Raw genomic sequence first — 57,671 nt, 5'->3', positions numbered from 1 at the left:
GGCAAAAGCAACCGCCCGGATTTCACCCCCGGCGCCAAAGTGGAACTGCAGGACCACGACAGCCAGACCCTGAACCGGGAATGGCTGCTCACCGCCATCACCCACACAGGCAAACAGCCCCAGGCTCTGGAAGAAGAGGGCGGCAGCGAGCCCACCAGCTACCACAACACCTTCAGCGCCATCCCGGCCGACAAAACCTGGCGCCCGCTGTGCGAACACAAGCCCATGATGGACGGCCCCCAGATGGCCCTGGTCACCGGCCCGGACGGGGAAGAAATCCACTGCGACCAGTACGGCCGGGTGAAAGTACGATTCCCTTGGGACCGCTATTCCAAGAACGACGAACACTCAAGCGCCTGGCTGCGCGTGGCCCAGGGCTGGGCCGGTGGCCAATACGGCTTCATGGCCTTGCCCAGAATTGGCCACGAGGTCATCGTCAGCTTCCTGGACGGCGACCCTGACCAGCCCATCATCACCGGCCGCACTTATCACGCCACCAACACACCGCCCTATGCGCTGCCGGAGCACAAAACAAGAACCACCCTGAAGACCAAAACCCACAAGGGTGAGGGCAGCAACGAACTGCGCTTTGAAGACGAAGCCGGTGAAGAACAGATCTACGTGCACGCCCAGAAAGACCTGGACCTGCTGACGGAAAACAACCGCACCGAAGTCATCAAGAACGACAGCCACCTGACGGTGGAGAACAACCGCGTCAGCCACACCAAAGGCAACCGCCATCACACCGTGGATGGCGAAAAGCGGGAGCAAACCGGCAAAGACCACAGCTTCAATGTCACCGGTACTCTGCACCTGAAAGCCGGCACCGCCTGGCTCAGCAATTCCGGCACCGAACTGCACATCAAAGCCGGCCAGAAAGCCGTGATCGAAGCCGGCGCTGAGATCACCCTGAAAGCCGGCGGCAGCTTCGTGAAGATCGATCCCAGCGGCGTGGCCATGGGAGGCGCAAGCATCAAGATGAACGCCGGTGGGGCTGCAGGGAAAGGCAGTGGGCAGAAGGTGCAGGTGCCTGAGATGCCGGGGTTGGTGACGGCTGCTGGCGGGGCAGAGGCGCCGGAGGCGTTGGCGGAGGTTAGCCAGAGAGCGAATGCTCAGCCAAAAGCCATCGTTGCCCACCGACTGAAACAGGCTCGGATGAATCGAACGGCTATTGTTGAGCAGTGCCAGCAGAAACCCGATGGCACTTGTCCGCTTGGGAACTGTCCTTGCGGTAAGAATCAGACAGCGTGATACGTGAAGGAGCCCATTGTGGTATTTGCACAACCTTCGACTGACAAGGTGCGTTTTTTAGTGCTGGAGGCGCAGCAGAAACCATCGGTTGTGCGGTCTTTGTATGAGCAGACAGACGTTCCGAAGTGGCTTTATCTGTTTGCTGAGACTGACTGGCAACAGTACCTGGCCGAAAGCCCCGTTGTTCTGGAAGCTAAACAGCAGAGCCCGGAGTATCAGTGGGCTTTGAAAGGATTGAAAGAAGGGCGGCTTATCGGGCTGATTCTGGAGTCCTCTGAGAGCCTTGATTCCGTGACGGGTTGGCTAAGGGCTCGCTTGACAGTGCGCTTTGACGGGGAAAGACAGGGCCTGCTGCGACTTTACGACCCTGAGGTATGGCAACGCTTATCTCCGGGGACTCAAGACCAGGCGGATGTGATTGAACGGGTTATTTACTGGTACGGAGAAAGTGGTCAGGAACGTTGGCAAACCACCGACAGACCAAATCTGTTCACTATGTTGCCCGTACCAACGCTTTCAGAAACTCAGTGGCAGGCATTGAACACGCCTGATGCCTGAGTCTGAATTGATACGTTTAGAACGCAAGGAATGACAGGGATGTCTGAGAATAGTGCAAAGCAGTCTACAGCTGGTTGTAGCCAGACTTGCGAGGACGAATCGCTGATTATCGAGGTTATCGGCAAAGAGCATCCGGATGGGCATGCTTTTCGAATCTTTGATGAAACCAACTACGAGCAGCAAGAGTGGTTGGAGAAACAGGTTGAAATAGAACCTCTGGAAAATTCCATTCTGCATGTCTGGCCCTGGAAGGGGCAGCCCTCCAGGAATGTCTGGATAGAAATCAAGTCTGAAGATGGCCCGATTCGGGTGCCCTTTCTGGATGATGCGACCAGCACCGAAAGGGAGGTTGAGCATCAACGCCACGTCGTACTGCCGGTCGTGCCGGCGACCCTGTTGTCAGGCATAGAGCTACATGGGCAGAAGCCTGCCCGCCAGGTTCTGGCTCGTGCGGGGTTCCTGTATATCTTTTACAAGGAAAAGCTATGGCGTGAAATTGAAATCCGCATAGATGAAGAAGGGCAAACTTCGTATCACGATGTGGCGCTTACCAAGTATCGTTCGCGCAGTGGTCAGCTAGAGCCTGGATACCGGAAAGTCACTGGGTCCGCAATGAGTGAAATCTGGATACCGGCCCGGATTAACAGTGATTGGCTGACATTGGAGATGGCCTTCAGCGAATCGCAGTGGCCGGGAGAGCGCGTGATGCATTTGGAGCGCTCCGCTACAGACCGGGAAAATCGTTGCGTTAGCATCGATATGCGTTTTGGATCAGAAACGAAGGAAAGTGTAGAGAACTCCAATACTTCCAACGGTAACAGTGTTGCATTTCTTGCTGAGTATCTTTCACCGCAACGTTCCCGAGTGCCCGCATTGGAGTGGCAGTTTGACCGCCCAGATGACTATCTGTTGGATTTAGAGGGAACCTATCCGGATCGGGCTATGCAAAAAGCAAAGTCCATTCACCAGAGGCAGGAAAGTCCGGATCCCGAAGACCCGATCGCCGAAGACGAAAGACCGGAGATGACTGCTCTCAGCAATTGCCTGCATCGATCATTGCACCAGGCTGAGGAGGCATTGATACAGCAGTGTCGGCCAGAGGACCCAGAGCCCTTCACTTGGCCTGGCTCTGGAACTGCTGAGACGGATGCTACGATCAATGCAAAAAAACGTGGCATTGGCGTTATTCTGCTGGACGATCCGATCTACCAGCTTAGATACAATCAGCGTCGTCGACAGGTGGCGGCCTGGTATATGAATGCCGCTGTGCGGCGCGCCAAGGCAAGACCATACTTTGACTCTGCCTTGCTGGTCCATTCTGTAATCGAGCCAGAACACATTGCGTCGGAGCCTAATCAGCTTCACAAGCACATGGCGGAAATAAATAATCAGGGCAGAGCAGAGCTTGAACGCTCGCTTGCGGTTTCTGAGCGTCAGATGGGGCGAGCTTATCTCGAGAAGGTGCATTCTGAGCTATTGGAATTGCTATCAAACGAACGCACCCATCATGTTCTGACGGATTTGTTCACTCATGACAGCTATGATTACGCTGGTGCATTCAATTTCGTAACATCTCTGGTGATGAACCTTGTCACCGAACCGGCGGAATGTGATGCCCTCGACATTGACGTTGAAGGTGCGGTCGATGGTGAAGGAAAACACTGGTTACAGGGACTGTGTGAGGGCCGGCACAGTCGCGTTCTCTACTCTCTGCTGTTTCCCCGCTTCAGCCCGGAAGATCAGAAAAAACCGTATCAACCTCCGGCAGAGCCTCAGGTCAATCATGGCAATGGGCAGTTCCGCGAAACGGAACTCGCTGCCATGTCTATTACCGACCTTCCCGATATTGAAGAGCTAAAAACGATCGATGGACTTGAATTAGCAGTCGAAGCTGCCGCAGGGTCCTACGAAACACTTCTGACGGCGAACATGAGGCTCGGTAGTCAGGTTTTGATGAGTGTCCACGGCAATATGTGGGCTGCGATTCATCATGCCAGCCAAGCTATTGAGGCGAGAAATGCAAAGCTGGCGGCTATAAAAAAGCAGTTGGCAGAGCTTCGAATAGAAATCTCCAATCTTGAAAACCAACGCTGGAACATCGAACGGAGAATTAACAACCTCAGAGGGAAAGAAGCTGAGCTTGAGGCGATCCGGAACAAACTAATCGAGCTCGACGTACGCTTCAAAGAACTGAGCCGGCAGAAACAATCCATCATGAAAACGGCGGTTGCAGGCAGAATGAAGCTTTATTCTGTTTCGTTGGAGCAATTACGTCGGTCCCTACCGGAGCTTCTAGGGAAAGTGGAGTTGATGCGACTCTCGAAAGCGCGTCAGAAAGATTATTTCATCTTCGAGTTTAGTGAGGCTGAACTTAGGTCTGGAACTGGAAAGCGGGCTGTAGAGCTTTTTGGGGACTTGATACAGGCAGGCGAAGAACCTGACGTTCGCGCGTCAACAAGTAGAAGACGCAGCAAGGCTGCGGGTATCGCATCCGAGGTTGCTGAGGATGTATACGTGCTGGCAGTCCCTAAAACAGAAACGGTTGTGACGTTAATTGAGGATATCCGGAAAGCTGAGTCTGACTTCCGGCAAGCGGTGCGTGCGTTAGCTGAACTCGACGAGCTCGTTGGGCCGAGTCCCGGCACCCCCGCCGCGGCAATGGCTGCCGCTGCGCAAAGAATCGAGGCGGCAAAAGCTGAAGTTGCCCGAGCGGAACGGGAACTCAAAGCATTCGAGCAAGAGATTGATAGCCGGAGAAGCCGTGTTGCGAAGAAAGAACAGTATATCCGTGACCTGGAGGCCGCGAACGATGCGGCGAACAAGATTGATCAGGCAGAAATTAACAGTAACAGATCCAGTCGTTTATATCGGGTGTTGAATAAACCAGCTTTTCCGGTATTTGTTGGTTTGATTGAGGTGTTTAACTCAGCGAGCGTTTGGTCAGGGCGGTCTCAAGATGCAAGGATTAAAGGGAACAATCGTGCCGGCCTCCGAGTATTCAGTGCGGGTTTTGATCTGTTTGTTGCGGGCACGGCAATTAGTGAACGGTGGGTGCTGGGGCCATCCAAGATCTTGGCGCTCGAACTGCCAGAAGACATTGGAAGAGTTTTCGTTAAATCTCTTGGTGCTCCACTAACAGTAAGAAGTGGGCTTGGCGCTGCAGCCGGTTTTCTTATGGCCTTGGATGCCGGGTGGGATGCCTATTACGAGTATCGGATGGGAAATCACAAAGCGGCGTTCGGCTATGGATTGCTGGCGGGTAGCGGGATCGCTTTCGGATTCGCAAGTGTTGTAGGTAAATCAGGACTTCTTTTGGTGTTAGGGCCGAAAGGTTGGCTGGCGGTAGGTGTTATCCTGGCCGTAGCGGGCCTGGCGACGGTTTTCGCATTCAGCGACGAACCGCTCGACATCTGGATGCGGCATGGGCCTTTCGGGCCTTTGGCGGAGAAGCCCTTCTTGAAAAAACCAGATGAAGCCTACTATCGCTTGATCAGCCAGTTAATGGGCGTCACGGTCAGACTTGAATACAATCCCTTGCGACGAATGGCGCGAGACGGCGTTCTGGAGGGCTACAGCGATGATCAGGTGGCCGCTTTGTCGATGGCTGGTGAGCGTTTTGTGATTGAGAGCGCCATTCCTGAATTGTTCAATTCGGGCGGGGTTGTCACTGTTTTACCGAAGCTTCAGCTCAACGAAACGATTGCTGTCGCTAAAGGTAGATCGGGTCACGTTCAGAATAACCGAATAGAAGGGGCTGATCTGGAGCCTTATGTACTAATGACAGAGGAGTCTGGTACGGGTTTGCATATTTATCTGAATGCACCTGAGAGCGCGAGACGCAAATTAGAGACTGCAGTCTGGCAGAGCGATACGTGGGAAACGCGAACATATAGATGGAAGGCCAAAGTCCAGATTCAGGCGAGGCAATCGCTCGAATCCATGTTGATGGTCTTCCCGGCGCCTCCACCGCAAGACCCTCTCGTGTTTAGTAAATCGGACGAGCGTCATACCCAACCTGACTTTAGCAGTGAAGACCAGCCATTTTGGTACAGTCAAAGAGTTCAAGAAAATGTCGATTGATGTTTCTCCACATGGTAGCTCGAGTGATTATTATGGGTCGCATAGCTACCGTTCTGACTCGATTCCCGAGCAAAGCAATCAAACTCAGGAATTGAACCGAACCGGATTAGATCGCTCAGCCAGCTTACGATTACCGTGGGGTAATACCCGTGAAGTGATGCCGCCCACCTTCATGTCAAGAAACCCACCCAAGAAGTTGCGGCGACTGGAGAAAAAAGAGGATCTGGCAGAGAAGTACGGTCTTCACGTTGAGAGTAATCATGAATGCTTCCGGCATGCACCATTGGCTCTCCAGGCTCGATTAGTAAGTATAATTAGTGTTACAGGTGCGTTGTGGGCCTACATTGTTTCTCCCGGATATTTGATAACACTGATTTTGATGTCGCCGTTGTTTACGTCCATTAGTAGAAACTATTCCGAGTACATACAAAGTCTTGGTTTATTCGAATTTATCATGCTTGGAGGCGGCTGGATTCTCATTTTGATGGCCAAACTGGCGTTACGCCTCTTCCCGAAATGGCTTTTACGGAATGGCCGAGGCCCTGAATGGGAATTCAACCGTCGCACCGGCATGATCAAGGTTTGGCAATACCCGAAAAAGTTTCCTTTTCTCCCCAGAAAGCCGCCGGTAGTGGTTGAAAAGCCCTTCTACGAATTCGATGCCTGGTGCTGCGCGAGGGTGGATCGCTTTGGCACTTTGTTTGACCTGGTGCTCTCCCACCGTTACAGCAAACTGGATGTTACCGTTGGCGATATTCTCGGCGCCCACGGCAGTCCCACCATGTGTTACGCCTACTGGGATTTCATTCAGAACTACATGGATGTCACAAAGCCGTTGCCGGAGCTGCCCATGCTGGAGCAGTATCGACACCTTGACCCGACCACCGCAAAGCACGATCAGGCGGCGGGCCGTCCTGCGCGTTACTGGCGGGATATGGATGACAAAACTTTCAAGCGGAAAGTGGACGACATGTTTACCGATGTCTCTATCATCGATACCACACGCAGGCCAGACCTGATGGCGGAAAAGCTGAGTTATGCGTCCTGAGCGAGCAGGAAGCCCTCCCGGCCAATCTTGGGGTTGCTTGAAAACATGTGCTTCCCACAATGCTTGTGGGGTGAGGTCGACAGTTTGGTCTCGTTACTGATTGCAAAAGACCAATTAATATACGGTTAATGGAATGACCAATCTGCACAATGGCAACGATACTTTGTCATCTCATCCATCGGCTGAATCCAACTGGGAAGCCGGTGTGCGCCGCACAACCAAGGACCGTCGGTTACTAGTTCTGAGTCCTGAGCCGGTGATGACAGGGGCGCGAGCGGTGGACGTCAACGCTTGGATTAGGAGAAAGACCGATGGCTGGCTGGATTTGCAGGGCGGAAACCTGCTGTTTGGTGCCGAATTTGCGTTGATGTTCTTGAGCTTGGGCGTGTTATCCACTGGTATCTTGGGTTTCGGTCTGATGTTTGCGCTAGGCCCCGACTCGCTGGACCATTGGGATTGGGAGTCGCCACTTATAATGCTGATTGGAAACCTCCTGATTTCTTTACCCTGGGGCTTGTACATGCATTTCCTGGGTAACAAAGCCGTGAAAGAAACCCCACCGGTGCGATTTAACGTACAACGCCGGCAAGTAGCCATCCCGCGTTGGACTGAAGGAAAGGAATTCAAGCTCCCGTTTTGGACAGATAATGCAGCTGGAATAGCCTATATAGTCATCGCTTTTACAATTGCCGCAGTTCTGTATACGCCTATTGGTTTGGAAAACAATCCGGTGGAATACGTTCAACGTGTACGGAACTACTTGTTGGCAGCTCTGGTAATTGAGGTTCTGGTGGTCGGCACTTACCTTTTCTTCGGCCTCCGCCTAAAGAAAAAACACGACCCCAGACTCGTCTACGAAATCTACCCCTGGGAAAAACTAGTTGCCTACATCGAAACCCGTCATGATATCGGTCCCGGCCTGATGGCTACGCACACGGTTCTCACCCTGGCGATTCCGAATCAAGACGACCCGGAATCGGCTTTGGCGGCTGCAAGTATCAACGTAGGTCATGAAACGGCCGGCCTGGCCCAATGGGAGTGTATTCGCCAGTTTATGGAAAATGGCCCCGAGGCCTGCCCGGATCCGAAAGAGGATGAAACCCTGGCCCACTACAAAGCTAAATGCCGCCAGGCCCGCAAAGAGATGTCCTTGTTGCCCTGGCTGAGCAAGAAGGTGGGCGACTGGTTCTTCCAGCGATACCTGGCCCATATCATCACCGAACGTCGCATCAAGACACTGGCCCTGAGGAACCTGCCAGAGGAACTGAAAGCCTGGTCCGCGCCTCTGCCAAAAGAGCACTGGGCCAAACCGACTGAGGCACTGCAGAACCTGAATCAACAACTCGCACGCGCTTATGAACGTGGCCTGAAGTATACCCAGATGGGGCCAGTCTCTGAATGGCAAGCGGGTCGTGAGGAGAAGCAACAACAGAAGCGAGGAAAAGGTCGTTTTCGAGCCTGAACACCATTTTGAGCAAGAAGAATCATATGGATATGAGCCCACACGCACCCCCGGATGGGGTTAATGTCTCTGAAGCCGGATTCAAAGGCTGCAGTAAACTCGCGGGTTCCACGTGGCAGAGTTATTACGGTTCTTATGCTTATCGCTCTGACTCGATTCCAGAGCAAAGCAATCAACCTCAGGAGTTAAATCGAACCGGGTTAGATCGCTCAGCCAGCATACGGTTACCGTGGGGTAATACCCGAGAAGTAATGCCGCCCACCTTTATTTCAAGAGACCCGCCCAAGAAGTTGCGGCGACTGGAGAAAAAAGAGGATCTGGCAGCGAAGTACGGACTTCATGTTGAGAATAATCATGAGTGCTTCCGGCATGCACCATTGGCTTTTCAGGCGCGCTTTTTCGACATGATGAGTATTGCGGGTAAGATTTGGGCATACATTGTTTCTCCCGGATATTTGATAACATTGATTTTGATATCGCCGTTGTTCACGTCCATTAGTAGAAACTATTCCGAGTACATACAAAGTCTTGGTTTATTTGAATTTATCATGCTGGGAGGTGGCTGGATTCTCATTTTGATCGCAGATCTGGCCTTCCGCCTCTTCCCGACATGGCTTTTACGGAATGGCCGAGGCCCCGAATGGGAATTCAACCGTCGAACCGGCATGATCAAGGTCTGGCAATACCCGAAAAAGTTTCCTTTTCTCCCCAGAAAGCCTCCGGTGGTGGTTGAAAAACCTTTCTACGAATTCGATGCCTGGTGCTGCGCGAGGGTGGACCGTTTCGGTAGTGTGTTTGATCTGGTGCTCTCTCACCGATACAGCAAACTGGACGTTACCGTTGGCGATCTTCTCGGCGCCCATGGCAGCCCCACCATGTGTTACGCCTACTGGGATTTCATCCAGAATTACATGGACATCACCAGGCCGCTGCCGGAGCTGCCCTTGCTGGAGCAGTATCGACACCTTGACCCGACCACCGCAAAGCATGATCAGGCAACGGGCCGTCCGGCGCGTTACTGGCGGGATATGGATGACAAAACCTTCAAGCAGAAAGTGGACGACATGTTTACCGATGTCTCCATCATCGATACAACACGCAGGCCAGACCTGATGGCGGAAAAGCTGAGTTATGCGTCCTGACTTGTGAACTGGGGGCTTCCATTGCGAACCAGGTAGGACGGCTCTTGTGACTACCCGGTCAAAGTTCCCAAACCCATCATCGGGTAGACTACTCCTTCGAAAGTTGTCCAAAGCATTATTCGAAAAGGAATTCAGTTATGGCTTGCAGGCTTCTCATCGCTTTATTTCTGCTATCCCTTGGTCCGTTTTCTCACGCTGCCGTCTACCAGTGGACAGATGCCAACGGTCAGACCCATTTCGGCGATCGTCCCCCGGCGAAGGCCAGTTCCAAGGAAGTGCGCGTCAATGCAGCGCCGGCCCAGGCAGATGCGACAGCCCGTGACCGGCAGCAGAAAATGACAGAGTTCCTTGAACAGCAACAGCAGGAGCGGGAGGAGCGTCAGGCCAAAGAAGCGAAAGCCCGGCAACAGGCCGAAAAGCAGGAGGAGCTATGCCGGAATCTCCAGGCCCGTCTCAAGCACCTGGAGAGTGTTTCGACCTTTTACGATATCAATGAGAAGGGTGAGCGGGAGTACGTGTCTGAGGAAGAAAATCAGCAGATTCGTGACCGTTTCCGCGCCAAGGTTAAAGAAACCTGCGGCGAGTAGGTACCTATTGTGATTAACCGGCAAGGCTACCGGTTAATCGCAGCCTCCGGCTGATTCAGCATCGCAATCAGCGGATTCTTCCGCAGCACATAATCCCGCAACAGGTAGCCCAGCAGTAACCCCAAGCCAAAGCCTCCCAGATGCGCGGCCCACGCCACGCCGCCCTGGGCTGTGAACATCCCGAACAGGTTTATCAGGCTCCAGATCAGGAAGTACCAGTGAGGTGCGAGTTTCTTCTGGTAAACAATGATCATGAAGGTAAGACTGGCGTGCCGGAACCACATCAGGTAGAGACCGAACAGGGCAGCGATGGAGCCACTGGCCCCGACCAGCAGCAGAGGGCCCTGGCTGGCATCGAACAACAGCAGTTCCGCAAGGGCCGCCATAATGCCGGCAAACAGGTAGAGTGCCAGGAAGGCACCATGCCCCAGCGCATCTTCCAGGTTGTCGCCGATAATCCACAGAAAGTACATGTTCCCGACCAGGTGCATCAGGCCACCGTGGACAAACTGATAGCTCAGCAACTGAAGCACAAAATGTGACGGGCTTTGGGTGTCGGAGTTCAATCCCAGGTTTACGAAGATCCATTCATTAGCCTCAGGGGACAGCGCTCCAACACCAAACACCAGGGCACAGAGGAACACCAGGGTTCGGGTAACCCAGGGGGTGCGGTGGGGTTTTACGTTGTATTCCACCGGCATGGCGGTCAGGAACTGGAACAGCCAGGATTTCCAGCTCACTTTCTGGTTCAGGTCTTTAAGGGCCTGCTTCAGTTGCGGCGACTGCATTACCTGATCGACTTCGTGTTTGTCGAGCCAGACGCCGTCACAGCCGGGGCAGCAGTCAATTTCCGTGGTGTAGTGAGCCAGCAATTGGTAGTGGGTCATGGGCACGCGGCACCGCCGGCAAAGCCGGTCGCTGGTGCGAAGCGCGGGGCCGAGGTGCTGCTCGTGATCGTACTGGTCTACGCCGTCATGATGCTCGGCAATCGCCTGATTTAACGCGCCATCTTCAAACCATAGCCCGTGGCACAGGCGGCAGTCGAATATGGAGGGATGGCTGGAGGAGTCCAGGCTTGCGGTATTGCAGGCCGGGCACTGTCGATAGCGGTTTCTGGGCATGACGTCCTTTTCCTGGTAAAGCGGTTTCTGAAGCGCCTGGCGATTACTGGTCCGAGGCAGTCAGATACTGCCTGGCAAATCCCTGCAACTCCTCCGCCACGCGCTGGCGAATAGCGGCACGATCCTGCGGATCCAGTTCGTACTTGCGTGCCAGCAGTTCGAAATCCTCGTCTTTGAGGGTTACCGTCAGTCGCGGGCGGGCACGGCCTTTACGGTAGGGCAGGTGGAGCACCTTGCGCACCATGTCGGCGGTCGTCATATCCTGCATGGCCGCCGACACGCGAAAGGCGCGCTGGATGTCGTTGGACAGGTCGAAGGCCATCTGTACCGCCTGAACGGCCTGTTCTTCTCGGGACCAGTCCTGTTTCTTCGCCATGGGGTTGCCTGTGAGAGCGCCTTTGAGGTGCTTGAGTGAGCGCCCCGAACTCGGGGCGCTCAGGGTTTACGGGTTTGCGTTGCCGCCCTTGAGGCGTGCCAACACATCGTTGACGGCATCCTGTTCGCCGTCAATGCCGGCGGCTTTCAGTTTTTCGTCCAGATCTGCGCCGGTCAGCTCTTTTTCCAGGGTGGCGCTGGCGGTCTGGCGGTCTTCTTCCCGGGCCTGGCGCTCGCGAATCCGTTCCAATGTCTCTTTCGCGGTGCTCAGGGAGGACTGCTGGCTGTTGATGTTGGTGTCAATCTGCGCGGTGGTGCGTAGCACCCGCTCGTTGGTCTTCACCACTTGCAGTTCCCGGCGGTAGTCGGCCAGCTGTTTCTCGGCTTTCTGAACCCGGTCTTTCAGGCCCACAATGCGCTGTTGCAGCAATTCCCGGGTTTGGGTCAGCTCCGAAGCGCGGCGCTCATGGCCAACAATTCGCTCGGCCACTTCCCGGGCCAGGTCTTCCTGGCCAGCCGCGATGGCTTTGCGGGCATCGTCTTCACGCTTGGCGGCGCTGTCCTGCTCGGTACGGATCTGTCGGGCCAGGGAGGCCGCTTCGGCCATCAGTGACGCCAGCTCTTGCTTGGCCTGTTTCAGCTCATGCTCGGAATCGCGCAGTTCCTGTTCCAGAATCCGGTTGCCCTGGCCGTCGACAACGGCTTCACCCAGTTCGTTCACACCCCCGCGCATGGCGGTCAGGATTTTTTTAAGTACGGTTCTCATGTCTCAGCCCTCACTCAAGCCAGGTAGTCTTCAAAAGTCTGTAACAGGTCGATGGCATTCTCGGCGAGGGTTACCAGTTCCTGCATGATCTCGCTGGTGCCGGACGTGGGGCTCAGTGCGCCATAGACCACATAGTGCTGGCCGGTTTTGCCAAGAGAGCTTAAGGGCATGGGAACACTGATGCGCAACATGTTTTCATGCAGCTCGTTCAGACGTTCCGGGGCCAGTTCCTGTTCGTCGAAAAGGTACGCAAGGCACAGAATCTGGGTGTCGGTTACGGTAATATACACCGGTGTTTCTTCGGCACCGGAAACAATCACCTGCAGCACCGGTTCTTCGCCGGCAATGGGCATGACATCGAAGGTTCGGCCAGCATGGGTGGCGTCACCCAGGGCCAGGGTGAGAGATTGGGTATCCACGAATAGCTCCTTCCTGTGGCGTTGAATCGGTTCGGCCGATCCGGACGAACCTTGTCCTGTCGCTTGACATTTTATGTCAATAATCCGAGTCTATACCTCGCAATTAAACATTTGCAAGAAATAGTTTGTTTACGTTATAAACAACTCGTCAGTCTGACACGGACTGTCGCCCAGTGGATTTACCAGAACGGATGTCTGGTCGCGTATGGATACATTCTTTGCAATTGCCTTCTCCTTCCCCACGGTCATTTTTTCCGTATTGCTGTGCGTGGCCATCGTTTACTGGCTGATTTCCCTTGTGGGTCTGGGCGATATCGAAGCCGATGGCGATATTGATGCCTCCGGCGACTTCTCCGGCCTGATGGTGACCCTGGGGCTCCAGGGTGTCCCGCTGCCACTCGTGCTTACTCTGTTGTTCCTGATTGCCTGGTTGGCGAGCTATTTTGCGGAGCTGTTGCTCGGTGCACTGGTGCCTGATGGTTTCCTGCATGCACTGTTCGGGCTGGCGATCATCGCCGGCGCTCTGGTGATGAGTGTTCTGGTGACCGCGGTTGTTATCCGCCCACTGCGGCCACTGTTCCGGCGGGCGTATTTACCCCCGCTTCAGAAACGTATTATCGGTACCGCCTGTGTCGTGACCTCAGCAACGGTTACGGAAACCAAAGGCCGGGCTGAAGCGATCCTGGATGGTGCCCACCTGGTACTGCAGGTTCGTAGTCATACGCCTTTGGCGCATCGCGAGCGCGCGGTGCTGATCGAGCATATTCCGGACAAGAACGCCTGGTGGGTGGTTCCGGAAGCTGAATTCCTTGCCGGCGAATCGGCCGGTTAATCCCCGCACCTACTTCCTTCAATCAGCGCAGGAGAATGACTAAATGGACTTATCTTGGATGATGCCAGCAATCATGACCGTCGGGGTCCTGGTTCTGCTGATACTGGGCATACTGGCCCTGTTCAAGGCGTTTTACCGCAAGGTGGACCAGGGCCAGGCCCTGATCGTGAACGACCTGTCGCCCACACCCAAGGTGTATTTCACCGGGGCCATGGTGTTGCCGGTTATCCACCGCGCCGAGACCATGAAAATCTCGGTCATTACCCTGGAGCTTAACCGTACCGGCAAGGAAGGGCTGATCTGTAAGGACAACCTGCGGGCCGACATTACCGTTGCCTTCTATCTGCGGGTGAATGAAACCCAGGAAGACGTGCTGCGGGTGGCGAAATCGGTGGGTGTGGGCCGTGCCTCAGACCGCGATGCCGTGAACGAGCTGTTCAATGCCAAGTTCAGTGAAGCGCTGAAGACCGTTGGTAAGAAACTCGAGTTCATGCAGCTGTTTGAGGAGCGTCAGCGCTTCCGCGATTCCATCGTCGAGACCATCGGTGAAGACCTGAACGGTTACGTGCTGGAAGACGTGGCCATCGACTACCTGGAGCAAACGCCGAAGACCTCGCTGGACCCGAACAACATCCTGGATTCCGAGGGCATCAAGCGGATTACCGAAATCACCGCCCTCCACAATGTGGAAACCAACCGTCTGGAGCGGGACCAGGAGCTGGAAATCCAGCGTAAGAACGTCTCGGCCCGGGAAGCGTCGCTGGAACTGGAACGCAGCCAGGCCGAAGCCGAAGCGCGTCAGCGCCGGGAAATTGAAACCCTGCAGGCCCGTGAGACTTCGGAAACCGAGCAGGTGCGTGAGCAGGAGCGGGCCCGTGCCGAAGCCGCTCGCATCAAGACAGATGAAGAACTGGCGATTGCGGACGAAAACAAGCAGCGCCAGATTGAAATGGCCATGAAAGCCCGCGAGCGTGCGGTGCAGATTGAAGAAGTGCGTATTCGCCAGGCCCGGGAGCTCGAGGATGTTAACCGTGAGCGGGCGGTGGAAATCGAGCGCATTGGCATGGAAAAGGCGCTGGAAGAAGAACGCAAGGAAATTGCCGATATCACCAGCCAGCGTATTGCCGTTGAGCGCAACGTGGCGGAAGAGGAAGAGAACATCAAGGATGTTCGCAACCGTTCTGAAGCAGACCGCCTGAAGGTGAAGAAAGTGGTGGCGGCCGAAGCCGAAGCCGAAGAACTGAAGCTGAAAGATGTGAAAGCGGCGGAGGCGGCATTTGAGCGCTCCAAGCTGGAAGCCGAGCAGGTTCGGGTTACCGCCCAGGCGGAAATGGACGCGGCCGAGAAAAAATCGGTGGCTGACGAGAAACTGGCCCGTGGTCGCCAGGCCATGGCGGCTGCCGATGGCCTTGCTGAAGCGCAGGTCAAGGAAGCTCAGGCGTCTGCCATCCGGGCCGATGGTCTGGCCCGCGCCGAGGTCAAATCGGTTACCGCCAAGGCCGATGAAGAAGCCGGCATGGCCGAGGTTCGGGTGCTTGAGCAGCGTCTGGAAACCGAAGCCATGGGTGAAGAGAAACTGGGTGTTGCCAAGGCCGATGCCCGTAAGGCTATGGTTCTGGCCGAAGCCGAAGGTGAGCAGCGCATGGGCCACGCCAAAGCCGAAGCCCGCGAAGCCATGGCCAAGGCCGAAGCGGCTGGTCTGGTTGAGAAACTCAAGGCCTACGATGGCATGTCTGAGGAATCCCGTCACTTTGAAGAGTTCCGCATGAACCTGGAAGTTCATGAGAAGGAAGTGATGGCCCAGATCGACGCCCAGAAGGCTGGCATGCTGGAAAATGGCCGGGTTATGGCTGCTGCCCTGAAAGACGCCAAGTTCGAAATGATCGGCGGCGACGGCGGCATTTTCGAGAAGTTTGCCCAGGGCCTTGGCTACGGCAAGAGTGTTCAGGGCGTGCTGGACAAGTCCCCCTCGCTGCAGGCGGCGCTCTCGAACATTGCCGGCCGGGTGGCAGGTGAAAAGCCTAACCGCAGTTCCGAGACGGCCTGATAAGGCCGATGGCTCCCGGTACCGGATCCAAGGTGCCGGGAGTGCTTTCCCCTAACCGCATTCCCCTCTTTGGTTCAGGATGATTTGGTATGTCGACGGATCGCACCGAGCTCGAAAGCATTGTTCAGGAAGGTTCAGCCTTTGAAACCATCAAGCGCAGGCTGAAAGAGCATGGCGGGCAACTGCGTGAGCAGGTGTCCGGGCTGAACCAGGCCCGCGAAGAGATCTTTGGCAGTGCCGGCATGAACGTGCTGGGCCGGGCCCGGGTGCGAACCGAAAACAACGCCATCGCCAGGGATGTGGTGCGTCTGGGCGACAAGCTGTTGTTCGGTTTCAATCTACAGCTGGGCTTGCGCAAGACGCTGGTGATTGAGGACGTGTTCCGGCTGTACCACCTGAACGACGGCGACAGCGGCTTCGAGATGACCGAAGCGGCCATTGAGGGCTCGTTTCTCAAGGATGAACGCTTCGCCACCGACTTCCGGGAACTCCAGCAGTACTACAACACCGCCACGCTGTCGCAACTGGTGATTCTCAAAGGCATGTTGCTGATGGCGTTTCGCATCGGTGACAAACTCGATGATCTTCGGGTGTTTCGCTGGGAGCTGAAGCCCGATGGTGAGGTCAGCCGCTACATTGATAATCGCGGCGAGCGCGATCTGTCTTTCCCGGAACGTTTCAGTTTTCCCTGGAAAACCGTGGGCCGCGACAGCCAGGTTCAGGGCCGCTCTCCGCACCTGAACATCGCCGACACCCTGTTTGTGGATAACCTGCGGGGCAACATTACTTTCAAGGTGGAGAACAACACCTCCACCGGCGAAGGCATCTACTCGGACCCGGTGGAGTCCGATTCCCAGTCACTGGACGACGCCAGCTTCGATTTTGCCGATCTGGGCGAGATTCTGCTGGTACGGATTCTGCCGTTTAACGAAGAACACTGGCGCTATTACCTGTTCAATCGCACCGAGCGCAAGATCGAGCGCGTTGACGCCATGGCCGGTTCCGTCGCGTCGCTGCCGGACAATCACGGCCTGATTTTTCCGTCGGGTTACTACCTGAGTACCGGCGAGCTGAAAACCTTCCAGATTCCCGACGGGGATTTCCGGCTCAAGCGTACCTTGCGGGCCCCCAACGGCGAAGACATGCTGTATGTCTTCTTCGAACAGCGCACTGGTCAGGTGATCCTGTTCCGCTACAACCTGATTCGCAAACAGGCGGATGTGCCACTGATTGGCCACGGTTACGCCCTGTTCGAAAACGGGCATCTGGTGATTTTCAATGCCGACAAGGAACCTACGCTGGTGCACCCGTTGCAGGTGTGGGAAACGCCGTTCACTTCTGAAAGTTTCCACGCTGCGGCGAACGTCGCCAACGATTCCGAGCTGGCGCGCATTGGCAATCCCGAGCTGGTGCGGGGAATTGCCGAGCTGAATACGGTGGTTACCCTGGTGGAGGGCGCCAGCGCCAGTGAGCGGCATTTCACCAACCTGATTCGTACCGTGGACCGTATTCTGGACCAGTTTTTCTGGCTGTCAGCGCGCCAGGAAGAAGCCCTGTTTGCCGGGTTAAACCAACAGCTCAGCACCATCCGAGGCACCGCAGAGCTGGTGCTGGATGAGTATGAGAAAGTCCAGAGTATTCGCGCCCAGACTGAAGCTGCCATTACCGAGGTCGCTCAGGACCAGGGCGCGCTGATGCGGGAACTGAAACCGGATAGCTGGAAAGCACCGGATCAGTTTGTCAGTTACCTGGCACGTTTGCGCGATCATCGCGGCCGGGTGCGAACCCTCAATGATCGGCGTTACGCCGACAAAGCCCGTATCGACACTCTTGAAGAGGAGCTGGCCGAGGCTGAGGACCGGCTGACCGAGCGCACCTTCCGTTTCCTGGCGTCGCCGGAGGCGCTGGATGGCTACCGCCAGACCCTGACCGAGTTGCAGACTGCGCTGGCCGAGGCCGACAGCCGGGATGCCCTGAAGAAGATTGTCGATCGCTATCGGGAACTGACCGAAGGCCTGGACATGATCCAGGGCATGCTGGCGTCCATGGGCGGTGACGATGCCGCGCTGGAAACGGCGATCACCGATAACATCTCCGGCATCTACGCCACCATCAACCAGCAGCGTTCCGAAGCGGAAATCCGGCTGAAAGAGCAGGGCAGTGCGGAAGCCCGGGCCCAGTTCGCTGCACGTATCCGGCTGTTTGAGCAGAGCCTGGCGAACGGCGTCAGCGCGCTGTCGGATGTGCGCGAATGCGATGGTCTGATGACCCGGATGCTGGATCAGCTGCAGGAGCTGGAAAGCCAGTTTGGCGAATATGACGAGTTCCTGGCGGCCATTCTGGAGCAGCGTGAGAACGCCCATGAGAGCATCGAGGCACGGCGCCAGCAGCTCCAGGATCAGCAACAGCGCCGGGTAACCACGCTCACCGATGCCGCCGCCCGTATTCTCAAGAATCTGGGCCGCCGTACCGAACGTTTCAGCAGCCCGGAAGAGCTGCATGCCTTCTTCGCCTCTGATGCCATGGTTAGCCGGTTGCGCAGCATGGCCGGAGAGTTGCGGGAGCTGGGTGCCGCCATGGAGGCGGACGATTGCTTGGGCCAGCTCAAAGCGGCTCAGGACACCGCCCTGCGCAGCGTTCGGGATAAAGCCGATATCTTTGAGGATGGCGGTGCCGTTATCCGGCTGGGTAAGCACAAGTTCAGCGTTAACCAGCGGGAGCTGGATCTGACCCTGATTCCCCGGGACGATCATGTGCTGCTGCACCTGACTGGGACCCAGTATTACGAGCGCCTGGAGGAGCCCGAGCTGGATCGCCTCCGGGGCTACTGGAACATGAGCCAGCCCTCGGAATCCGACCGGGTGTACCGGGCGGAGTATCTGTCGGCACTGGTGATCGAGGAGTTCCGCAAGACCGGAGACCTGCCGGTCAATGTCGCGGATCTGGATGAGCTGACCGGTTACATCCGCAAGTTCGCCTCGCCCCGATACCGGGAGGGCTACGAAAAAGGCATCCACGATCACGACGCAGCGCTGATTGTCAGTACGCTGTGGCCGGCGATTCAGAACGCCGGGCTGCTGCGCTTCAGCCCCAGGGCGCGGGCACTGGCCATGCTGTTCTGGGCCGGGTTGAGCCAGCAACAGAGCGCGGGCCAGCAACTGCGTTCCCGGTGCCTGTCTGCCGGCATCCTCAGCCGCATGATGCAGTCCGATGAGCTGCTGGAATCCCTGCAACAGGAACTGGAACCGCAGCTCGCAAACTTTGTGGAAGAACAGCAATTGAGCCTGGCCGGGCCGGGCAGCGATGGGCGCAGCCTGGTGCATTCCGCAGCCCAGTACCTGGTACGGCAGCTGGCGGAAGAATCCGAAGCCTTCGATATCACTCGCTATGCCGGGGATCTGGCAACCGGCTTTGTCGAGGCACTGAAACGGGATAACCAGTTTGCCCAGTATCAGCAGGCACTGGAGGTCGTGGCCGATCAGCCGGCCGCTCGCTGGAGCATCACCAGCCACTGGTTGAAAGCCTGGATGGCCAAGACGGATCAGCAGCATCTGCTGCACTATCTTCCGGAGGCCGTGGTCGTGCTGAACGTGGGCGAAACGGTGAAAACCTCGGTCCGCAGTGTGGAACTGGCGTTCCAGATTGAGGGTCTGCTGGGCCAACACCCTCGCATTGAAGAGCGCACGCTCAGCCTGCAACTGGATGAATTTGACGAGCGTCTGCGATATCACCAGCAGGAGATCATTCCTGGCTGGCAGCAGTTGCAGGAGGTGCGGCAACAGGTACTGGAGAAATGGCGTGGCCAGTTACGGCTGGACGAGTTCCGGCCCCGCCCGTTGTCGTCGTTCGTACGTAACAAGCTGATCAGCGAGAGTTACCTGCCGATCATTGGCGATAACCTGGCCAAGCAGATGGGCACGGCGGGTGAAGACCGCCGCACCGACCAGTCCGGGCTGCTGATGATGATCTCGCCGCCGGGCTACGGTAAAACCACGCTGATGGAATACGTGGCCAACCGCCTGGGTCTGATCTTCATGAAGATCAACTGCCCGAGCCTGGGCCACGACGTGATGTCGCTGGATCCCGAAAAGGCACCTCATTCCACCGCCGAAGCAGAGCTGATCAAGCTCAACCTGGCGCTGGAAATGGGCAACAACGTGATGTTGTATCTGGACGATATCCAGCACACTCACCCCGAATTCCTGCAGAAGTTTATCTCCCTGTGTGACGGCACGCGCCGCATAGAAGGGGTGTGGCGCGGCAAGACCCGCACCTACGACATGCGTGGCAAACGTTTCTGTGTGGTGATGGCGGGTAACCCCTACACCGAGAGCGGCGAAGTCTTCAAGGTCCCCGACATGCTCGCCAACCGGGCCGACATCTACAACCTGGGTGACGTGCTCTCGGGCATGGAGCATGCCTTTGCGCTGTCCTACATCGAGAACAGCCTGAGCTCCAACCGGGTGCTGGCACCGCTGGCCACCCGGGGCATGGCGGACTTTTACCGGTTCGCCGATCTGGCCGAAGGCAAAACGGTGGCGGATTCGGACTTTGAACACGACTACAGCGCCGCCGAGCGCGATGAAATCGTTGCCCTGTTGAAGAAAATGATCCGGGTGCGGGAAACCGTGTTGCGGGTCAATCAGGCTTACATTGCCTCCAGCGCCCAGGCAGAAGCGTACCGCACCGAGCCCACCTTCAAGCTGCAGGGCAGTTACCGGAACATGAACAAGCTGGCGGAGAAGCTGTCGCCGGTGATGAGTGACCAGGAACTGGAAGCCCTGATTGATGACCACTACCAGGGCGAGGCTCAGCTGCTGACCTACGGCGCCGAAGAAAACCTGCTCAAGCTCAAGCAGATGCGCGGCACCATGAACGACGAAGAAGCGGCACGCTGGCAGGCCATCTGTGAAGAATACCGCCGCCGTCAGCAAGCCGGTGGCGACGAGGAAACCGGGGTGAAAGTGGTTCGCCAACTGGGGCTGATCTCGGAACATCTGCAGCAACTGGGGCAACAGCTGGTTGCCGGACTGGACAGCGGAAAACACCCGGAACCCGATCTGGACAAGGCTCTGAGCCAGTTGTCCCGTTCCCTCGAAACCGGCCTCAGCGAAGGCCTGCAATCGGTACAGCTGAATCCCGCTGTCACCGTCAACCTGGACAGCCCGCCCCAGGTGGGCGACGCGCTGATGGCCTTCGCCCGGATCTTTGAAGAATCCATTGTGCCGCTGGTGAAAACCATGGATGGCAAGCTGGATCTGGATTTGAAAACCCAGAGTGACATGAGCCGGGTGTTGCGGGTGATCCGGGAGCTGCAGGAGCGTTTGCTGGCCGGTTGACCACGTTGATACCGGGGGCGAATGTCTGGATCGCCCACCCCGGTATCAATGCGTTGGCTTTACTGAGGGATGGTCTGTCCTGAAGACCGGCGCAACTGCTCCATAGCACCAAGACTGGTAAATACTTCCAGGCTACTGACCGGGCTGGCGCCTGCGTCGGCTCCGACATAGTAGTCCGGCATGTCGATGGTTACGTCCTTCAGGGCCGGGTACATTACCTGGGCGATATCGCGCTGGATTTCGGCCATATAGATATCCCGGGCGGCCTGTTTGGCCAGCAGGTGTGCCTTGGCGACTTCGGCTTCCGCCAGGCCTTGCTCACGAATGGCTTTTGCAGCGTAGGTGGCGGCTTCGGCATTGGCTTTCTGGATGCCTCTTTCAGCAACCGAGATTTCCAGCTGCTTCTGTTTCTCCAGCACGGCTACGGCCTTTTCTTTTTCTTTGCGGACGGTCTCCAGTTCTGCCTGCTGGCGCTCCATTTCCACTTCTTTCTGCTTGGAAATAATGGCCAGTTCTTTGCTGCGCTGGGCGTCCTGGATGGCCCTGGCCTTTTCGATCTCTTTTTCCAGCTGCGCGGTTTTGGCTTCGGCGCGGGCGGTTTCCTGGGCCTGGATCGCGGTAATCCGCTTGGCGACCAGGTCCTTCTTTTTCACCAGCAGCTCATCCAGTCGCTTCTCGGGCAGCGGACGACCAATGGTCACCTGGCGTACCTGAATGCCATAAGCATCCAGCGGGTTGGCAATGCGCTTGGCTTGGCCGGCGCTGTCCTGCAGGATGATGTTCTTCCAGACCAGCTGCACTTTCCGCTCCAGCCGGTCGCCGTCGTCATTGGTTGAAGATACGGCAGCCAGGTCGGTCTGCTCCACTTCCACCTGCTGTCGCTCGGTTTCGTAAAGGCCATTCTGCAACTGGTCTTCCAGTTGAACCTTGAACTTGTTCAGACCACCCTGGAAGAACTCTTCGCCGGTGTACTGGGTGGCGGTCACTACGGTCACGTTTTTGGCGTTCTTGATCAGCAGGGAATCGATCAGGTTGTCGTAGCTACGGAACTCACGATGCATAGCCACAATCTTTTCCGGATCTGCTGACAGTCGGAACCGGAAAGTGGCCGGAATCCGGGCGGTGTAGGTGTCAGCGAACTGCACCTCTACTTCGCCCAGCTGCCGGGTGGATTTGATCTTTTCACCACTCTCCTGGTTACCGAAACTCAGGGTCATGGCCTGATTGTAGGTATAAACGTTTGAGAAGAACGGTACCTTGAAGTGCAGGCCGGGCTCGGTGAACACGCGGATGGTGCCAAACAGGGTGTCCTGAACCACATAGGTGTAGCCCAGCTCCGTGGTAAAAAAGGAAGACATGGCCAGGAAGACCGCGAACAGCGAGCTTGCGATGGCCAACAGATATTTTTTCAGATTATTCAGAACAGCAGAGAGCATTTTCTCTGTCCGTGAGATTGCCGGGGCGTCCATTCGATACTCCAGATGGGTTCTTGGGGCGGCAGAATGTACCGGAATGTCGTAAATAGTGTGTAGGAAGATCAGTCAGATTTTTGTGGGAAAAGTCTGCATGTGGCCGGCAGTAACGTCACTGGCTTGAGAGCGCCATGCTGCGGTGGTCGTCCAGGCGCCTACATTAAAGCCGGCCCGTAGGTTAGACTGGCCGGCTTTAAACTGGCGTAAGGAGCCCAACATGATCTGGACCGTATACCTTTCTGGCGAAATCCACACCGACTGGCGCGAGCAGATTGCTGCGGGTGCTGAGGCGGCCGGCCTGCCGGTAGAGTTCACGTCTGCCAATACCGATCACGAATCCAGTGATGCCGCAGGTGACTTCCTGGGCAAGCCGGAAAACAATTTCTGGCGTGACCACCAGTCGTCCAAGGTAAACGCCATCCGCACCAAAACCCTGCTTGAGCAGTGTGATCTGGCGGTCATCCGCTTTGGCGACAAGTACAAGCAGTGGAACGCGGCCTTCGACGCCGGTTATTGTGCGGCCATGGGCACGCCATACATTACCCTGCATGACGAAGACATTGTGCATCCGCTCAAAGAAGTGGACGCCGCCGCCATGGCATGGGCTCAAACGCCGGAACAGGTGGTAGAGCTGCTGAAGTATGTAACGGCTTAAGAGCCGCAATATCGGAATTCTGTAAACAGGGACGTAACAGGGCAAAGGACTATGCCACTCTGCAATACCACCCGTGTCAGGGCGATGCCTCTGGCATTCAGTTTTATTGTTGTATCAATCTTCCTTTCAGCGTTTGGGCACGCCAGTGGCCGGCCGCCGGCTCTTCCGCTCGCCAATGTCTACCATCCCGGGGTCAACCTGGAAGAGTACTGGGTCAGTGAAAAGCTGGACGGTGTCCGGGCATTCTGGGATGGCGAGACGCTCTGGTCTAGGGGCGGGTACAGGTATAGCGCACCGGCCTGGTTTACCCGTCAGTTTCCCGCTCAACCGCTGGATGGCGAACTCTGGAGCGGTCGTGGCCGTTTTGCGGAACTATCTGGCGTAGTCCGCAAAGTTCAGCCAGTAGACCAGGAATGGCGTCAGGTGCGCTTCTACGTCTTTGATTTGCCCGAGCCAGATCGGCCTTTTGAGCAACGCTATAGACGGTTGCAGAAACTCTTGGCAGCGGCGGATTCCCGTTATCTGGTGCTGGTGGAGCAGCGGGTGATTGCCAGCCACGAGGAGCTGATGGCCCGGCTTCAGCAAACGGTAGCAGCCGGTGGTGAAGGACTGATGCTGAAACGCCGGAAAAGTTGGTATCAGGCGGGCCGTTCAGATGACCTGCTCAAGGTGAAAAGCCATCAGGATGCGGAAGCCAGGGTGGTTGCTCATCTTCCCGGTCAGGGCAAGTATGAGGGATTATTGGGGGCACTGGAGGTGGAGCTGGAGAGTGGCCGCCGGTTCCGGCTTGGCACCGGGTTTACCGATGAGGAGCGGCACAATCCGCCTGCTATTGGCGCCCGGGTTACGTTCCGCTATCGCGGCCTCACGGCTACAGGCTTACCCCGGTTCGCCAGCTTTCTAAGAATTCGTAATGACGAACCGGAGAGTATCGAATAGTTCAGCCTGTCAGCGCCTTCTTACTCTTGGCGAGCTCCTCGAGGGTGCTGTATTCACACTCGTTTTCAACGATAAAGCTGCGGCCTGAGTCGATCAGGATGTTGTCATCACGCATGAAACGTCGGCCCAGCAGCACTGGATAAGAGAACTTGCCCCGGTCCGTCAGTGAAAACTGGGTTTCATGGGTTTTACCACCAATACAGAAGTCCATTTTTATCACGTATCTGCGTTGGGACGGCGCGCCCTTGCGCTTGATCAGTACGGTCCGGTATACCGGCCGTTCGAATTCTAGAATCACTTCTTCGTGATCAATATCTCCTTCACTGGGCTGGTCTTCATGGTCGCCCAAGGGCAGTTGGAACCGCACCCATTCTTCATTGTCCTTCTCGAATGGTTCGACATTGACTGCATGCAGGGAGGAGGTCTTGGCACCGGTGTCGAGACGGGCTTTCAGGCGTATGCCGGTTTCGCCCATTACCACCCATTCCACAAACCCCATAACCTCGGGTTCCGGTGTGGCCTCTTCTGTGCTTTCGGCCGATGCCGGAAGCGCGGAAAAAATCAGGCTTGTCAGAGTGAGTAAGAGAACGGCAGATCGCATTAGATGCTTCCTTGTATTTTCCCGGTTAAACGACAAATACGGTTCGGAAGCGTATCAGGATTCCCTCTCTGTCGCCCTTGCCGGCAGATTAAACTTCCTTGAGCCGAAGCGTTGGCAGCCATTCGCCCGTGAGCCGTATTCTGGCCCGATTATCGCCATAGCCTTTGTCCCTGTCAGGCGTACACTGGAGCTATCAACAGGAGATGATGATGGCACCTCAGGTCTCAACCGGGCGAATCCAGCAACAGGTAGCGGCCATCGCCAGTGGCTTTCTTGGCGACTGGCTGGAGCATCGTGGCAATGGTCTTGCCGTTCCTATGTCCGTATTTGCCGGAGATACAGAGCTGCAGGTAGAGAAACCGGAACCCGAGGCGCCCGGTCGTACTTTGTGCCTGTCCATCCACGGACTCATGGAGCTGGAGTCGGTATGGGATTTTCCCTCGCGGCCCGGGCACCACTATGGCAGCCATCTGGCGGAACAGCTTGGCGATGCCAGCGCCCTGAAACTGCGTTTCAACACTGGCCGGCCGATCTATCGGAACGGCCAGGAGCTGGCGGCCCTGCTTGAATCCCTGGTCAGCAACTGGCCCGTCCCGGTACAGCGGTTGATCCTGATCGGGCACAGCATGGGCGGATTGCTGATTCGAAGTGCCTGCCACTACGGCATGGTGAACAATCATGCCTGGATCACCCGGTCACCGGATTGCGTGTACATCGGTTCGCCACACGATGGCTCCTGGTTGGCGGTTGGTGCCCACCGGGCTGCCGGTTGGTTAAATCGGAGATCCCGGGACTATCTGAGGGTGATTGGCGAAGTGATCGACCTGCGTAGCCAGGGTATCCGTAATCTGTCTCGGGGCGATGTCCTGGAGCCCGGTGTGGAGCCCCAGCCACTGTTACCGGAGGCCCGGCACTATGTGGTCAGTGGCCTGCTCCTGCGCGGTCAACAACACCCTGTGAACCTGCTCTTTGGTGACGCCTTGGTGCAGCAGGCCAGTGCTGAAGGCGCTGGCCAATCCGGCTGGCAACTGGCGGGCTGTGCGAATTTTCCGGGTGTGGATCATATCGGCCTGGCACACCATGCATCGGTGTGCCAGCAACTGGAGGACTGGTTGGTATGAACAACGGTAATAGCGACATGCACTGGTGGCTGGGCCTGGTAGATCTTCTCGCTCACGGTGTGCAACACGGCGCGGTGAAACTGCAGCGGGTTCATTTATCGGTAGCCGAAGAAAGCTTTCGGATACTGGAAACTGTGCCGGTTACCCGGCCCGGAGCGAGAGTGGTTCGGGTATGGCACCACGGTATTTCCCGGCTGAGTTACGGCAGTGTGGTGCTAGCGGGAGCTGCCGTTGCGCGGGCTGCTGGCGGTTATCTGCAGGTACGAGATGACAGGAAAGTGAATAAATCTTAGTCCGGTTTTAACCCGGTACCCCTGAATTCTTCTGTAGGCTGGTTTTACGCAATCGGGAAACAGGATTTCCGATTGATCGTTTTGACGAACGGAAAACCCAACCACAGAGGAAAACGCGTTATGAGCTACAAAGCTGGATTTGCGTGTGCAACTGTTCTGACTGCTGCCGTCTTCACTGCCCCTGCTGTCTGGGCTCAGGATAATGTCAGCCGCGACAAGTCAGGACCGTACATCAGTGGTAGTTACGGGGGATACAAGGCCCACGGTGGCGAATTCGAGGACGAGAACGATCTGCTTGGCGCGGCTCTGGGCTATCAGTTCAACGAATTTTTTGCCCTTGAAGCCGAGTACATCGATTTTGGCAATTTCGGCGATGATGACGTGGAAGGCAAGCTCAAAGGCGCGGGCCTGAGTGCCATCGGTCGCCTGCCATTGACCGACAGCTTTGGCGTTTATGCCAAGGCCGGTGCGTTTGCTTCCGCGTTTGATGTTGAAGCCTTCGATGAGGACGAAACCTACGATGAGGTGAATCCTTTTGTCGGTGCCGGTGTCGACTTCCGGGTAACCGAACAGCTGACGGCGTTTGCTGAGTACAACCGCTACAATGTGGACATCGATGAAGACGACTTCAACGGCCAGGTAACCAACGACGGTCCGGATTTCGATACCGGTCGGGTTGGTCTGAAATTCCAGTTCTGACACTGGCGTCAGTCGTTAAAAAAAAGCGCAGCCCTTAGAGGCTGCGCTTTTTTGTATTCAGGCACGGTGAGAATTACTGCTGGTTCTCAAGCTCGCCAAAGGTATCGGCAAACAGGGCCGACGAGAGGTAACGCTCGGCCGAATCCGGCAACACCACCACGATGTTCTTGCCCTGGTGTTCCGGCTGTTTGCTGACCCGAATCGCGGCCACCACCGCAGCCCCGCAGGAAATACCGCACAGAATGCCCTCTTCCCGCATCAGGCGATGGGCCATGGCCATGGCGTCCTCGTTGGACACGGCCTCTACCTGATCGACCAGGTCTAGGTCTAGGTTCTTGGGTACAAAGCCGGCACCGAGACCCTGAATCTTGTGCGGGGAGGGTTTGATCTCGTCGCCCCGCAGTGTCTGGGCAATGACCGGTGAATCCGCCGGCTCCACCGCCACGGTGGTAATACTTTTGCCCCGGGTTTGCTTGATGTATCGGGATACGCCGGTCAGCGTGCCGCCGGTACCAACGCCGGCAACAAAGATATCCACTTCACCGTCGGTATCGTCCCAGATTTCCGGGCCGGTGGTGTCCTCGTGAATCTTCGGGTTAGCGGGATTCTGGAACTGCTGCGGCAGGAAGTGGTTGTCCGGGTCGGAGGCAAAAATATCCTCGGCCTTGGCGATGGCGCCCGGCATACCCTTGGCGGGTTCGGTGAGTACCAGTTCGGCTCCCAGGGCCTTGAGAACCTTGCGCCGCTCCAGACTCATGGAGGCCGGCATGGTGAGAATCAGCTTGTAACCGCGGGCAGCGGCGACATAGGCAAGGGCAATGCCAGTATTACCACTGGTTGGCTCGACAATGGTCATGCCCGGTTTCAGGGTGCCGCGTTTTTCAGCATCCCAGATCATGGCGGAACCAATCCGGCATTTGACCGAGTAGGCCGGGTTCCGGCCTTCGATCTTGGCCCAGATCGTTGCGCCATCGTTTACCCGGTTCAGTTTCACCAGCGGTGTGTTACCGATGGAGAGGGAATTGTCGTTATAGATACGTGCCATGTTCTGCTCCTGTTCCTTATGTCTTGCGTCCGGTCTGTCTTGCTTCCAGGCGGTTTCGACCATTGCCCTTGGCGGCGTAGAGCGCCTGATCGGCCTGCCTCAGATACTCCGCCGGTGAGCCGGTCGGCTCGGGCACGCCATAGGCGAGGCCAATACTGACCGTCAGTTCGATCGGGCTACCCTGGCAGGTATCGCACTGCCGGTTGGCAACCGCTGTCCGGAAACGTTCCAGTCGGTCCATGATATCGGATGCGTCTTCGTAACTGGTGAAAATTATGAATTCCTCACCACCAAAACGCGACAACCGGTCGGTTTCCCGGCGGAAGTGCTCCCGCATCACATCAGCCAGTGCCTGAAGGCACTGGTCACCGGCTTCATGGCCCCAGGTGTCGTTGATTTTCTTGAAGTGGTCGGCATCCACCATGGCCACCGCGAAGCCGGTTTTATGGCGCTGGCACCACTGGAAGCTGCGGGGAAACTCGCGGTCGAAATAGCTGCGATTACCCAGTTGAGTGAGATTGTCGGTTACGCTCAGCCGTGATAATGCTTCGTTGGCCTCGGCCAGCTCCCGGTTCAGGCGGCCGAGCTTGCGATTCCAGTACACCAGCAGAGCCGTTATCACAAGGCCGGCAATCAGAATCTGCCAGAAACGGGTGTAATCAACCCGTTCCTCAATCCGGAGATTACGCCAGGTACTCTCCAGGTTTTCCCTCTCCTCTCGAGTGAGGCTGGAAACCAGCCGCTGCATGATGTTGTGCAGTATAGGCTCGTCATTTCGAGTAGCAATGGCCAGAGACCAGTCGGCAGGAACCCGGCCGATCACTTTCAGGTCGGCCAGGCCGAGTGACTGCATGTAATAACTGGCGGTCGCCAGCGTGGTGATGTAGCCGGCCAGTTTGCCGTTTTGCAGCTGCCGTAACCCTTCTTGCTCGGAGCCAACCGGAACAAGCTGCAGCGAGGGGTAACGTTGCTTGAGGAGCTCGGCAAACGCGTAGCCGTCGACCACGCCAACGGGCCTGTCTCCCATATCACTCAGCCGTTCTATAAACGGTGCCTCAATACGCCCCATGATGACATTAGGCACTTCAAGGTAGGGTGTGGTGAAGCTCATATAGCTGGTGCGTTCCGGGGTTTCCATAGCCAGAGGGAACATGTCACAGCGGCGGTCGCGGGCGGCGTCGATGGATTCCCGCCAGCTGTCGGTTGGCACCAGTTGGAAATTGAGGTCACCCCGTTCCCGGAACAGCTCCAGTACCTGGGCTGAGAGTCCAACATGCTGGCCATTCTCGACAGCTTCCAGTGGGCTCCAGTCCGGATCGACACAAATACGGACTCTGCGATTATGCTGTCGCAGCCAGTCGGATTCCGTTTCGTTCCACTCAATTCGGCCACTCGGTTGATCTGCCCGGCGGGCCGTGGCGCCGAGCCAGCGGGTTTCGATGGTTCTCTGTTCGGTGGGTGAGATTGACGCCAGAGCCTGGTTCAGGATATCTGCCAGGGGCGACAGGGTCGGCCGGATGCCGAAACGCAGGTCCTCTCCGGTGAAACCGGGAAGTAACAGTTCGCCGGCAATACGTACGCCGCTGATGCCAAGTTCATGTATCCAGTAATTGCCCGAATGCAGGGCATTGATCACCACATCCACGTCGCCCTTGGCCAGTGCCTGGAACATGGGCTCCTGAGCACTGAAGGTGAGCAGGTTGTCTGTGCCCAGAATTTCTTTCACTGCGTCTTCGTAATAGATGCCGGCACCAATGGCCAGGCGGTAGTCGCCCAAGTCCTCCAGCCGGGTGTAGTTCAGGCTGTCACTTTGGGTAAAAACAACATTGGGAATTGTATGATAGGGCTCGGTGAAACGGGCAAAGGCTTCCCGTTCCGGGCGATAGGACATGTTCGCCATGATATCGATATCGCCGTTCTGCAGCATTGGAATCAGCTCGTCCCACTGGCCGCGTACCGGAATAATCTGCAGGCCGGTAAGGTCGGCCAGACGATCCATAACGTCCACGCTCAGGCCCAGGGTTCGGCCGCCATCGGTAAAGCTGAACGGAGCATAATCGTCCATGAAACCAACTCGAACCGGCCCGAGGCTGGCCAGGAACCGTAGTTGTTCGGAACTTAAAGGCAGCCTGGCGGATTGTTCCGAAGAATAGCCACCGAACTCCTGCCAGCGTTCGCGCAGATTACTCAGGCGGTTTGTCGGAATGGCATCCAGCCCGGCCTGTAAACGGTCTAGAAGTAGCTGGTCGCCAACTCTGACGCCAATTCGAAAGTCTTCCCGCGATAACTGGTTCAGCGGTGCGGGCCCGGCCATCTCCAGAAAACGGAAGCCGGCCTGGTTGGCCAGGTACTCCATAGTCAGGCGTGGGCCAACGGCTACATCCACCCAGCCAAAGGCCAGGGCCCGCACCAGGCTGGGCAGGGTGTCGTAGGTCTGTATGGTGAGGTCTTCTTCCTGCAGCCGATCCAGGTAGTATATGTTCTCCACCACCCCGATCTTCAGGCCTGCCAGGTCCTTCAGATTCTGGATTGGGGGCAGGTAACGAGCGCTGTCGCGCATCAGGTAGACTTCGCGAAAATGGTAGGGTTCGGTAAACAGGATCTTTTCAGCCCGCTCCGGGCGCCAGGAAATACCATCAATGGCGTCCAGATCGCCCCGCAGGAATGCCGCGTAAATGTCTGGCCAGCTGCCGGCCCGGAAATCGAAGGTCAGGTTGGCGTTACGAGCGACTTCTCGCAGGACGTCAATGGAAAATCCCGTTGGGATGCGTCCCTCGAAAAAACTGTATGGTTCGTTATCGGCGACTACGCCGATGGTAATCACCGGAGGTCTGTCCGCAGGGGACTCTGCCCGGGCGAGCCCGGCAACAACCAACAACAATAGCAGAGCCATGAAAGATAGCCGGGAGACGACTAAGATCGGGCGCTGTAGCGTTGAAAACGTGGGGACTGTCAAAATGAACCTTCTATGTTGCTTACCGCTACAGTGTAGTTGCAAATCGTAACCTCTGACAGTCATAACTGGCCAGAATTCATACAGACTTTGTGAAATCTTCAACGAGGAACCGCAGCCCATGGCAGAACAGGCGTTTGATTGGCAACACACACCAGCCGCCGTCTGGCGGAGGCATCGTTCAGGCTTGCGGGCCATTCGCCGGCTGGACCCGGTGCAGTGGCCGGCGCTGACCGGCATCGACCACCAGAAGCAGGCACTGGCAAGGAACACCGAACGTTTTCTGGCGGGTGAGCCCTCCAATAATGCGCTGCTCTGGGGATCGCGGGGGACGGGCAAATCTTCGCTGATCAAGGCCTTGCTGAACCGCTATTGCGATCAGGGCTTGCGCATGATCGAGGTGGACAAGGACGACCTGGTCAATCTGCCTGAAATTGTCGACGACATCTGCGATCTGCCGTTCCGGTTTGTCATCTATTGTGACGACCTGTCGTTTGATGTGGGGGAGTCTGGTTACAAGGCATTGAAAAGCGTGCTGGAAGGCTCACTGGAGCTGCCGCCGGAGAATGTGCGGGTGTATGCCACGTCTAATCGGCGCCACTTGATGCCGGAGTTCATGAGCGACAACCTCAAAAGCGAAGTCCGGGATGGCGAACTGCATCCGGCCGAGGCTATTGAGGAGCAGGTGTCGCTGGCCGACAGGTTCGGTCTTCAGTTGTCGTTCTACCCGTTTTCGCAGGATGTCTATCTGCAGGCGGTGGATCTGCTGTTTTCCCAGGTACAGGACCGTGAAGCTCTGCACCTGGAGGCGGTGCGTTTTGCCACCGGCAAGGGCGTGCGCAATGGCCGCACTGCCCAGCAGTTCTATCGCCAGTTCGCCGGCGACCCGCGCTTCTGCTGAACCGCTACTGCCGGCGTGCCATGCGGATGAAACGATGGTGGATGATGCGGATGCCGATGAACACCAGTACCATCACCACCGGTATGGCCAGGGCTGTCACCAGCGACTCGTTGATCGGTAGCCCGGTGCCCTTCAGGGCGTCCAGCCCAAGTTTCAACAGGCCAATCAGGTAATAGGAGATGGCCACCACAGAGAAGCCTTCCACGGTATGCTGCATCATCAGCTGAATGCGGGAACGGCGGTCCATGGAACTGAGCAGTTGCTGGTTCTGGCTCTGGATGGCCAGCTCAACCCGGGTGCGCATCATTTCAGAGGCCCGGTCGACCCGGCGTGACAGATCTTCCAGGCGTTCGTTGACGGCTTCGCAGGTTTTTACCGCCGGGGTCAGGCGCCGGGTCATGAATTCCGTGATGGTCAGATGGCCGGAGACTTCGTCTTCTCGTAGTTCCTCCAGTCGGGTCAGTACCAGCCGGTGATAGGCCCGGGTTGCCGAGAACCGGAAGGTGGTATGGGCACGGTAGGCTTCGATTCGGGCTGCGATGTTGGTCAGTTCGGCCAGAATCTGCTGTTCATCCAGGCTCTCGTTGTCCGCCAGGGACTGAGTGATGCGGGCAAGCTGCTGATCCATGTCGTTCAGGGAAGGAGTGATTTCCCGGGCCACGGGTAAGGCCAGCAACGACATCAGTCGATAGGTCTCGATTTCCATCAAACGCTGAACCAGGCGACCAAGCTGGCTGTTGGACATATGGTGGTTCAGCACCATGAACCGCCCGAAATTGTCGCTGTGCAACTGGAATGAGCCGAGTACCCGGGCTGCCCCTTCCTGCGGGCTGCTACCCACCAGGCGCATACCTTCAAAATGTTTGCGCATAAAGGCCAGCTCGCTGCGTGCGTCCTCTGAGGAGGCGCGCACCTCAACGTGAAAGGCCCCCACCACGGTACCCTCCAGCTGCGCCAGCCAGCCGTCCGGCAACAGGCTCAAGCCGGTTTCCGCAAACGGATCCGCGTCTGAATCGGCCAGATTGATGAAGGTGTAGGAGGTAAACTCCATATGCACTTCACGCCGGATCCGAAGCTTGCCGAAGCTCTGTTCGTAGCAGCTTACCTCTTGCTCCGGCCAGGGTTCACCCAGCAGCCGGTGCAGTTTCTGGAGATGTTCAAACTGCCGGGTTCGCTGTTCCGGTGTGGTGATCACCGCAATCTGAGTGACCCGGGCATGGGGCGGAATAATCTGGAACGGTCGGGAATGAAGTTCCTGGTACAGATCCGCCCGGAGCGGGTGAAAATCCAGGCTGCTGGTGTCGGCACTCACGGTAATGTCCTTGCTTTGGCCTCGGTAGCGGGGATGATAACCCGGAAGCAGACCCCGTCAATGCCACTCTGGTGCTGGTTTCTGGCCTCTACCCGGCCACCATGGTAGTCGGCAATCAGTCGCACGATCAGCAAGCCCTGGCCAAGATGCCCGTCGTGGGCACCGCTGCGTTGCGAGACGAACGCGCCGAAAATATCGACGCCGTCATGGTCAGGCAGTCGGGAGCCTTCGTTAAACACCTCGATCAGGTAATGGCCATCGTGAATGTGCAGGCAAACATCAATGCCGCCGCCTTCTGGCGTAAAGTCCCTGGCGTTGTCCACCAGCTTGTCGAGCATCTGCACCAGCATTTCCGGCGAGCCGTTCATCACACAGTCAGAAGCCGGGCCTGAATAAACGATTCGATGCCCGGTATCCAACTGCTGGTACGCGGAGGTGGCTTCGGCCAGCACCCGGGCCAGATCGAACGGCTCTTTTTCGGTGTCCTCAAAGCTCTGCTCCAGCCGGGCGGCTTCACTCATGCTGTGCAGGATACGTCGCAGGCGTTCGGTGGCGGTAGCTGCACGCTCAAGGTATTGCTGCCGTTCTTTCTCGGCGACTCCCTGGGCCAGGTTCTCAAGGGAAGAGCGCACCACCGCGACCGGGGTTTTCAGCTCGTGGGAGAGGCGTCTGGAAAAGCTCTCCAGATACTGATTGTAGTTTTGCAGGCGGGCTACCATCTGGGCAAAGTGCTGCTGCAGTTGCCCGAGTTCGTCCCGGCTTCGGGGTGAGGGAATGGCGGCCAGAATGCGACCATCGTCATCGACACTGGCCTCAACCAGTGCCTGCAGCCGCGTAATGCGCCAGGAGAGCCAGCTGGCATAACCCAGAAGCACCAGCATCAATGCCAGAATGATCAACAGGCTCCGGGCCAGAACGCTCCCCAGGGTTGAACCGGACAGGGTCAGTAACTGATCCAGGGACTGCTCCAGTAACAGGATTCGGCCGCCGAACAACTCATGCCGCGTGGCCAGCCAGACCGAGCCATCGTCGTGTCGAACCAGACCGTTGTCGGGCAACCGCGTCATCTCCAGCCGATTGTTTTCCTTCGGCAAGTGCATCGGTTCCGGCTGATACAGGCGAATCAGCCCACTCAGTGCGTTGAGGCTGATCTGTTCCAGAATCTGCCCGGGGGACAAATCATCAAACACCGAGGCTGCGGCTGGCGCAGCGACCCGACTGTGGGCCAGTATCCAGGACCCCGGTTCCAGTACTGTGGCCTGCTGTCCGGGGCTGATCTGACTCTTCAGCAGGTGCTCCAGACGGTTGTCCTGTTGCACCAGCAGCGGTGGTGGCGCCAGTGTTGTGCCCGTGTTGTTGTTTGGCTGACCTTCCCTGGTGGCCTGAAAGCCAAGCCTGCTGCCTGGTGATGGCAAGGGGAGCTTCAGTTCCAGTTCCCAGCTTGCGCCTTTGTCCTGCCAACTGGCCTGTAGCCGGTGATCTCTGGCTTGTGCCGGCTCAGCCCGGTACACCGGTACGTCACCAGGGGCCACCGCACGGATAAACCAGCGTTGCCCCTGGTTGTGGGCGCCCAGTTCCCGGGCCGGGGCCTGAAGCCATAATTCGAAGCGTTCATGGGCCTGGTCTGGGCGGGCGGGATTATAGAGCGCCAGGCCCTGATCCAGTCGCTGGATCAGCAAATACAGGAACTGGTCATCGTGACTGGCCTGCCAGCGTAACGGGGATGTTGTGCCGGCGGTTTGCCAGGGGGCAGGCTGGTCACCATCGTCGAATCCGGGCCACTCATGGCCGTAGCCATCGATGGTGATGGCCTGGTCGGTACTGCCTGCGTAGATGGCGCCCTGGGCGGTGGCGACCGGGGTATCCAGCAGCCGGTCGCCGGCCACGTCTGCCAGACGGGCACCCTGGGCCTGAAGCTGCTGCAGGGCCTGTTGGCGCAGGGCGCTGTCCAGTTCCAGCACAAAGCGTAGCCCGGCCCAGGGAACCAGCAGCATCAGCAAACTGGCCAGTAGCAACTGCCGTTTCAGGCTCAAGACTCAGACCTCACGGGCATTCCAGCGGTAGCCCATGCCATAGGCGGTCTGAATGCCGTCGAACTGGTCATCGAGCTGGCTGAACTTGCGGCGGATACGCTTGATGTGGGACGTCACGGTATTGTCATCGAGCACGGTGCTGGCGGCTTCCATCAGCTGCTCGCGGCTGCGTACATGGCCCGGGTGCTGAACCAGGGCATGCAACATCCAGAACTCAGTCACGGTCAGGTCCACAGGCTGGCCCTGCCAGGTTACCGTCATCCGGTCCACATTCAGGGTCAGCTTGCCCCGCGTGAGGATGTCATCGGGTTTCTGCAGAGCTTCGGCCCAGGCTTCCGCGCGCCGAAGCAGGGCGGTGATGCGCGCCAGCAGGTGTTCCAGACTCATGTCTTTGGTGACGTAATCGTCGGCGCCCAGCCTCAGGCCGTGCACAGAGTCGATGTCGCTGTCGCGTGCGGTCAGGAAAATAATCGGCAGGGTGGCAGACAGGCTGCGCAGATCCTGGCACAAGGTAAAGCCCCCCTCGGCTTCTTCGCCCAGCCCGACATCGATAATTGCCAGATCTGGCAGGCTCTGGCGCAGCACCTGCCAGGCCGCTGGCCGGTCGCCATAGGTGGATACCCGGTAACCCCGGCGTTCGAAGGCCGCGCGATAGTTGTCGCGGATGCCGGCTTCATCCTCAATCAGGACGATGTGCTTCTTCATGGTCGGTTCAGTCTGCCTTGTTGACGAAATCGCAGTGCCATTAAATCACGCTGACCATGGCACACAAGCGATGTAGAAGCCATTGCCATAATTCATCATTTTTCATCGTCGGCCTGCCTGTTTCTGCCATCGGGTTGCCCCGTGGCAGAGCTGAAATAGTGGCATCACTATCAAGACAAGGAAAATCCAATGATGCTGCTATCGCTGCTTGCTCACCCGGTCGTTCGGCCGGAATGTCACCGTCCCTCCTTAAAACCGTTGCTGTCGACCCGGGCCAGACGAAACATGATCCGCTGCGCCGAGGGCATCGGCCTCTGGCTGGCCATGGTGTTGATGTTGTTTGTGCATCCGTTGTATGCCGAGGCCCGCGCCATGGAATCCGAGCAGCCCGGGCAGCTGTATCTGGTTGATCGCAAAAGTGCATGGCAGGAACCGGCCCTGGTACTGGACAGCCGGTTTGACGTGCAGGTGACCGGGTTGCTGGCGCAGACGCACCTGACCCGTACCTTTCGCAACACCAGCGATGTCTGGCAGGAAGGCCTGTTTGTATTTCCGTTACCGGAGCAGGCCAGTGTCTATGGCCTCACCATGACCGTTGGCGAGCGGCGGATTGTGGGCCAGCTACAACCTCGGGCCCAGGCTCGCCAGAACTATGAAAAGGCAAAGCAGGCTGGCCAGAAAGCGGCGACCGTGGAGCAGAACCGGCCTAACCTGTTCACCAGCCGGATTGCCAACATCGCACCGGGCGAGGAAGTGACCGTGGAAGTGCAATATCAGCAGCCGGTAAACTATCGTCATGGCGAATTCGAGTTGCGTTTGCCTACCACGCTTACACCCCGATACATGCCGGGCGCCCCTGTTGCCACGCCCGCCAGTGCATGGCAATCCGGCTGGTCATTACCCACAACGCAAGTAGCCGATGCCGATGAAATCAGTCCGTTCACGGTGCTTCCGGATGACGTAAACCCCGGCAGTCACCGCGCAACCATTCAGTTGGATATCGAAGCCGGATTGCCTGTTGATGAGGTGACCAGCCCCAGCCACCCACTGCAGGTCGAGCTGGAGGGTAGTCGTGCAACAGTAGCGCCGGAACAAGGGAAAATCCTGATGGACCGGGATGTAATTGTGCGCTGGCGGCCCGCTGACAACCAGGCTCCGACGGCCGCGTTGTTCCGTCAGCAATGGCAAGGCGAGGATTTTCTGATGGCCATGGTCATGCCGCCTGCAACCACCGGCCAGGTTCTTCGCCGAGAGCTGCTGTTCGTTATCGACACCTCCGGCTCCATGGCCGGGGAGTCTATCCGTCAGGCTCGCTCGGCTTTGTTGAGGGGGCTCGACACTCTGCGCCCGGGTGACCGTTTCAATGTTATCCAGTTCAACAGCCAGGCCCATGCCCTTTATACGCAACCTGTGCCTGCCAATGGCCACTATCTGGCTCGGGCGCGGGATTATGTGCAGGATCTGAATGCCGACGGTGGCACAGAAATGGCCGGTGCGCTGTCACTGGCGATGGGTATGGACAGCTCGGAGTCGTCCGGCCATGTGCAGCAGATGGTGTTCATGACGGACGGGGCTGTCGGCAATGAATCGGCCCTGTTCGATCAGATCCGCACCGGGCTTGGAAACCGCCGGCTGTTTACCGTCGCCATTGGTACTGCTCCAAATATGCATTTTCTCCGGGAAGCTGCGCGCTGGGGCCGGGGTCAGTACACCGCGGTACACAGCGCAGCGGAAGTGGATAAAGCCCTGGGTAAGCTGTTTGCCGCCATGGAAGCGCCGGTGATGACGGATGTCGAGGTGCAATGGCCCGGTACTGTTGCACAACCGGTCCCGGCCAAACCGGGGGATCTGTTCCATGGTCAGCCTATGGTGCAGGTGGTTCGTGGCGCACCGGCTGAAGGGGAACTCACGGTCTCCGGCCGTTTACCCGGTGGCCGGTCGTGGCGCACCAGCCTGGATCTTGCCAGTGCTGCGCCGGGCAAGGGCCTGGACCGACAGTGGGCCCGGGGGCGCATCGATGCAGTGATGGACAGCGCGCGCCTGGCGGGCACTGAGCCCGATGAGGCGGCTATCGTCGAGTTATCACTGAGCCACGGTGTGATGTCGCCGTTCACCAGCTTCGTCGCCATTGAGGAGCGTGTATCTCGGCCTCAGGCAGAATCCCTCAATCAGGAGGCCGTGCCCACCTTGCTGCCGGCCGGCAGCCAGCCAGGAATGCTGCGTTACCCGCAAACGGCCACCTTCGGTCCGTTGCTGACCGCCCTGGGGCTGGTGGGGCTGATGTTCTCACTGGCCATTGTCATGCTCAGCCGGAGGCAGACGCTATGAGCCGGGCGTTGCTATTGTTGGTGGGTTGTTCCGCCACCCTGCTGGTCTTTGGTTTGTGGATTCCGTTCAAGGCACTGGTGGCCCAGGAAATGCTGGAGCTGGCCTGGGCCGAGAGCCAGGCCCGACAGAGCGAGGCAAGGCCCTGGCCCTGGGCCGATACCTGGCCAGTGGCGAAGCTGGATATACCGGAACAAGGCGTGTCCATGATCGTGCTGGAGGGCGTTCATGGTGAAAGCCTCGCGTTTGGTCCGGGGCGGGTGCCCGGTAGTGAAGGCCCCGGTGCGCCGGTGGTGCTCGCGGGCCACCGTGATACCCACTTTCGGCATCTACAGCATCTGGAACCGGGCGATGCGGTCAGGCTGCAGGGCATGGATCGGCAGTGGCGACGTTATCAGGTGACAGCCACCCGGGTGGTGGACAGTTCCCGTGAGTCTCTGGATACCCGGTCTCTGGCCCGGGATACCCTGGTATTGATCACCTGTTACCCGTTTGACAGCCTGGACGCTTCCGGCCCGTTGCGTTATGTGGTGGAGGCAAAGCCGGCTTACGGTATGGAACAAATTGATACTGTCGCCGCTCTGTGATGTTGGCGTACACTTGTGCGCCAAAATGCAGTGAATCGGATCAAACAGAATGTCACAAGTTCGAAAAATCCTGGCCTGGCTCAGCGTTCCTGTCGTATGCCTGGTTATGATGTTGCTCTACCTCTTTCGGCCTTTCAATCCTGACAACAACCGCATCCTGGGCTGGGTTGTGGCCAGAATCGGCCGATGTATTCTGGGAATGAAGCGCCCCCTCTACGGCGCTGAAAACATGCCCAAGGATCGGCCGACCGTGATTATCGCCAATCATCAGCAGAACGATGATCTGTTTGTAATGGGTGATTTGTTACCGCCACGTGGGGTGGCGGTTGGTAAATCTTCACTGGTTTGGGTGCCATTCTTCGGGCAGGTATTCTGGCTGGGAGGCAACATCATCCTGAATCGCGGCCGTGCGGCCAAAGCTGTGGCCACCATGCAGGCCACCAGCGACGCCATTAACCTGGAACGCAAGAGCATCTGGGTGTTTCCGGAGGGAACCCGCAGCCGTGGCCGTGGCCTGGGTAGCTTCAAGAAAGGGGCATTTCACATGGCCGTTGCCGCTGGCGCACCCATCACCATGGTGTGTGCGGGCGAATACCATGGCAAATCCAGAGGCTGGACCGGACGACGGGAGCCTGTGCCTTTGCGGATTCTCCCGCCAGTCGAAACACAGGGCATGACCAGCGAGGACATTCCCGAATTGATGCACCGTTGTCGCCAACAGATGGAAGAGGCCATTGCTGACCTCGCACTTACCCACGGAACTGCTTGAACAGCCAGTGAAAACAGGGCAGTCTTTCGGACGAAACTGACGCTGATTCTGGACATCTGGGGAGTGACATAATGAACCTGATCTGGTTTCTGATCATTGGCGGTCTGGCCGGCTGGCTGGCCGGGCTGATCATGAAGGGCAAGGGCTTTGGCGTGTTGGCCAACATTGGTATCGGGATTGTCGGCTCGTTTATTGGCGGCTTCCTGTTTGGCCTGTTGCAGCTGTCGGCCCACGGTGCCATTGGTCGCCTGGTCACCGCAACAGTCGGGGCCGTGCTGCTGCTGGCCATCGTCAACAAGATCAAGAAGGGCTGACATGATCGTACCTGTCACTGCTGTTTTTGCGGCCGTCACCGGCCTGCTGTTGCTGGTGTTGTCGGCTCAGGTGGTCAAGTACCGGCTGAAATACCGCAAGGGCCTGGGCGTCAATGAGGATCCGGAGTTCGAAGCTGCCGTCCGGGCCCACGCCAATCTTGTGGAATACGCACCGCTGGGTTTGATCATGCTCGCCATTGCCGAGCTCAATGGCGTTTCCGGTTCGCTGATCTACTGGACCGGGATGGCGCTGGTGGTGGGCCGCATTCTGCATGCCTGGGGAATGATCAACGGCAAGGGCGGGCCACATTGGGCACGCATGATTGGTATCCTGCTAACCTGGCTGGCGATTCTGGTTGCGGCACTGTTGCTGTTCTGGAACGTCTGGCAGGTTTATGGCTGAAACGGTGTCCAGCCATTGAAGAACGGGGCCTTGGGGCCCCGTTTGTGTTTCTGTCGATTACAGCGCCCGGGCGACGTCCAGGCTCAGGTATTCCAGTTCCACACGCCGGTTGGCGGCGTGGTCCTCCGGCCGGGTCAGCGGGCGATCCGAGCCCCAGGTGGCAAGCAGGATGGACGATTGCGACACGCCTTCCTGAATTAGTAGCCGGGCCACGGCGTTGGCCCTGAGCCGGGCCAGAAACCGGTTGTATTCGGCAGAGCCAAAGTTGTCGGCGTGGCCGTGGATGCGAACCTGCATGCCGGGGTGCCCTTTGATATAGGCCGCGTGCCGCTTGAGCATATCGATATCCGGGGCATCCAGAGTGTGTTTGTTGAAACCGTAGTGGAATCGGGTACGGTGGGGACGGTCGGCGTCAGCCGCCAGTTGCCCGTTAGTGCCCGCGAAGGCCAGGGCGGCCTTGGCCAGCATATCGGGGTTGTCCAGAACAAGTACGGTCATTTGCTGCTTCCTCGAGTCGAGTGCCCGGCGTTTTTTGTTATGTCCCCTTCACTATTGATGTCAGAGGCCATAACGGCAATTGGCGAATGGTCGATAGCCGCCCGGGTTCTATAGCTACCGATTGAATGGCATTTGTGTGACTGTGTGATTACACCGGGAAAAGAAGGCCCCGCTGTGGTAAAAAGCAGCTTTTCAGGGACAGATTATGATGAATTGTGACCGCCCATGCTGATTATTCCTGCCGAGAATGCCGTAAACTGGAAACGCCCACCCTGGGTAACCCTGGGCCTGATCATGGCCTGCCTGCTGGTCTTTCTGTTCTACCAGGGCGGAGACGACCGCAAGTTCGAAGCCGCACTGGAAGACTATCTGGAGAGCGATCTGCTGGCCCTGGAGGCCCCCGCTTACGAGGATTACCTGCAGCGGGAAATCCAGTTCGAAGGCAGCCAGCAGCGGGTTCTGGAGTTGCAGGAATTCCAGCAGCTTCAGGAAAATGAGGAGGAACTCTGGCAGGCGGTGACGCTGCTGCTGGATCGTGAGTTTTACCAGTATCTGCAGCAGAACCGGGACCTGATCTGGGCCCCGGCCCAGCGCAACCTTTGGCTGGAGCAGCGCTCGGCGATTGAGCAACAGTGGATCAGCCGGATGAGTGCCTATCAGTTGGGACTGGTGCCGGCAGAGCTCTCGCTGTACACGCTCATTACCTACCAGTTCCTGCATGGCGGCTGGGGCCACATTATTGGTAACCTGCTGTTCCTGTTCCTGCTGGGTTTTACCGTGGAAAAAGCGCTGGGTCCGGGGCGATTTCTGGTGGCTTATCTGGTGTGCGGTGCTTTGTCCGGCCTGGTATTCACCGCCTTTTCCATGGGTAGTCAGGTACCTCTGGTGGGCGCGTCCGGCTCCATTTCCGGGTTGATGGGCATGTATGTGGCTATTTACGGGCTGCAGCGCATTCGCTTCTTCTACTTCCTGGGCGTTTACTTCAACTATTTCCGGGCACCGGCCATCGCCATGCTGCCGGTCTGGCTGGGCAAGGAAATCTATGACTACTGGTTTGCCGGTGCCACCGGTATTGCCTATATGGCCCATGCCGGTGGCCTGGCGGCCGGTGCAGGGTTGGTTTGGCTGCTGGGCCAGAGCTGGCTGCAGGTGAAAGAAGAGTTCTTCGAACCGGAGCAGGAAGAACAGGACGAACAGTTCACCAAGGCCTATGGCCAGGCCATGGCCAGCCTTGGCCGCATGGAGTTCGATCTGGCCCGGCGCCAGTTCGAGGCGTTGCGGGAGCGTTATCCGGAACGGCCCGTGCTGCTCGAGCACCTGTATCAACTGGCTAAATTAAGGCCGGACCTGGACAGCTACCGGATGCGTGCCGAAGAAATGATGGCCGATGCCATCGCCCGGCGGCAGCCGGAACAGATGGTGGATGTCTGGCAGGAGTATCTGAGCAAGGGCGAGGCCTATCATCCGTTGGCACCGGAGGCGCACAATCGTGTGCTGTTCGCCAGCCTGAAACGCCATGATTTCAAAGCCGCAGAGAAGGCGTTTGAACGCATGCGAGCCAAGGCCGAACCGGACATGGTGAATGAAGCCTGCCGGCTACTGGTGGCGGAGTTCGAGAAACTGCAGATGGAGCCGAAAGCGCGCCATTACCGGCAGCTGTTGCAGGTTCACGGCTGAGGCGTGGCAGGCACGCCCTCAGTCTGAAACCTGAAAGCTCGCTTTTGGCCCTTTCAACGGTTGTTGGTTCGCCGCCTGTTCCAGCCAGACATCAATATGCTCGTGGGCCGGATGGTTCACGCAGCGCTTCTTGATGAACGACAGGAAAGCACTGGCTTTTTCCCATTGCTGCAGGCCATTGGCCAGGGCCTGGGCCACAATCAGATAGGCGGGTGCCAGCTGCTCGCTGTCCGGGAAGCGTTTGTGGAAATCCTGCAGTAAACGGATGGCCGCTTTGTGGTGGCCCCGATGGTACAGGGTGCCGGCACACTGCACCGCCAGTTCCGGGTCGTCCAGTTGGAACTTCGGCTCCACCATCTGCAGCGTCTGTAACAGTTGATTCAGCCCGTCTCCATCATGCCGTTGGGCCAGCCAGGCCATAATCCTGGGGTGGTAGCGGTACAGCTCTTCGGCATCATTGCGGGCGGTCAGCAGCTGGTAAAGCTGGCCGATGCGGGCAGGGTTGGTCCGGTCCCGTTTGAGGGCTTCCTTGAGCATGCTCTGCACACGGTCGTAGTTGCCATCCTTCAGGTTCATATCCAGATCGGCATCAAACCGGCTGCTGCGATCCCGCTGGTGTTGGTCGGTTTCCGAGATCTCGTCCTGAAGGTCTGAGGCAAAGCCGAGTTCTTCCTGATACTGGAATAGCAGATAACCCAGCATGTGAAACAGGATCAGGGTAAAGGTACTGTTCAGGAAACCGGCCAGCGGTTGGGCCACCCACATGGGGAAATGATTCACGGCAAAGTCCTGCGCCGCGCCGGAGGCCAGGGTGAGCAGAATCAGGTACCCGTAAAGCAGGAAGTAGGGCGTGCCGATGCGCGAGATCAGCACCGCCAGGTTCATGGGGTTTACAGCTGCGCCGACCGAGCGCTCCATGGCCAGTACCATGATGCTGGCCGGCAGTGCCAGCACTACAAACGCCACCGCAAGCATCATCAGTATCGGCCCGCCCAGCATGGCGGCGGCGCCTACCAGGCCGCCCATAAGCACAAACACCAGCAGTTGCAGCACCACAATGTCAAAACCGCTGCCGGTAAACGCCACCGACACTGCTGGCGGTTTCAGATGGCCTTCAGCGGTGTGATTGATCACCGCATAGGTGTACTTGAACAGCGCCAGCGCCAGCACCAGCCAGATGATCAGGCCAATAATATTGGCTGGCGCCACTACAGGAACCAACGTGCAGATGGCGATGACAATCAGCGGATCGGTGTGGAAGGGGTAACGGAAAAAGGCCCCGACCCGCTGCCAGAAGGGCACCACTTCGGTGGCTGCGCCCAGATAACGCATGGCTTTACTGCAGCGGGGACAAAGCCCCCGACGCTGGCGGGTATCGGCATCCGGCATACAACGGCTGCAGTAGTGCATCTGGCATTCGCCACAATGCCACTTGGCAGGGTCGCCCGGATGGTAATGACAATCGTGCTTCACGTGAGACAGTTCCTGATCCGTCAGAAATCAGCCGCCAATCATGACAGAACTCGTCCCGAGCCGCACCTTTCGGGTTCAAAGTTGGTGGATGGGAAGTGTGCCTCGGGGGCGTATGTAAAACTACTGAGGGCAGCAAAAGCCAGTGATCTGACGAGGGCGACAGGCGTATGTAACAAAAGTCCGTGATGTTCGGAATAGCCCTATCAATCGCCAACCTGATTGGCCGTTAGTATTTTGTCTGCCCGCCCACTTCTTTTTCGCTTTGAGGAAAAATCACATGGCCAACCTTATCCGTATCCAGGACCTGTCCCGGCAACAGGCGGTATCCACGGATCGGCAACTGCTCTTCATTCTGTTGGCCCATGTTCCTGTCGTAGGTCTGCTGGTGCCTTTGGGTTATGACACCCATGGTTTTGCTCTGGTTTCGTCAAGCCTGATTGGTGCGTTGGCGGTGATGGGTTACCGCTTTCTGCGAGGCACCAGGACCTGCTCAACTCTATTCGCTGTGTGTCTGATGCTCTTCTCTGCGGTGATGATTCAGGCTCAGCTTGGGCGCATTGAAATGCATTTCCACATATTCGCAGCGTTGGCGTTGGTCATTATCTATCGTGACTGGTTGCCCGTGGTCGCGGCGGCACTGACGATTGCTGTACACCATCTCGTATTCAATGGGCTGCAAATGGCCGGAACTCATATTGGTTCCTTGCCTGTGATGGTCTTCAGTCACGGGAGTAGCTGGGGGGTGGTGTTCCTTCATGCTGGCTTTGTGGTATTTGAGGCATGCGTATTGGTGTTTTTTGCCTTGTTGATGAACAAAGAACGTAATCAGGCTTTCCAGATGATGTCGATTGTTCAGGATTTTGACCGTGACCACGATGTGTCGGGTCGCCTTCCTGTTGATGATCGAACTGCCAGTGGTGCATCGTTCAACGAGATGATGGAAAAAGTCAGCGAGTTGATCCAACAGATGCGGGATTTTTCCGGTGCACTGGGGAGCAACTCCAGGCAGTTGCTCCAGGCAAGTCAGCGCACACGACAATACGTTGATGACCAACAGCAACAGGCTGATCAGGTAGCGACAGCCACCAATCAGATGTCGGCCAGCGTGCAGGAAGTGGCCCACAATGCGCAACTGGCATCGGAAGCCGCCAAAGATGCCGCCGATTCTGCCTCTGCGGGCAGCCAGGCTATGGCCAGTGCCCGAACAATGACGGATGCAACCAATAAGGCACTGGAAGACAGCGCTCGGATGGTGGCTCAATTGGCTGACAAAGTGGAATCTATCGCCAGAGTTACAGGTTCAATTCACGATATCTCTGATCAGACCAATCTCCTGGCTTTGAATGCGGCTATTGAGGCAGCCAGGGCCGGCGAACATGGCCGCGGTTTCGCAGTAGTGGCGGATGAAGTACGATCCTTGTCGCGTCGGACCCAGGAGTTCACTGAGGAAATCCGTACGACAGTGGACGAACTGAAAAACCTGTCGGAGGCCACCAGCGCCGCCATGGAAATGGGACAGACCCGCTCCACAGAATCCAACCGGGCGATTCAGCAGGCAGCTGAGGCTATCAGCCGTATCGAGCAGGCCATTGATTCTGTGAGCAGTATGAACAACCAGATCGCTGCAGCCTGTGAGCAACAGGCTGCCACGTCATTACAGATCAACGAGAACATTCATGCAGTGGCCACCCGTAACAGTGAGGTGGCCGACGAGGCCGACAGTGTGCAGGGGTTGGCAGGTGAATTGGAGAACAGCGTCATCCGGGTTGATGAGTTGATCAGCCGTTACCGGTTGCTCTAGTCAGGATTCCTGCCAACGCTGGCGCACCTCAAGTATCGCCGGCAGGCAGCGGAAGAAGGCTTCGACCAACTCGGGGTCGAAATGCTTGCCGCTTTGCTCGCGAATCAAATCCGTTGCCTGTTCTATCGACCATGCTTTCTTGTAAGGGCGCTCGCTGGTGAGAGCGTCGAAGACATCAGCCAGGGCCACGATCCGGGCAGAGATGGGAATGGTGCTTCCTTTCAGGCCTTTCGGGTAGCCGCTGCCGTCCCATTTCTCGTGGTGATTCATGGCCACTTCCCGCGCCATGTTGAGCAGATCTGAGCCGTCTTCACCGATGATCTCCGCCCCGATTTCCGCGTGGCGTTGCATGATGACCCACTCATCCGGCTCCAGCTTGCCAGGTTTCTGGAGAATGGCGTCCGGAATGCCGATCTTGCCGATATCGTGCATCGGGGCGGCATTGAGCAGAGTGTCGGACCAGGCTTCGCCGAGGCCGGCCTCCAGCGCGATCAACCGCGAGAAATGGCTCATGCGGATAACGTGCAGGCCGGTTTCGTTGTCCTTGTATTCCGCCGCGCGCCCCAGCCGCTGAACGACGGCCAACCGGGTCTCTATCAGCTCGTCCATACGCACCAGCGACAGATGGTTTTTCACCCTGGCCCGGACAATCGCCGCATTCACGGGTTTCGTAAGGTAGTCCACAGCACCCAGCTCAAAGCCCCTGGCTTCGTCATCGGCATCAGACAATGCGGTGACGAAGATTACCGGGATAGCGCGGGTATCCTGGCCGGCCTTCAGGGTTTTGCACACCTCGTAACCGGACATGCCCGGCATCATCACATCCAGCAGAACAAGATCCGGTTTTTCGCTGCGTGCCAGTTCCAGCGCCCGTTCACCATCTTTGGCGAACAGCAGCCGGTAGTGGTCGGAAAGTACGTTGCGCAGTACCTGAAGGTTGGCTGGCTCGTCGTCCACCAGCAGCAGGGTCTTGGTGTCGGTCAGCATTGCGAGGCCTCCAGGGTATCGCGAAAAGTGATCAGAAGTTCGGCCGCTTTCTCTGGTTCGAAGTCGTCGAGAGCCTCGTTCATCGCATCGGCGATCTCCGTGGGCAGTCCTGGCTTCAGCTGGTCGATAGCGCGTTCCGGAATTTCGCCCTGGCTCAGGCGTTCGATCACTTGTGCCAGCGTTTTCGGGTCTATGGCATTCGGTTCAGTCCAGCTTGCGGGGCGCGTTTCAGAGTCCGCTGCTTGTTCGGTCAGCCACTGGCGTGCCCGATCAAAATCGTTCTGGAGCTCCTGCCACAGGGCCTCCGGCACCGGTTTTTCCGATTTCAGCCGGGTCTCCAGGTTTGCCAGCGTTGCCGCTAAACGCCGGAAACCCAGATTACCGGCAATGCCGCGAACCCGGTGGGCTTCGGCTGTCGGGTTATCGGGGCAGAGCCGGATTGCTTCGGGTTGATTCTCTGGAGCTTGCAGCAGACGTCCAGCCGCCCGTAGGTGTTTTTGGGTGTCCGGCCAGAGCTGCCTGAGCGTGACGGTATCTATCGTGCTGTCGTCGACATCATCGCCTGCATTGCTCGGAGCCGAAGCCTCTATGCCCAGGACTCTGGCCATCTCGGCAGTGAGTTCCGGCAGATTGAGTGGCTTGATGGCGAAACCGTCCATCCCTGCCTCCGAAGCCTGCCTCCGATCGTCTTCCAGCACGCTGGCGGTAAGAGCAATTACGGGCGTGTATCGTCGCTGGGCGGCTGCTTCATGTCGACGTATCGCCCGGGTGGCTTCGTGGCCGTTTATTCCGGGCATTTGCACATCCATCAGAATCAGATCGAAAACCTGGTTACTATAGAGGTCTATCGCTTCTTGTCCGTTCCCGGCCGTGGTGACCTCATGTTTGCGGTGAAGCAGCAGGGTTTTCAGCAGTTCGAGATTTTGTGGCACGTCATCAGCCACCAGAATGCGCAAAGGGGGAAGAGCGACTTCCTGGTCTGCCAGCGTATCCTCGTCCACGGCCAGGCCGCTAGGCAGAGGCAGTTCTACCTGGAAAACCGAGCCCTCACCCGGGCTGCTGGTCACGCTGATGGTGCCACCCATCAGTTCCACCAGTTGTCGGGCAATGGTCGTGCCCAGGCCAGTGCCACCAAAGCGACGGGTCATGCTGGAATCGGCCTGGGTAAACGGTTCGAAAATCCTGTCGATGCGATCGGCAGAAATGCCAATGCCGGTATCCTCAACCCGGATAACGACATTGTGCACAGAGGGCTCCTGCACCTTCAGGGTGACGCCGCCTGTCTGGGTGAATTTTACGGCATTGCTTAACAGATTCAGCACCACTTGCTGAATGCGCAAGGGATCGCCCTGGTAGTATTCTCCGGCCTGGTAATCCAGTGTCAGATAAAGCCCTTTGCGCGCGGCATTCAGGGATTGCGTGGCAATCACCTGGTCACAGAGGCGGCGCAGGTTAAAATCGCGCAGTTCGAGTTCGGTATGACCACCGTCCAGTTTGGCGGTGTCCAGTATATCGTTGAGCAGGTTAAGCAGAGACCGGGCCGAGGTTTTCACCACGCCAAGATGCCGTGCCTGAGTTTCATCCAGCGGTGTGTCCAGTACCAGGTCGGTGAAGCCGATAATGGCGTTCATCGGGGTGCGGATTTCATGGCTCATGTTGGCCAGAAACGCACTTTTGGCGGCGGCAGCCTGCTCAGCTTCCTCTTTCGCCCGGCGCAGATCGGTTTCCATTCGATGGCGTTCGGAAATGTCAGTGATGAAGCCTACGAAAGTGCTGATGCCGCCCAGCCGGGATTCCCCAATGCCGAGCCGAACCGGAATCTGGTGGCCATCTTTATGAAGAGCCCATACTTCGCGGCCAGAGCCTATGATTTTACGTTCTCCGGTGCGCAAATAGTTTTTCAGATAACCGTCGTGGGCATCACGATGGGGGTTCGGCATCAGCATGCTGACATTCTTGCCCACGACTTCATCAGCGCGGTAACCGAAGATGCGTTCAGCGGATTCGTTAAAGGAGAGCACAATGCCCCGATCGGAAATTTTGATAATGCCATCTACGGCGGCATCAACAATGGTGCGCAGTTCGCTGGCGGTTTCCTGGCTGCGCCTCATCAGAGCGCGATAACGGGCTACCGCGTTGACCCCGGATGCGAGCAGGCTGAGGGTTACCGTTACGAAAGCAATGGTCAGTGCCAGAATGGTGTGGCTGTTGCTCCCGGGCAGAAAATCCGGGGCGGGCTGGCCGATAAACCGGGCGGCTTCCATCGCAGTGTAATGCATGCCGGCGATGGCCAGCCCCATCACGGTACCGGCGAGTAAACGGCGCTTGTACCCGCGCAGGCGCGTTCTGTGGCGCAGTCCGAAGCTGATCCACAGCGCCAGGGTGCCCAGCATCACAGCCACCACAATCGACAGTGCGAATAACGTTGGGTCGTAGCGAAGTGCCGGCCCGATCTCCATAGCGGCCATGCCCAGATAGTGCATGGCACCGATGCCGGCCCCGACCACCACGCCACCACCGATCAGTCGCTGCCCGGTCAGGTCGTGCCGGGCCAGGAGGCTGAGCGCTACCCAGGAGGCAAACAGGCTCGGAGCGGCGGAAAGCGCGGTAATCCAGGGGTGATAGTGCACATGGGTGGGCATTTCAAAGGCCAGCATGCCGATAAAATGCATGGACCAGATGCCAAAGCCCAGAGAAGCAGAACCGCTGAACAGGTGCAGGCGCTGCATGTAAAGGGTGTTGCTGCGGCGCGCAGCGGCAGCCAGAGTCAGCCCCAGGTAGGAAGCGCCCACTGCGATCAGCAGAGACAACATCACCAGGCCATAGTCGTATTGGCCCGACACCAGTTTGTCAGTCTCGGTATTCAGAACAAAGAAGTGATCAAGCGCCGGCAAGCGAGATTCCTGTAAAAGTCGGGGAAAGCTGAGGTATGTACGGTATCAGTACGGGATTGGCTTCAGTATCGTCTTTTTGTGTAACTTGTATACGCCAGGTTACGGATGATACTGACAGTATTCACCGTGGTAATGCGGAACATTCACGGGACTGCAGTTGAACTCTCGCCATTCGATGCAATAGTTAAAGGAGATTTCCGACGAGGAGGCATCGCATGTCGAGTTCATCCCTGAGTAAAGACAGCCTGAATACCCTCTCCACCCTTAGCGCGGGTGGCCAGACCTACCACTACTACAGTTTGCCGAAGGCAGCGGAGACCCTGGGCGACCTCAATCGCCTGCCGTTCTCGTTGAAAGTGTTGTTGGAGAACCTGCTGCGCAACGAAGATGACACCACGGTCGACCGCTCCCACATTGATGCCATGGTGCAATGGTTGAAAGACCGGGGCTCGGATACCGAAATCCAGTTCCGCCCGGCCCGGGTGCTGATGCAGGACTTCACCGGGGTGCCCGGGGTAGTGGACCTGGCGGCCATGCGCGAGGCCGTGAAGAACGCTGGTAAAGATCCCGCCCTGATCAACCCGTTATCGCCGGTGGATCTGGTGATCGACCACTCGGTGATGGTGGACAAATATGGTAACCCGTCGGCCTTCAAGGAAAACGTCGCCATCGAGATGGAGCGCAACCAGGAGCGTTACGAGTTCCTGCGTTGGGGCCAGCAGGCCTTTGACAACTTCCGGGTGGTGCCGCCGGGCACCGGCATCTGCCATCAGGTGAATCTGGAATATCTGGGCAAAACGGTGTGGCAGAAGGAGGTGGACGGTAAAACCATCGCCTACCCGGACACGCTGGTGGGCACCGATTCCCACACCACCATGATCAACGGTCTGGGCATACTCGGCTGGGGCGTGGGCGGTATCGAAGCGGAAGCCGCCATGCTTGGCCAGCCGGTCTCCATGCTGATTCCGGAGGTGATCGGTTTCAAGATCACCGGCAAGCTGAGGGAGGGCATCACGGCGACCGACCTGGTGCTGACCGTCACGGAAATGCTGCGCAAGAAAGGCGTGGTGGGCAAGTTTGTGGAGTTCTATGGGGACGGCCTGAAAGACATGCCAGTGGCCGACCGTGCCACCATTGCCAATATGGCGCCGGAATACGGTGCTACCTGTGGTTTCTTCCCGGTGGATGAACAAACCATCAACTACATGCGCCTGACCGGGCGGGATGAAGCACTGCTGGAACTGGTTGAAAACTACGCCAAAGCCCAGGGATTGTGGCGGGAACCCGGTCATGAGCCGGTATACACCGACACCCTGGAGCTGGACATGGGTGAAGTGGAAGCCAGCCTTGCCGGCCCGAAGCGGCCCCAGGACCGGGTCGCCCTCACCAACATGAAAGCGTCGTTTGAGTTGCTGATGGAAACGTCGGAAGGCCCGGCAGAAAGCCGTGAGGCCAAGCTGGAATCGGAAGGGGGTGGTACAGCGGTCGGTGCTCAGAGCGCCTATTTCGAACACCCCGCCAGTCAGCCACTTCACATGAATGGTGAATCTACCCGGCTGGACCCAGGCGCGGTGGTGATTGCGGCGATTACCTCCTGTACCAATACATCCAACCCCAGCGTGATGATGGCGGCTGGCCTGATTGCCAAAAAGGCCGTGGCCAAGGGTCTGAAAACCAAACCCTGGGTCAAAACCTCACTGGCGCCGGGCTCCAAGGTGGTGACCGACTACCTCAAAGTGGCCGGCCTTCAGGATGACATGAACCAACTGGGTTTCAACCTGGTGGGTTATGGCTGCACCACCTGTATCGGTAACTCCGGCCCGCTGCCGGATGAAGTCGAGAAAGCCATTACTGATGGGGATCTCACCGTGGCCTCGGTGTTGTCCGGTAACCGCAATTTCGAGGGCCGGGTGCATCCGCTGGTGAAAACCAACTGGCTGGCCTCGCCCCCACTGGTCGTTGCCTATGCTTTGGCTGGCAACGTACGGGTGGACCTTACCAAGGATCCTCTGGGCGCAGACCAGGATGGCAACCCGGTGTACCTGAAAGACCTGTGGCCAAGCCAGGCCGAGATCGCGGAAGCGGTCGAGAAGGTCAAGACCGACATGTTCCGCAAGGAATACGGCGAGGTCTTCGAGGGCGACGACATCTGGAAATCCATCAAGGTGCCGGAAAGCAAGGTGTATGAGTGGAGTGACAAATCCACCTACATCCAGCATCCGCCCTTCTTCGAAGGCATGGGTGAGCAGCCCGAGGCCATCGATGACATAACGGATGCCAACATCCTGGCCCTGTTGGGAGACTCGGTGACCACCGACCATATTTCGCCGGCCGGCTCCTTCAAGCCGGATACACCGGCGGGCAAATACCTGCAGGAACATGGTGTAAAACCAAAAGACTTCAACTCCTACGGCTCCCGCCGGGGCAACCACGAGGTGATGATGCGCGGCACCTTTGCCAACGTGCGCATACGCAATGAAATGCTCGACGGCGTGGAAGGCGGCTTCACCAAATTTGTGCCCACCGGGGAACAAATGGCCATCTACGATGCCGCCATGAAGTACCAGGAGCAAGGCACGCCACTGGTGGTGATTGCCGGCAAGGAATACGGCACCGGCTCCAGCCGCGACTGGGCCGCCAAGGGTACTCGCCTGCTGGGCGTGAAAGCCGTGGTGGCGGAATCCTATGAGCGTATTCACCGTTCCAACCTGATCGGCATGGGGGTGATGCCGCTGCAATTCCCGGAGGGGACTGATCGCAAGAGCCTGAAACTCACCGGGGAGGAAACGATCAGCATTCAGGGACTGTCTGGCGAGATCAAGCCGGGCCAGACCCTGACCATGACGGTGAAATACAAGGATGGCTCTACCGAAACCTGCGAGCTGAAGTCACGGATTGATACTGCCAACGAGGCAGTGTATTTCCAGCATGGTGGTATCCTGCATTACGTGGTGCGGGAGATGCTGAAAAACGCCTAGGCGGCCGGGACTTCCAGCCAGAAGGTGGCTCCCTGGCCAGCTTCTGACGTGAAGTCGACGTCGCCCTCCATCCTGGCCATCAGCTCTTTGGTGATGGCCAGGCCAAGGCCAGTGCCACCCTTGCTGCGTCGATCCGAACTGTCGGCCTGGGAGAACTTCTGGAACATGCGCTCTCTGAATTCCGGAGCGATACCAGGTCCCTCGTCCTGCACGTAGATTCGAAGCCCTTGGCCATGCGGTTTTGTCCAGATACGAATCTGGCCGTTGACCGGTGAGAACTTGATCGCGTTTGACAGGATGTTGTTGAGTGCCTGTGCCAACCTTTGTTTGTCCGCCTTAACCGTGGATGCTGAAAGTTCTTGAGCGTTGAGAGTGATGTTTTTTTCGGTGGCATAGTTCTGGATGTTTTCCAGACTTTCGGTGATCGCCTCAGACACAGGAAATTCGACCACATTGAAATCCATCTTGCCCGCAATCAGTTTCTCGATGTCCAGCAGGTCATTGATCAGAAAACCCAGCTGATCGCTGTTTCTTTGGGCGATCTTCAGCAATTGTTGTGCTTTTCCTGAAAGCTCTCCGCCAGCATTGGTCGTTAACAGCGACAGCGCCCCGGAAATGGAGGTGAGGGGGGTTCTGAGTTCATGACTGACGGTCGAGATAAACTCGTTCTTTAATCGTTCCGCCTCTTTTCGTTGGGAAATGTCCTCGACGATGATCCAGATAACGGACTCTTTTCCCTGGAGGTCCAGGCGCAAACCGTGGAGCATGAGCGGCTGGAGAGTCCCATCTGCCATTGGGAAGAAGCCTTCAACTCCGGTGAAGCGAACCTGGCTTGCCAGGCGGTTGGATATTGAAGGTTCGCTGCGTTGTTGATCGCCGGAAAGGCTGCGCACATCGTCGAAATACCCGATGTTCTTGGCTTTCGAGTCCAGTATTCGGGTGAAGCCCGGGTTGGCCTGTAGCAACTCCCCTGAGATCGCGTCATAGAGGGCGATGCCGAACGGGGCGAGTTCAAACAGGCCCCAGAATCGGAGTTGCATCTGGCGATCACGGAGGATGAGTGTCGTTATCCAGAGTGTGCCGGCAATGATGATCAGAGTGACCAGCCCGAGCAGACTACGCAGCAGCCACGGAGAGTCCGGATGATCCGGCCATCCATCCGCTGGCTGAGCGTAGAGCTTCCAGGAAAATCCCGGCATGGCCATGGTTGTTGACACGGGCGCTTGCCAGGCTGCATCGGGCTCACCGAAAAACAAGCCTTCATCTATGTTGCCGGAGCCTGTCGTTGAGAGCGCAAAGACCACCTCGGGAGGGAGGCTGTCCAGCCCAATCGCGGTGTAAAGTCGATTCAGATCCAGAATGGCGGAGATAACCCCCCAAACCCGTCCCGTGTCGTTCTCGAAAATGGGAATACGCGCGGCCAGGCCCTGGCCTCCCTGTACCAGATTAATAGGGCCGCTGAAGACTGCTCGCCGGCTTTCCAGTAGCAGGGCCATTTGATCTCTTGACAAACTCTGAGCCTGAAGGTCGAGCCCGAGGGCAGCCTCATTTCCATCCAGAGGGTAGATGTGTTTTATGACAAATCCGGGGGCCAAACCGATATTCAGCAGTTCTGGTGCCAGTTTGAAGATGACGGAAGCCAGCCGCTGAAATCGCTCTTCGCCGATGTCGGGTTGGACCGCAACGTTTGCGGCGAGACCCCATACTGTCTGTGTGTTTTGCAGAATGGTGGCGCGCAGACGCAGCCCCAGATCATCTACCTTCTCTTGCCAGTTCGCCCGCACATCAGCCCGGTGTCGTTCCGTTGCGGTTGAGTCGATCGCCAGCGCGAGCCCGACCGTCAGCAGGCAAACCGTCAATCGAGCAAGCCAGACCAGGCCGAAAAAAGCTTGTTCTTGTTTTTGTGTGCTCATGTCAACGCAAGCTCATGTTAAGGGTAACTCCAGCCAAAAGGTGGAACCCTGCCGCTCGGCCGAGTTGAACCCGACACTGCCACCCATCTTCGTCATGATTTCTCTGGTGATTGCCAGTCCAAGGCCGGTCCCGCCTTGTCCGCGGGTAACAGAGCCATCTGCCTGCGCGAACTTCTGAAAGATCCTGGATCGGAAGCTCTCAGGTACGCCGATCCCCTGGTCTTTCACCAAGATGCGCACCGTCGATTCTGACGATTCAATATCGACGAGGACTTCGCTGCGCTCATGTGAGAACTTGACGGCGTTTGACAACAGGTTGGTGATAGCCTGTTTCAGCCGAATGCTGTCAAACAGCGCCGTGAGCCCCGGCGAGCCGTCCCGCAGTGTGATGCGCACCTGACGCTGTTTGGCAAAGGGCTGGATTTCTTCAATGGCGGCGGTCACGCACGTTCCAATGCCTTGCTCCTCAGGCGCCATGGGCATATTGCCCGCAATCAGTTTTTCGATGTCCAGGAGGTCGTCTATCAGCAGTTTCAGATGGTCGGCGTTGCGCTTTGCGATGGAGAGCATGTGCCGGCTTTTTTCGTCGATGTTCCCCGTAATACCACCCAAAATCAGCCCCAGGGACCCGGAAATCGAAGTGAGGGGAGTGCGCAGTTCGTGGCTGACGGTGGAGATGAACTGGTTCTTCATCTGTTCGGCTTCGTATCGCTCGTTGATGTCTACGATATAGCCGTGCCAGAGAATGCTGCCATCCGGCAGTTTTTCGGGGTTGGCCTGCCCCTCGACCCAGTGCCAGTTCTGGCCTTGCCACTGAATTCGATAACGCTGGTGCCAACGGCTCAAGTTGTCTGCGGACTCTTGAATGCTCTCAGCAACCTGTGGAAGGTCTTCAGGGTGGATGACGCCGAAGACTGGGCCGGCATCGTTTGCCGCAGCTTCGGCGCTGATGTTGTAGATCTGCTGGATACCTTGGCTGGTGTAGGGAAAAGTGCTGTGACCGTCTGGCCAGAGGCGGTACTGGTAGAGCATTCCCGGGGCGTTGCTGACGAGTTTTTCCAGGGTCTCGGCCTGCCGGGACTGGTGAATGGCGTCGGCGACCCAGCGGGCCAGCAGGTTTACAAACATCTTTTCCGTTTCGGTAAACGGTGGTTTGCGCGGTATGGAGGATGAAAAGTTCAGGGTTCCGAACAGTGTGTCATCTATCCAGATTGGCGCGGCCAGGTAGCTTTCCAGACCAAACTCGGCGTAGCAGGGGTGGTCCTGAAATCGCGAGCGCCCCATGTGGTTGATGGCGAGCACGTCACCCCGCTCGAGAAGAATGGAGCAGTAGGTTTGCTCAACGGGCAAGGTGAGTCCGTTCTCAAGCGCCTTGTTTCGGCGCGCATGGTGCCAGAGTACGGTGTAGGCGCCACCATTGATTTCGCTGACAATGGCCGTTTCTGTCCCCAGGAAATGGTTGGCCTTGTTGAGCGCTAGCGGAATGGCGGTATCAAGGTTGCCTTTCACTTCCAGAACGATTTCGTTCAGTGCATTCAGTGCCCGGGTGCGCTCACTGTAGTAGTTGCCCAGCTCCTGAAACTGGAGTTCGCGTTCGATGATATCGGCCAGGTCTCTGAGTGTTTTCTCGTCCCGGTTCGAAAAGCCTCGAGGTTTTTTGTCGATAATGCATAGGGTGCCAATGCGAAAGCCCGAGCGGTCTTCCAGCGGCGCGCCCGCATAGAAACGGATATGGGGTTCTCCTGTGACCAGGGGGTTGTCGGAGAACCGCTCATCGGCCAGTGCGTCGGAAACCACGAAAGCCTCGGATTTCAGGATGGCATGGCCGCAGAACGAAATGTCACGACCGGTTTCCCGGACTCCCAGGCCATAGCAGGACTTGAACCACTGGCGTTCCCGGTCGACCAGTGACACCAACGCAATCGGCACATCGAACGCCTCGGCGGCAAGCCTTGTTACCCGATCGAAGCGCTCCTCCGGGGGAGTGTCGAGCAGCTTTGTCGCCTCCAGGGCGGAGAGCCGTTGTGGTTCTTCGGGTGGGTACTCAGGTGACTTCATGATCAGGCTCCCTTGAGGTCTCCTGGCGGGGGATGTCGAGCCAGAAATGGGCCCCTTGCTGGTAATAGTAGCCCACCTGGCCGTGCATCAGATGGGCCAGCTCACGGCAAATGGCCAGCCCCAGGCCAGTGCCGGACTGTGCCTGTTTTGAGGATGGGTTGGCTTGTGCAAACCGCTCGAACAGATGTGGGATAAACTGCTCATCCACCCCCGGGCCGTGGTCCGAAACGATGAATCGGATGGTGTTCTGATTAACCGCTCGGGCGGACAGCTGAACGGCGGCACCAGTAGGTGAGAACTTGATGGCGTTGCTGATAAAGTTGTCCAGTATCTGTCGCAGTCGCTGGGGGTCGGCTCGGACCACCAACGGTTCAGGGGCCGGGACTGCGCTCAAAGAGACACCATAATGGGTGGCCATTGAGCGATTGCCTTCAATGGCCTGCTCCAGGGCTTCACTGACCTGGATTGTGCCAATCTGCAACATCATTTTTCCGGCGATGGCTTTATTGAAATCCAGCAGATCTGAAATCAGCAGCTGCAGTTGTTCGCCGTTGCGCAGCGCTACTTGCACCATTTTCCGGGCCTTTTCCGGAAGCTCGCCGGCCGCCTCCCGGTCCAGCAGTTTCAAAGAGCCGTTGATTGAGGTCAGAGGCGTTCTCAATTCATGACTCACGGTGGCCACAAACTGGTCTTTCATCTGGTCCAGAGCTTCCCGTTCCTCCATCAGCCGGTTGAAGGCCAGCGCGAGATTGCGGGTTTCCGGTGGCCCCTTGGGCTTCAAGTGGCGGGTATCCGATGCGCCATCCACCATGGCCCTTATCCGCGTGGACATGTGTTCCAGGGGCCGGGTGGCAGTGCGCCCGAGTAGCCAGGCTGCGGTGGCCAGAATCAGTGCAGCCAGTACGCTGAGCAGCAGAAAGTTTTCAAATGAGGCCCTGGCCGGGCCGGTCACGCCTTCATAGGGCTCTGCGCGCAGAAACAACCAGCCGACACGCTCCAGATGACGGGTCGCATAAATCCAGCGTTTACCGGATTTGTCGGTCACGACACCCGATGTGACGCCAGACAGCGCTGCGTCGATAATCAGGTTCTCGCCGGGTGGGGGTAGCTCAGGCATCGGAGCGCCGGGGGTCAGCGAATCCACCTGAGTGAAATGCCCGGTATCGAGCACCTTGAAGATGGCGTTGCTTTTTTCACTCAAGGAGTCGGGAATGATGCCGGATTCAGCCAGGTTGATG

At 57.5% G+C, this 57,671-nt stretch carries 42 protein-coding genes (2 of these 42 cut by a window edge); 24 read left to right on the top strand and 18 right to left on the bottom strand.

Features of this window, described 5'->3' with window-relative positions; all coding sequences use genetic code 11:
- The 7 genes from OZ656_RS19245 to OZ656_RS19215 form a co-directional block, all read left to right on the top strand.
- On the top strand, positions 1 to 1,251 hold the 3' portion of the coding sequence (locus OZ656_RS19245) for a type VI secretion system Vgr family protein (RefSeq protein WP_379944806.1). Its footprint begins 873 nt before the window's first position; the window shows 1,251 of its 2,124 coding nt (coding positions 874-2,124); its start codon lies off the left edge, out of view; the stop codon is at positions 1,249 to 1,251.
- 18 nt (positions 1,252 to 1,269) lie between these two features.
- Positions 1,270 to 1,809, top strand: a complete 540-nt coding sequence (locus OZ656_RS19240; RefSeq protein WP_227548852.1) for a DUF4123 domain-containing protein — start codon at positions 1,270 to 1,272, stop codon at positions 1,807 to 1,809.
- 39 nt (positions 1,810 to 1,848) lie between these two features.
- Positions 1,849 to 5,889, top strand: coding sequence for a hypothetical protein (locus tag OZ656_RS19235; RefSeq protein ID WP_153740309.1), 4,041 nt, complete (start codon positions 1,849 to 1,851; stop codon positions 5,887 to 5,889).
- Between the two features lie 484 nt (positions 5,890 to 6,373).
- On the top strand, positions 6,374 to 6,937 hold the full coding sequence (locus tag OZ656_RS19230; protein ID WP_379944805.1) for a hypothetical protein: 564 nt from the start codon (positions 6,374 to 6,376) through the stop codon (positions 6,935 to 6,937).
- Between the two features lie 133 nt (positions 6,938 to 7,070).
- Positions 7,071 to 8,399 (top strand): hypothetical protein, encoded by a 1,329-nt coding sequence (locus OZ656_RS19225; RefSeq protein WP_153740307.1) that lies wholly within the window; start codon positions 7,071 to 7,073, stop codon positions 8,397 to 8,399.
- 8 nt (positions 8,400 to 8,407) lie between these two features.
- Positions 8,408 to 9,541, top strand: coding sequence for a hypothetical protein (locus OZ656_RS19220; protein ID WP_227548851.1), 1,134 nt, complete (start codon positions 8,408 to 8,410; stop codon positions 9,539 to 9,541).
- A gap of 137 nt (positions 9,542 to 9,678) precedes the next feature.
- Positions 9,679 to 10,128, top strand: a complete 450-nt coding sequence (locus OZ656_RS19215; RefSeq protein WP_153740306.1) for a DUF4124 domain-containing protein — start codon at positions 9,679 to 9,681, stop codon at positions 10,126 to 10,128.
- A gap of 26 nt (positions 10,129 to 10,154) precedes the next feature.
- Here the strand turns inward: OZ656_RS19215 and OZ656_RS19210 are convergent, their stop codons facing one another.
- From OZ656_RS19210 to OZ656_RS19195, 4 genes are all read right to left on the bottom strand, one after another.
- A complete protein-coding gene (locus OZ656_RS19210) occupies positions 10,155 to 11,249 on the bottom strand; it encodes a rhomboid family intramembrane serine protease (RefSeq protein ID WP_023012133.1) in 1,095 nt (364 codons plus the stop codon).
- A 43-nt stretch (positions 11,250 to 11,292) separates the two neighbouring features.
- Positions 11,293 to 11,625, bottom strand: a complete 333-nt coding sequence (locus tag OZ656_RS19205; RefSeq protein WP_011787111.1) for a hypothetical protein — start codon at positions 11,623 to 11,625, stop codon at positions 11,293 to 11,295.
- 66 nt (positions 11,626 to 11,691) lie between these two features.
- Complete coding sequence (locus tag OZ656_RS19200; protein ID WP_014422950.1) at positions 11,692 to 12,390, bottom strand: PspA/IM30 family protein; 699 nt, start codon at positions 12,388 to 12,390, stop codon at positions 11,692 to 11,694.
- A gap of 14 nt (positions 12,391 to 12,404) precedes the next feature.
- Complete coding sequence (locus tag OZ656_RS19195) at positions 12,405 to 12,809, bottom strand: YjfI family protein (RefSeq protein WP_011787109.1); 405 nt, start codon at positions 12,807 to 12,809, stop codon at positions 12,405 to 12,407.
- A gap of 205 nt (positions 12,810 to 13,014) precedes the next feature.
- On the opposite strand from OZ656_RS19195, the gene OZ656_RS19190 reads away from it, so the two are divergent.
- The 3 genes from OZ656_RS19190 (at position 13,015) to OZ656_RS19180 (ending at position 21,027) form a co-directional block, all read left to right on the top strand.
- Positions 13,015 to 13,641, top strand: coding sequence for a hypothetical protein (locus OZ656_RS19190; protein WP_199452788.1), 627 nt, complete (start codon positions 13,015 to 13,017; stop codon positions 13,639 to 13,641).
- 43 nt (positions 13,642 to 13,684) lie between these two features.
- Positions 13,685 to 15,688 carry a flotillin family protein gene (locus OZ656_RS19185; RefSeq protein ID WP_014422948.1) on the top strand — a complete coding sequence of 668 codons (2,004 nt, stop codon included), beginning with the start codon at positions 13,685 to 13,687 and terminating at the stop codon, positions 15,686 to 15,688.
- A gap of 89 nt (positions 15,689 to 15,777) precedes the next feature.
- Positions 15,778 to 21,027 carry a DNA repair ATPase gene (locus tag OZ656_RS19180; protein WP_379944804.1) on the top strand — a complete coding sequence of 1,750 codons (5,250 nt, stop codon included), beginning with the start codon at positions 15,778 to 15,780 and terminating at the stop codon, positions 21,025 to 21,027.
- Positions 21,028 to 21,086: 59 nt separating this feature from the next.
- On the opposite strand, the gene OZ656_RS19175 is transcribed toward OZ656_RS19180, so the two are convergent.
- A complete protein-coding gene (locus tag OZ656_RS19175; RefSeq protein WP_379944803.1) occupies positions 21,087 to 22,496 on the bottom strand; it encodes an SPFH domain-containing protein in 1,410 nt (469 codons plus the stop codon).
- A 220-nt stretch (positions 22,497 to 22,716) separates the two neighbouring features.
- On the opposite strand from OZ656_RS19175, the gene OZ656_RS19170 reads away from it, so the two are divergent.
- Positions 22,717 to 23,154, top strand: coding sequence for a YtoQ family protein (locus tag OZ656_RS19170; RefSeq protein WP_014422944.1), 438 nt, complete (start codon positions 22,717 to 22,719; stop codon positions 23,152 to 23,154).
- A gap of 51 nt (positions 23,155 to 23,205) precedes the next feature.
- Positions 23,206 to 24,093, top strand: a complete 888-nt coding sequence (locus OZ656_RS19165) for a DNA ligase (protein WP_379944802.1) — start codon at positions 23,206 to 23,208, stop codon at positions 24,091 to 24,093.
- A 1-nt stretch (position 24,094) separates the two neighbouring features.
- Here the strand turns inward: OZ656_RS19165 and OZ656_RS19160 are convergent, their stop codons facing one another.
- Positions 24,095 to 24,694 carry an ATP-dependent zinc protease gene (locus OZ656_RS19160; protein WP_278350962.1) on the bottom strand — a complete coding sequence of 200 codons (600 nt, stop codon included), beginning with the start codon at positions 24,692 to 24,694 and terminating at the stop codon, positions 24,095 to 24,097.
- Between the two features lie 203 nt (positions 24,695 to 24,897).
- Here OZ656_RS19160 and OZ656_RS19155 point away from each other — a divergent pair, with 203 nt between their 5' ends.
- The 3 genes from OZ656_RS19155 to OZ656_RS19145 all read left to right on the top strand — a co-directional run bounded on the left by OZ656_RS19155 (position 24,898) and on the right by OZ656_RS19145 (position 26,807).
- Positions 24,898 to 25,815 carry a triacylglycerol lipase gene (locus OZ656_RS19155; RefSeq protein WP_288589729.1) on the top strand — a complete coding sequence of 306 codons (918 nt, stop codon included), beginning with the start codon at positions 24,898 to 24,900 and terminating at the stop codon, positions 25,813 to 25,815.
- Complete coding sequence (locus OZ656_RS19150) at positions 25,812 to 26,108, top strand: hypothetical protein (RefSeq protein ID WP_278350964.1); 297 nt, start codon at positions 25,812 to 25,814, stop codon at positions 26,106 to 26,108. The genes OZ656_RS19155 and OZ656_RS19150 overlap by 4 nt, the downstream gene beginning before the upstream one ends.
- Positions 26,109 to 26,228: 120 nt before the next feature.
- Entirely contained in the window at positions 26,229 to 26,807 is a 579-nt protein-coding gene (locus OZ656_RS19145) for an outer membrane beta-barrel protein (RefSeq protein WP_011787098.1), read from the top strand.
- A gap of 73 nt (positions 26,808 to 26,880) precedes the next feature.
- Here OZ656_RS19145 and cysK read toward each other — a convergent pair whose 3' ends face one another.
- Positions 26,881 to 27,852, bottom strand: a complete 972-nt coding sequence (gene cysK, locus OZ656_RS19140) for a cysteine synthase A (protein ID WP_288589728.1) — start codon at positions 27,850 to 27,852, stop codon at positions 26,881 to 26,883.
- 16 nt (positions 27,853 to 27,868) lie between these two features.
- Positions 27,869 to 30,745 (bottom strand): transporter substrate-binding domain-containing protein, encoded by a 2,877-nt coding sequence (locus OZ656_RS19135; protein ID WP_286894574.1) that lies wholly within the window; start codon positions 30,743 to 30,745, stop codon positions 27,869 to 27,871.
- Between the two features lie 181 nt (positions 30,746 to 30,926).
- Here OZ656_RS19135 and OZ656_RS19130 point away from each other — a divergent pair, with 181 nt between their 5' ends.
- The gene (locus tag OZ656_RS19130) at positions 30,927 to 31,706 is read left to right on the top strand and encodes an ATP-binding protein (protein ID WP_023012126.1); all 780 of its coding nucleotides are present in this window, start codon (positions 30,927 to 30,929) and stop codon (positions 31,704 to 31,706) included.
- A 4-nt stretch (positions 31,707 to 31,710) separates the two neighbouring features.
- Here the strand turns inward: OZ656_RS19130 and OZ656_RS19125 are convergent, their stop codons facing one another.
- Genes OZ656_RS19125 through pdsR form a run of 3 tightly spaced genes read right to left on the bottom strand, consistent with a single transcriptional unit; the run spans position 31,711 to position 35,756 of the window.
- On the bottom strand, positions 31,711 to 33,018 hold the full coding sequence (locus OZ656_RS19125; RefSeq protein WP_022993258.1) for a DUF3422 family protein: 1,308 nt from the start codon (positions 33,016 to 33,018) through the stop codon (positions 31,711 to 31,713).
- Positions 33,015 to 35,051 (bottom strand): proteobacterial dedicated sortase system histidine kinase, encoded by a 2,037-nt coding sequence (pdsS, locus tag OZ656_RS19120; RefSeq protein ID WP_379944801.1) that lies wholly within the window; start codon positions 35,049 to 35,051, stop codon positions 33,015 to 33,017. Before pdsS ends, OZ656_RS19125 begins: the two co-directional genes overlap by 4 nt.
- A 3-nt stretch (positions 35,052 to 35,054) precedes the next feature.
- Positions 35,055 to 35,756: a proteobacterial dedicated sortase system response regulator gene (gene pdsR / locus OZ656_RS19115; RefSeq protein WP_121207879.1), complete on the bottom strand. Its 702-nt coding sequence runs from the start codon at positions 35,754 to 35,756 to the stop codon at positions 35,055 to 35,057.
- Positions 35,757 to 35,945: 189 nt separating this feature from the next.
- Here pdsR and OZ656_RS19110 point away from each other — a divergent pair, with 189 nt between their 5' ends.
- The 5 genes from OZ656_RS19110 to OZ656_RS19090 all read left to right on the top strand — a co-directional run bounded on the left by OZ656_RS19110 (position 35,946) and on the right by OZ656_RS19090 (position 40,154).
- Complete coding sequence (locus OZ656_RS19110) at positions 35,946 to 38,084, top strand: marine proteobacterial sortase target protein (RefSeq protein ID WP_379944800.1); 2,139 nt, start codon at positions 35,946 to 35,948, stop codon at positions 38,082 to 38,084.
- Positions 38,081 to 38,668 (top strand): class GN sortase, encoded by a 588-nt coding sequence (locus OZ656_RS19105; protein WP_011787090.1) that lies wholly within the window; start codon positions 38,081 to 38,083, stop codon positions 38,666 to 38,668. The genes OZ656_RS19110 and OZ656_RS19105 overlap by 4 nt, the downstream gene beginning before the upstream one ends.
- Positions 38,669 to 38,717: 49 nt before the next feature.
- The gene (locus OZ656_RS19100) at positions 38,718 to 39,437 is read left to right on the top strand and encodes a lysophospholipid acyltransferase family protein (RefSeq protein WP_379944799.1); all 720 of its coding nucleotides are present in this window, start codon (positions 38,718 to 38,720) and stop codon (positions 39,435 to 39,437) included.
- A gap of 71 nt (positions 39,438 to 39,508) precedes the next feature.
- On the top strand, positions 39,509 to 39,751 hold the full coding sequence (locus OZ656_RS19095; RefSeq protein ID WP_011787088.1) for a GlsB/YeaQ/YmgE family stress response membrane protein: 243 nt from the start codon (positions 39,509 to 39,511) through the stop codon (positions 39,749 to 39,751).
- Position 39,752: 1 nt separating this feature from the next.
- Entirely contained in the window at positions 39,753 to 40,154 is a 402-nt protein-coding gene (locus OZ656_RS19090; RefSeq protein ID WP_011787087.1) for an MAPEG family protein, read from the top strand.
- A gap of 57 nt (positions 40,155 to 40,211) precedes the next feature.
- Here the strand turns inward: OZ656_RS19090 and OZ656_RS19085 are convergent, their stop codons facing one another.
- On the bottom strand, positions 40,212 to 40,652 hold the full coding sequence (locus OZ656_RS19085; RefSeq protein WP_011787086.1) for an OmpA family protein: 441 nt from the start codon (positions 40,650 to 40,652) through the stop codon (positions 40,212 to 40,214).
- Between the two features lie 225 nt (positions 40,653 to 40,877).
- On the opposite strand from OZ656_RS19085, the gene OZ656_RS19080 reads away from it, so the two are divergent.
- The gene (locus OZ656_RS19080) at positions 40,878 to 42,329 is read left to right on the top strand and encodes a rhomboid family intramembrane serine protease (RefSeq protein ID WP_183577626.1); all 1,452 of its coding nucleotides are present in this window, start codon (positions 40,878 to 40,880) and stop codon (positions 42,327 to 42,329) included.
- An 18-nt stretch (positions 42,330 to 42,347) separates the two neighbouring features.
- Here OZ656_RS19080 and OZ656_RS19075 read toward each other — a convergent pair whose 3' ends face one another.
- Positions 42,348 to 43,802, bottom strand: coding sequence for a hypothetical protein (locus OZ656_RS19075; RefSeq protein ID WP_183577623.1), 1,455 nt, complete (start codon positions 43,800 to 43,802; stop codon positions 42,348 to 42,350).
- A gap of 277 nt (positions 43,803 to 44,079) precedes the next feature.
- Here OZ656_RS19075 and OZ656_RS19070 point away from each other — a divergent pair, with 277 nt between their 5' ends.
- A complete protein-coding gene (locus OZ656_RS19070) occupies positions 44,080 to 45,603 on the top strand; it encodes a methyl-accepting chemotaxis protein (RefSeq protein WP_379944798.1) in 1,524 nt (507 codons plus the stop codon).
- Here the strand turns inward: OZ656_RS19070 and OZ656_RS19065 are convergent, their stop codons facing one another.
- Both OZ656_RS19065 and OZ656_RS19060 read right to left on the bottom strand, forming a co-directional pair.
- Entirely contained in the window at positions 45,604 to 46,590 is a 987-nt protein-coding gene (locus tag OZ656_RS19065; RefSeq protein WP_286714394.1) for a two-component system response regulator, read from the bottom strand.
- On the bottom strand, positions 46,584 to 49,484 hold the full coding sequence (locus tag OZ656_RS19060; protein ID WP_286714395.1) for an MHYT domain-containing protein: 2,901 nt from the start codon (positions 49,482 to 49,484) through the stop codon (positions 46,584 to 46,586). The genes OZ656_RS19065 and OZ656_RS19060 overlap by 7 nt, the downstream gene beginning before the upstream one ends.
- Positions 49,485 to 49,699: 215 nt before the next feature.
- Between OZ656_RS19060 and acnA the strand changes: the two genes are divergently transcribed.
- Complete coding sequence (acnA, locus tag OZ656_RS19055; RefSeq protein ID WP_286714396.1) at positions 49,700 to 52,462, top strand: aconitate hydratase AcnA; 2,763 nt, start codon at positions 49,700 to 49,702, stop codon at positions 52,460 to 52,462.
- Here the strand turns inward: acnA and OZ656_RS19050 are convergent.
- The 3 genes in view from OZ656_RS19050 to OZ656_RS19040 are tightly spaced (at most 12 nt apart) and all read right to left on the bottom strand, a layout consistent with a single transcriptional unit that may run on beyond the window.
- Entirely contained in the window at positions 52,459 to 54,375 is a 1,917-nt protein-coding gene (locus OZ656_RS19050) for an ATP-binding protein (RefSeq protein WP_199452839.1), read from the bottom strand. The two genes, acnA and OZ656_RS19050, sit on opposite strands and share 4 nt — an antisense overlap.
- 12 nt (positions 54,376 to 54,387) lie before the next feature.
- Positions 54,388 to 56,433 carry a GAF domain-containing protein gene (locus OZ656_RS19045; RefSeq protein WP_199452841.1) on the bottom strand — a complete coding sequence of 682 codons (2,046 nt, stop codon included), beginning with the start codon at positions 56,431 to 56,433 and terminating at the stop codon, positions 54,388 to 54,390.
- Positions 56,420 to 57,671, bottom strand: the 3' portion of a protein-coding gene (locus OZ656_RS19040; protein ID WP_227548848.1) for an ATP-binding protein. 473 nt of this gene lie beyond the right edge of the window; the window shows 1,252 of its 1,725 coding nt (coding positions 474-1,725); its start codon lies off the right edge, out of view; it ends in the stop codon at positions 56,420 to 56,422. Before OZ656_RS19040 ends, OZ656_RS19045 begins: the two co-directional genes overlap by 14 nt.

This window comes from Marinobacter sp. LM1 (genome assembly GCF_042763285.1).
Lineage (GTDB): Bacteria > Pseudomonadota > Gammaproteobacteria > Pseudomonadales > Oleiphilaceae > Marinobacter > Marinobacter nauticus.
This window is presented reverse-complemented; position numbering and strand designations above follow the sequence as displayed.

What these genes read in the sequence shown, in the direction of transcription:
- OZ656_RS19210 (WP_023012133.1), bottom strand. Translation starts at nt 11,249, where the DNA reads ATGCCCAGAAACCGCTATCGACAGTGCCCGGCCTGCAATACCGCAAGC.
- OZ656_RS19225 (WP_153740307.1), top strand. Translation starts at nt 7,071, where the DNA reads ATGACCAATCTGCACAATGGCAACGATACTTTGTCATCTCATCCATCG.
- OZ656_RS19090 (WP_011787087.1), top strand. Translation starts at nt 39,753, where the DNA reads ATGATCGTACCTGTCACTGCTGTTTTTGCGGCCGTCACCGGCCTGCTG.
- OZ656_RS19045 (WP_199452841.1), bottom strand. Translation starts at nt 56,433, where the DNA reads ATGAAGTCACCTGAGTACCCACCCGAAGAACCACAACGGCTCTCCGCC.
- OZ656_RS19070 (WP_379944798.1), top strand. Translation starts at nt 44,080, where the DNA reads ATGGCCAACCTTATCCGTATCCAGGACCTGTCCCGGCAACAGGCGGTA.
- cysK (WP_288589728.1), bottom strand. Translation starts at nt 27,852, where the DNA reads ATGGCACGTATCTATAACGACAATTCCCTCTCCATCGGTAACACACCG.
- OZ656_RS19180 (WP_379944804.1), top strand. Translation starts at nt 15,778, where the DNA reads ATGTCGACGGATCGCACCGAGCTCGAAAGCATTGTTCAGGAAGGTTCA.
- OZ656_RS19160 (WP_278350962.1), bottom strand. Translation starts at nt 24,694, where the DNA reads ATGCGATCTGCCGTTCTCTTACTCACTCTGACAAGCCTGATTTTTTCC.
- OZ656_RS19145 (WP_011787098.1), top strand. Translation starts at nt 26,229, where the DNA reads ATGAGCTACAAAGCTGGATTTGCGTGTGCAACTGTTCTGACTGCTGCC.
- OZ656_RS19130 (WP_023012126.1), top strand. Translation starts at nt 30,927, where the DNA reads ATGGCAGAACAGGCGTTTGATTGGCAACACACACCAGCCGCCGTCTGG.
- OZ656_RS19230 (WP_379944805.1), top strand. Translation starts at nt 6,374, where the DNA reads ATGGCCAAACTGGCGTTACGCCTCTTCCCGAAATGGCTTTTACGGAAT.
- acnA (WP_286714396.1), top strand. Translation starts at nt 49,700, where the DNA reads ATGTCGAGTTCATCCCTGAGTAAAGACAGCCTGAATACCCTCTCCACC.
- OZ656_RS19185 (WP_014422948.1), top strand. Translation starts at nt 13,685, where the DNA reads ATGGACTTATCTTGGATGATGCCAGCAATCATGACCGTCGGGGTCCTG.
- OZ656_RS19175 (WP_379944803.1), bottom strand. Translation starts at nt 22,496, where the DNA reads ATGGACGCCCCGGCAATCTCACGGACAGAGAAAATGCTCTCTGCTGTT.
- OZ656_RS19215 (WP_153740306.1), top strand. Translation starts at nt 9,679, where the DNA reads ATGGCTTGCAGGCTTCTCATCGCTTTATTTCTGCTATCCCTTGGTCCG.
- pdsR (WP_121207879.1), bottom strand. Translation starts at nt 35,756, where the DNA reads ATGAAGAAGCACATCGTCCTGATTGAGGATGAAGCCGGCATCCGCGAC.
- OZ656_RS19085 (WP_011787086.1), bottom strand. Translation starts at nt 40,652, where the DNA reads ATGACCGTACTTGTTCTGGACAACCCCGATATGCTGGCCAAGGCCGCC.
- OZ656_RS19155 (WP_288589729.1), top strand. Translation starts at nt 24,898, where the DNA reads ATGATGATGGCACCTCAGGTCTCAACCGGGCGAATCCAGCAACAGGTA.
- OZ656_RS19105 (WP_011787090.1), top strand. Translation starts at nt 38,081, where the DNA reads ATGAGCCGGGCGTTGCTATTGTTGGTGGGTTGTTCCGCCACCCTGCTG.
- OZ656_RS19100 (WP_379944799.1), top strand. Translation starts at nt 38,718, where the DNA reads ATGTCACAAGTTCGAAAAATCCTGGCCTGGCTCAGCGTTCCTGTCGTA.
- OZ656_RS19065 (WP_286714394.1), bottom strand. Translation starts at nt 46,590, where the DNA reads ATGCTGACCGACACCAAGACCCTGCTGCTGGTGGACGACGAGCCAGCC.
- OZ656_RS19095 (WP_011787088.1), top strand. Translation starts at nt 39,509, where the DNA reads ATGAACCTGATCTGGTTTCTGATCATTGGCGGTCTGGCCGGCTGGCTG.
- OZ656_RS19205 (WP_011787111.1), bottom strand. Translation starts at nt 11,625, where the DNA reads ATGGCGAAGAAACAGGACTGGTCCCGAGAAGAACAGGCCGTTCAGGCG.
- OZ656_RS19135 (WP_286894574.1), bottom strand. Translation starts at nt 30,745, where the DNA reads ATGGCTCTGCTATTGTTGTTGGTTGTTGCCGGGCTCGCCCGGGCAGAG.
- OZ656_RS19110 (WP_379944800.1), top strand. Translation starts at nt 35,946, where the DNA reads ATGATGCTGCTATCGCTGCTTGCTCACCCGGTCGTTCGGCCGGAATGT.
- OZ656_RS19190 (WP_199452788.1), top strand. Translation starts at nt 13,015, where the DNA reads ATGGATACATTCTTTGCAATTGCCTTCTCCTTCCCCACGGTCATTTTT.
- OZ656_RS19165 (WP_379944802.1), top strand. Translation starts at nt 23,206, where the DNA reads ATGCCACTCTGCAATACCACCCGTGTCAGGGCGATGCCTCTGGCATTC.
- OZ656_RS19150 (WP_278350964.1), top strand. Translation starts at nt 25,812, where the DNA reads ATGAACAACGGTAATAGCGACATGCACTGGTGGCTGGGCCTGGTAGAT.
- OZ656_RS19080 (WP_183577626.1), top strand. Translation starts at nt 40,878, where the DNA reads ATGCTGATTATTCCTGCCGAGAATGCCGTAAACTGGAAACGCCCACCC.
- OZ656_RS19200 (WP_014422950.1), bottom strand. Translation starts at nt 12,390, where the DNA reads ATGAGAACCGTACTTAAAAAAATCCTGACCGCCATGCGCGGGGGTGTG.
- OZ656_RS19050 (WP_199452839.1), bottom strand. Translation starts at nt 54,375, where the DNA reads ATGAGCACACAAAAACAAGAACAAGCTTTTTTCGGCCTGGTCTGGCTT.
- OZ656_RS19170 (WP_014422944.1), top strand. Translation starts at nt 22,717, where the DNA reads ATGATCTGGACCGTATACCTTTCTGGCGAAATCCACACCGACTGGCGC.
- OZ656_RS19235 (WP_153740309.1), top strand. Translation starts at nt 1,849, where the DNA reads ATGTCTGAGAATAGTGCAAAGCAGTCTACAGCTGGTTGTAGCCAGACT.